This is a genomic window from Natranaeroarchaeum aerophilus (assembly GCF_023638055.1).
GTDB lineage: Archaea > Halobacteriota > Halobacteria > Halobacteriales > Natronoarchaeaceae > Natranaeroarchaeum > Natranaeroarchaeum aerophilum.
The window spans coordinates 1-57,671 of the sequence record NZ_JAKRVY010000007.1; the positions used below are offsets into that span (position 1 = coordinate 1).

General features: G+C 57.0%; 47 protein-coding genes and 1 pseudogene (1 of these 48 running past the window's edge). 16 read left to right on the forward strand and 32 right to left on the reverse strand.

Features of this window, described 5'->3' with window-relative positions; genetic code table 11:
- Positions 1–706: 706 nt before the first annotated feature.
- Both AArcSt11_RS11955 and AArcSt11_RS11960 read right to left on the reverse strand, forming a co-directional pair.
- Positions 707–859: a hypothetical protein gene (locus tag AArcSt11_RS11955; protein ID WP_250597346.1), complete on the reverse strand. Its 153-nt coding sequence runs from the start codon at positions 857–859 to the stop codon at positions 707–709.
- A gap of 22 nt (positions 860–881) precedes the next feature.
- Positions 882–1,940 (reverse strand): NAD(P)-dependent glycerol-1-phosphate dehydrogenase, encoded by a 1,059-nt coding sequence (locus AArcSt11_RS11960; RefSeq protein ID WP_250597347.1) that lies wholly within the window; start codon positions 1,938–1,940, stop codon positions 882–884.
- Between the two features lie 587 nt (positions 1,941–2,527).
- On the opposite strand from AArcSt11_RS11960, the gene AArcSt11_RS11965 reads away from it, so the two are divergent.
- Positions 2,528–4,045 (forward strand): outer membrane protein assembly factor BamB family protein, encoded by a 1,518-nt coding sequence (locus tag AArcSt11_RS11965; RefSeq protein ID WP_250597348.1) that lies wholly within the window; start codon positions 2,528–2,530, stop codon positions 4,043–4,045.
- A 305-nt stretch (positions 4,046–4,350) separates the two neighbouring features.
- Here AArcSt11_RS11965 and AArcSt11_RS11970 read toward each other — a convergent pair whose 3' ends face one another.
- Positions 4,351–5,358 (reverse strand): NAD-dependent epimerase/dehydratase family protein, encoded by a 1,008-nt coding sequence (locus AArcSt11_RS11970; RefSeq protein WP_250597349.1) that lies wholly within the window; start codon positions 5,356–5,358, stop codon positions 4,351–4,353.
- Positions 5,359–5,593: 235 nt separating this feature from the next.
- Between AArcSt11_RS11970 and AArcSt11_RS11975 the strand changes: the two genes are divergently transcribed.
- Positions 5,594–6,235, forward strand: a complete 642-nt coding sequence (locus AArcSt11_RS11975; protein WP_250597351.1) for a helix-turn-helix domain-containing protein — start codon at positions 5,594–5,596, stop codon at positions 6,233–6,235.
- Here AArcSt11_RS11975 and gltB read toward each other — a convergent pair.
- The 3 genes from gltB to AArcSt11_RS11990 form a co-directional block, all read right to left on the reverse strand.
- Positions 6,232–10,764 carry a glutamate synthase large subunit gene (gltB, locus tag AArcSt11_RS11980; RefSeq protein ID WP_250597352.1) on the reverse strand — a complete coding sequence of 1,511 codons (4,533 nt, stop codon included), beginning with the start codon at positions 10,762–10,764 and terminating at the stop codon, positions 6,232–6,234. The genes AArcSt11_RS11975 and gltB overlap by 4 nt on opposite strands.
- 182 nt (positions 10,765–10,946) lie before the next feature.
- Positions 10,947–12,179, reverse strand: a complete 1,233-nt coding sequence (locus AArcSt11_RS11985) for a DUF4397 domain-containing protein (RefSeq protein ID WP_250597354.1) — start codon at positions 12,177–12,179, stop codon at positions 10,947–10,949.
- A gap of 209 nt (positions 12,180–12,388) precedes the next feature.
- Positions 12,389–14,311: a beta-CASP ribonuclease aCPSF1 gene (locus AArcSt11_RS11990; protein WP_250597356.1), complete on the reverse strand. Its 1,923-nt coding sequence runs from the start codon at positions 14,309–14,311 to the stop codon at positions 12,389–12,391.
- 385 nt (positions 14,312–14,696) lie between these two features.
- On the opposite strand from AArcSt11_RS11990, the gene AArcSt11_RS11995 reads away from it, so the two are divergent.
- Positions 14,697–15,179, forward strand: a complete 483-nt coding sequence (locus AArcSt11_RS11995; protein WP_250597359.1) for a DUF7984 family protein — start codon at positions 14,697–14,699, stop codon at positions 15,177–15,179.
- Between the two features lie 15 nt (positions 15,180–15,194).
- On the opposite strand, the gene AArcSt11_RS12000 is transcribed toward AArcSt11_RS11995, so the two are convergent.
- A complete protein-coding gene (locus AArcSt11_RS12000; RefSeq protein ID WP_250597361.1) occupies positions 15,195–16,358 on the reverse strand; it encodes a DUF7344 domain-containing protein in 1,164 nt (387 codons plus the stop codon).
- 122 nt (positions 16,359–16,480) lie between these two features.
- On the opposite strand from AArcSt11_RS12000, the gene proS reads away from it, so the two are divergent.
- Positions 16,481–17,932 (forward strand): proline--tRNA ligase, encoded by a 1,452-nt coding sequence (proS, locus tag AArcSt11_RS12005; RefSeq protein WP_250597367.1) that lies wholly within the window; start codon positions 16,481–16,483, stop codon positions 17,930–17,932.
- A 20-nt stretch (positions 17,933–17,952) separates the two neighbouring features.
- Here proS and AArcSt11_RS12010 read toward each other — a convergent pair whose 3' ends face one another.
- Positions 17,953–18,693: a DUF1028 domain-containing protein gene (locus tag AArcSt11_RS12010; RefSeq protein WP_250597368.1), complete on the reverse strand. Its 741-nt coding sequence runs from the start codon at positions 18,691–18,693 to the stop codon at positions 17,953–17,955.
- 101 nt (positions 18,694–18,794) lie between these two features.
- Between AArcSt11_RS12010 and AArcSt11_RS12015 the strand changes: the two genes are divergently transcribed.
- Positions 18,795–19,157, forward strand: a complete 363-nt coding sequence (locus AArcSt11_RS12015) for a cell division protein SepF (RefSeq protein WP_250597369.1) — start codon at positions 18,795–18,797, stop codon at positions 19,155–19,157.
- A 3-nt stretch (positions 19,158–19,160) separates the two neighbouring features.
- On the opposite strand, the gene AArcSt11_RS12020 is transcribed toward AArcSt11_RS12015, so the two are convergent.
- From AArcSt11_RS12020 to AArcSt11_RS12035, 4 genes are all read right to left on the reverse strand, one after another.
- Positions 19,161–19,526 (reverse strand): NifU family protein, encoded by a 366-nt coding sequence (locus AArcSt11_RS12020; RefSeq protein WP_250597370.1) that lies wholly within the window; start codon positions 19,524–19,526, stop codon positions 19,161–19,163.
- 67 nt (positions 19,527–19,593) lie between these two features.
- On the reverse strand, positions 19,594–21,072 hold the full coding sequence (locus AArcSt11_RS12025; protein ID WP_250597371.1) for an LVIVD repeat-containing protein: 1,479 nt from the start codon (positions 21,070–21,072) through the stop codon (positions 19,594–19,596).
- Between the two features lie 37 nt (positions 21,073–21,109).
- A complete protein-coding gene (locus AArcSt11_RS12030; protein ID WP_250597372.1) occupies positions 21,110–22,081 on the reverse strand; it encodes an ROK family protein in 972 nt (323 codons plus the stop codon).
- A gap of 76 nt (positions 22,082–22,157) precedes the next feature.
- Complete coding sequence (locus tag AArcSt11_RS12035) at positions 22,158–22,610, reverse strand: universal stress protein (RefSeq protein WP_250597373.1); 453 nt, start codon at positions 22,608–22,610, stop codon at positions 22,158–22,160.
- Between the two features lie 96 nt (positions 22,611–22,706).
- On the opposite strand from AArcSt11_RS12035, the gene AArcSt11_RS12040 reads away from it, so the two are divergent.
- Positions 22,707–23,447 (forward strand): SDR family NAD(P)-dependent oxidoreductase, encoded by a 741-nt coding sequence (locus tag AArcSt11_RS12040; RefSeq protein WP_250597375.1) that lies wholly within the window; start codon positions 22,707–22,709, stop codon positions 23,445–23,447.
- 485 nt (positions 23,448–23,932) lie between these two features.
- Here AArcSt11_RS12040 and AArcSt11_RS12045 read toward each other — a convergent pair whose 3' ends face one another.
- Positions 23,933–24,337 (reverse strand): hypothetical protein, encoded by a 405-nt coding sequence (locus tag AArcSt11_RS12045; protein WP_250597377.1) that lies wholly within the window; start codon positions 24,335–24,337, stop codon positions 23,933–23,935.
- A gap of 308 nt (positions 24,338–24,645) precedes the next feature.
- On the opposite strand from AArcSt11_RS12045, the gene AArcSt11_RS12050 reads away from it, so the two are divergent.
- Positions 24,646–25,956, forward strand: a complete 1,311-nt coding sequence (locus AArcSt11_RS12050) for a ribonuclease catalytic domain-containing protein (RefSeq protein ID WP_250597664.1) — start codon at positions 24,646–24,648, stop codon at positions 25,954–25,956.
- A gap of 43 nt (positions 25,957–25,999) precedes the next feature.
- Here AArcSt11_RS12050 and AArcSt11_RS12055 read toward each other — a convergent pair whose 3' ends face one another.
- The 8 genes from AArcSt11_RS12055 to AArcSt11_RS12090 all read right to left on the reverse strand — a co-directional run bounded on the left by AArcSt11_RS12055 (position 26,000) and on the right by AArcSt11_RS12090 (position 34,514).
- Positions 26,000–27,337: a hypothetical protein gene (locus tag AArcSt11_RS12055; RefSeq protein ID WP_250597383.1), complete on the reverse strand. Its 1,338-nt coding sequence runs from the start codon at positions 27,335–27,337 to the stop codon at positions 26,000–26,002.
- Between the two features lie 367 nt (positions 27,338–27,704).
- Positions 27,705–28,442 carry a diphthine--ammonia ligase gene (locus AArcSt11_RS12060; RefSeq protein ID WP_250597384.1) on the reverse strand — a complete coding sequence of 246 codons (738 nt, stop codon included), beginning with the start codon at positions 28,440–28,442 and terminating at the stop codon, positions 27,705–27,707.
- A 42-nt stretch (positions 28,443–28,484) separates the two neighbouring features.
- Positions 28,485–29,636 (reverse strand): DUF373 family protein, encoded by a 1,152-nt coding sequence (locus AArcSt11_RS12065; RefSeq protein WP_250597385.1) that lies wholly within the window; start codon positions 29,634–29,636, stop codon positions 28,485–28,487.
- Positions 29,637–29,682: 46 nt separating this feature from the next.
- Positions 29,683–30,687, reverse strand: coding sequence for a signal peptide peptidase SppA (gene sppA, locus AArcSt11_RS12070; RefSeq protein WP_353617768.1), 1,005 nt, complete (start codon positions 30,685–30,687; stop codon positions 29,683–29,685).
- Positions 30,688–30,740: 53 nt separating this feature from the next.
- Positions 30,741–31,127 carry a PIN domain-containing protein gene (locus AArcSt11_RS12075; RefSeq protein WP_250597387.1) on the reverse strand — a complete coding sequence of 129 codons (387 nt, stop codon included), beginning with the start codon at positions 31,125–31,127 and terminating at the stop codon, positions 30,741–30,743.
- Positions 31,124–31,363 carry an antitoxin VapB family protein gene (locus AArcSt11_RS12080; protein ID WP_250597388.1) on the reverse strand — a complete coding sequence of 80 codons (240 nt, stop codon included), beginning with the start codon at positions 31,361–31,363 and terminating at the stop codon, positions 31,124–31,126. Before AArcSt11_RS12080 ends, AArcSt11_RS12075 begins: the two co-directional genes overlap by 4 nt.
- Positions 31,364–31,459: 96 nt before the next feature.
- Positions 31,460–32,356: a coiled-coil protein gene (locus AArcSt11_RS12085; RefSeq protein WP_250597389.1), complete on the reverse strand. Its 897-nt coding sequence runs from the start codon at positions 32,354–32,356 to the stop codon at positions 31,460–31,462.
- A 304-nt stretch (positions 32,357–32,660) separates the two neighbouring features.
- Positions 32,661–34,514, reverse strand: coding sequence for a hydrolase (locus AArcSt11_RS12090; protein WP_250597390.1), 1,854 nt, complete (start codon positions 34,512–34,514; stop codon positions 32,661–32,663).
- Between the two features lie 118 nt (positions 34,515–34,632).
- Here AArcSt11_RS12090 and AArcSt11_RS12095 point away from each other — a divergent pair, with 118 nt between their 5' ends.
- Together AArcSt11_RS12095 and AArcSt11_RS12100 are read left to right on the forward strand one after the other, a co-directional pair.
- Positions 34,633–34,791 carry a hypothetical protein gene (locus AArcSt11_RS12095; protein ID WP_250597392.1) on the forward strand — a complete coding sequence of 53 codons (159 nt, stop codon included), beginning with the start codon at positions 34,633–34,635 and terminating at the stop codon, positions 34,789–34,791.
- Positions 34,792–34,825: 34 nt separating this feature from the next.
- On the forward strand, positions 34,826–35,239 hold the full coding sequence (locus AArcSt11_RS12100) for a DUF371 domain-containing protein (protein WP_250597394.1): 414 nt from the start codon (positions 34,826–34,828) through the stop codon (positions 35,237–35,239).
- 170 nt (positions 35,240–35,409) lie between these two features.
- Here AArcSt11_RS12100 and AArcSt11_RS12105 read toward each other — a convergent pair whose 3' ends face one another.
- The 3 genes from AArcSt11_RS12105 to AArcSt11_RS12115 are packed head-to-tail and all read right to left on the reverse strand — an operon-like array spanning position 35,410 to position 37,410.
- Positions 35,410–36,177 (reverse strand): Nif3-like dinuclear metal center hexameric protein, encoded by a 768-nt coding sequence (locus AArcSt11_RS12105; RefSeq protein WP_250597396.1) that lies wholly within the window; start codon positions 36,175–36,177, stop codon positions 35,410–35,412.
- Between the two features lie 42 nt (positions 36,178–36,219).
- Entirely contained in the window at positions 36,220–37,026 is an 807-nt protein-coding gene (gene speB / locus AArcSt11_RS12110) for an agmatinase (protein ID WP_250597398.1), read from the reverse strand.
- Complete coding sequence (locus AArcSt11_RS12115; protein WP_250597400.1) at positions 37,027–37,410, reverse strand: translation initiation factor IF-5A; 384 nt, start codon at positions 37,408–37,410, stop codon at positions 37,027–37,029.
- Positions 37,411–37,554: 144 nt separating this feature from the next.
- Between AArcSt11_RS12115 and AArcSt11_RS12120 the strand changes: the two are divergent.
- Both AArcSt11_RS12120 and AArcSt11_RS12125 read left to right on the forward strand, forming a co-directional pair.
- Positions 37,555–38,097 (forward strand): annotated as a pseudogene (locus AArcSt11_RS12120) (endonuclease III domain-containing protein); the annotation flags it as partial.
- Positions 38,098–38,230: 133 nt separating this feature from the next.
- Positions 38,231–38,470 (forward strand): hypothetical protein, encoded by a 240-nt coding sequence (locus AArcSt11_RS12125; protein WP_250597401.1) that lies wholly within the window; start codon positions 38,231–38,233, stop codon positions 38,468–38,470.
- A 525-nt stretch (positions 38,471–38,995) separates the two neighbouring features.
- Here the strand turns inward: AArcSt11_RS12125 and AArcSt11_RS12130 are convergent.
- Complete coding sequence (locus AArcSt11_RS12130; protein ID WP_250597402.1) at positions 38,996–39,919, reverse strand: hypothetical protein; 924 nt, start codon at positions 39,917–39,919, stop codon at positions 38,996–38,998.
- 394 nt (positions 39,920–40,313) lie between these two features.
- Positions 40,314–42,023, reverse strand: a complete 1,710-nt coding sequence (locus tag AArcSt11_RS12135; protein WP_250597403.1) for a transglutaminase-like domain-containing protein — start codon at positions 42,021–42,023, stop codon at positions 40,314–40,316.
- 149 nt (positions 42,024–42,172) lie between these two features.
- On the opposite strand from AArcSt11_RS12135, the gene AArcSt11_RS12140 reads away from it, so the two are divergent.
- A complete protein-coding gene (locus tag AArcSt11_RS12140; protein WP_250597404.1) occupies positions 42,173–42,757 on the forward strand; it encodes a hypothetical protein in 585 nt (194 codons plus the stop codon).
- Between the two features lie 34 nt (positions 42,758–42,791).
- Here the strand turns inward: AArcSt11_RS12140 and AArcSt11_RS12145 are convergent, their stop codons facing one another.
- The 3 genes from AArcSt11_RS12145 to AArcSt11_RS12155 form a co-directional block, all read right to left on the reverse strand.
- On the reverse strand, positions 42,792–43,508 hold the full coding sequence (locus tag AArcSt11_RS12145; protein WP_250597405.1) for a hypothetical protein: 717 nt from the start codon (positions 43,506–43,508) through the stop codon (positions 42,792–42,794).
- 84 nt (positions 43,509–43,592) lie between these two features.
- Positions 43,593–44,636, reverse strand: coding sequence for a hypothetical protein (locus tag AArcSt11_RS12150; protein WP_250597406.1), 1,044 nt, complete (start codon positions 44,634–44,636; stop codon positions 43,593–43,595).
- A 354-nt stretch (positions 44,637–44,990) separates the two neighbouring features.
- The gene (locus AArcSt11_RS12155; RefSeq protein WP_250597408.1) at positions 44,991–45,701 is read right to left on the reverse strand and encodes a recombinase family protein; all 711 of its coding nucleotides are present in this window, start codon (positions 45,699–45,701) and stop codon (positions 44,991–44,993) included.
- A gap of 497 nt (positions 45,702–46,198) precedes the next feature.
- Between AArcSt11_RS12155 and AArcSt11_RS12160 the strand changes: the two genes are divergently transcribed.
- Complete coding sequence (locus AArcSt11_RS12160; RefSeq protein ID WP_250597410.1) at positions 46,199–49,792, forward strand: Eco57I restriction-modification methylase domain-containing protein; 3,594 nt, start codon at positions 46,199–46,201, stop codon at positions 49,790–49,792.
- Here the strand turns inward: AArcSt11_RS12160 and AArcSt11_RS12165 are convergent.
- Together AArcSt11_RS12165 and AArcSt11_RS12170 are read right to left on the reverse strand one after the other, a co-directional pair.
- Positions 49,781–50,326: a TBP family protein gene (locus AArcSt11_RS12165; RefSeq protein WP_250597412.1), complete on the reverse strand. Its 546-nt coding sequence runs from the start codon at positions 50,324–50,326 to the stop codon at positions 49,781–49,783. The genes AArcSt11_RS12160 and AArcSt11_RS12165 overlap by 12 nt on opposite strands.
- A 48-nt stretch (positions 50,327–50,374) precedes the next feature.
- On the reverse strand, positions 50,375–54,187 hold the full coding sequence (locus AArcSt11_RS12170; RefSeq protein WP_250597414.1) for a helicase-related protein: 3,813 nt from the start codon (positions 54,185–54,187) through the stop codon (positions 50,375–50,377).
- A gap of 113 nt (positions 54,188–54,300) precedes the next feature.
- On the opposite strand from AArcSt11_RS12170, the gene AArcSt11_RS12175 reads away from it, so the two are divergent.
- The 3 genes from AArcSt11_RS12175 (at position 54,301) to AArcSt11_RS12185 (ending at position 57,119) form a co-directional block, all read left to right on the forward strand.
- On the forward strand, positions 54,301–54,516 hold the full coding sequence (locus AArcSt11_RS12175) for a DUF8139 family protein (RefSeq protein WP_250597416.1): 216 nt from the start codon (positions 54,301–54,303) through the stop codon (positions 54,514–54,516).
- Positions 54,517–54,861: 345 nt separating this feature from the next.
- Positions 54,862–55,950: a hypothetical protein gene (locus tag AArcSt11_RS12180; protein ID WP_250597418.1), complete on the forward strand. Its 1,089-nt coding sequence runs from the start codon at positions 54,862–54,864 to the stop codon at positions 55,948–55,950.
- Entirely contained in the window at positions 55,947–57,119 is a 1,173-nt protein-coding gene (locus AArcSt11_RS12185) for a hypothetical protein (protein ID WP_250597420.1), read from the forward strand. Before AArcSt11_RS12180 ends, AArcSt11_RS12185 begins: the two co-directional genes overlap by 4 nt.
- Before the next feature lie 270 nt (positions 57,120–57,389).
- Here AArcSt11_RS12185 and AArcSt11_RS12190 read toward each other — a convergent pair whose 3' ends face one another.
- Positions 57,390–57,671, reverse strand: the final stretch of a protein-coding gene (locus tag AArcSt11_RS12190; protein WP_250597422.1) for a competence protein CoiA family protein. The gene runs 852 nt beyond the window's last position; the window shows 282 of its 1,134 coding nt (coding positions 853–1,134); its start codon lies off the right edge, out of view; its stop codon occupies positions 57,390–57,392.

The window sequence follows — 57,671 nt, forward strand, 5'->3', positions numbered from 1 at the left end:
AAACGGAGCGTCACCCACCCAAATTAAGCTACGTATGGCGATTCACCAGAGCCAATCTCTCCAATTCGTTCCGGAAGCCGTTTTCGTACCTGTCGGCGTTCGTCTGCTGGAACCTCAAGTTTCCGTTTGTGGAGTTCATCAACTGTTTCCTTGGCGGATGTTCGTCTGACCGATAATGGGAAAGTTTCACCATTGGGCTCACTTTCGCGCGCCCCGGCCACCTCAGTCCTTAATGTTTCATCAGACCCAATATTTGATAGTAGTTGAGATTGGGCCTCTCGCGCCGCCATAACGTTGTTATACCATTCTTGAGGGACAGTTCTGGTTGTCGTCGGCTCACCTCGGCGAGCGCCAGTAACAATCTCAACGGTGTCATCAGTACTGGCACTAACCGTTGAGAGAGGCATCGTCGCGAAACCAGCTCCGCCAACTGTTTTTAAAATAGCTCGACGTGACTTATGGCCATTACCGTTAGATACCATATACATTCGGTTAGATGCCTACATTATAAGAATTTCGACTGCTGAAAATAGATATTAAAAAAGAATATTTGTGTTCGCAAAAATACCTCTGCTGCTTGATCGCCCAGTCCCCCTAGATCTACTGAGAGTGAGTCGCGAACGGTCTCAGGCTGGCCGATACCGTGCTCGTAGGCGTCCACAAGCGTGTGTTCACCCTTGTCCTCGGCGTCCAGTTGCTCGGCAATCTAGTAGTTCATCGACCGCTGAATATCAGCCGAGGCGAACTCGGCTTTGTCGGTGAGCACGCTGTCCATCTCCTCGCGGACGTGCCCGCCAGCGTCCGTGTAGTACGGGTGATTCACGACCGCCTGAAAGAACTCGCCGTGAACCCTCGCCACCTGTTCGTGGCGACTCCATCTCTCAGATCACGTCGGTCTGCCGAGCCACTTCCCGTGCGGCCGTCTCGTCGATGCCGTCGCCGAGGATCGTATACCGATCGCGAATCTCGTGAGCGGTCGTCAGCGCCTCGATCACCTCCTCGTCGTCGAGGTCGAGTTCCGCGGCAGTCGTCGGCGCATCGATGCTCGCCAGCGCGTTCCGAATCTCACGCCAGAGGCCGTTCTCGCCGCCGTGCAGGTAGGCGGTCATGATCGAGCCGACCCCGACCTGATGGCCGTGACTCGCGCGGCCGGGCGCGATCCGATCGAGCTGGTGGGAAAAGAGGTGTTCCGCGCCGCTGGCGGGGCGCGAAGAGCCGGCGATGCTCATGGCGACGCCCGAGGAGACCAGGGCTTTGACGACGATCCACGAGGACTCTTCGAGGCTGGGGCGGATCGAATCGGCGTTGCCCACCAGCATCTCGGCGGTCATCTCCGAGAGCGCGGCGGCGTACTGCGAGTAGGGCGCGTTCTTGAGCCGGTAGGCGAGCCGCCAGTCCATCACGGCGGTGTAGTTACTGATGATGTCCGCACAGCCGGCGGTCGTCAGCTCCCAGGGGGCGTTTGCCAGAATCTCGGTGTCGGCGACGACCGCCAGCGGCGGCTCCGCGGCGACGCTGTGGCGCGTCCCCTCCTCGGGCACCGACCCCCGATTGCTGACGATGCCGTCGTGGCTGGCGACGGTCGGCACCGAGACGAACCCGCGCCCGACGTCGTCGCTGGCCATCTTGGCGATGTCGATGGCTTTCCCGCCGCCCAGGCCGATCAAAAAGCCCGGATCGACATCGCGGGCGCGCTGGATCACTCGTTCGATCGCTGCGAAACTGGCTTCCTCAACGACGACGACCGCGGGCTCCTCGTCCCACGAGGCGAACTGGGATTCGATCCGGTCGCCGGCGAGTTCGTACGGCGTCGGACTGGTGACGATCAGCGGCTGGCCGCGCAGGTGAAGCTCCTCGATGGCCTCTGCGGTCTGGTCGAGGACGCCGTGGCCGACGAGGACGTTCCGGGGCAGGCGGATCCACGTCGATTTGTCGAACATATCCGAACGCTCTCACGCCAGCGTGAAAGGGGTTTCTCCGGAACCGAACCGTACGATCCCGGCACACGGGTCGGTCCGCGCTTACTTCGAAAACTGTAGTAATTCGCTTCGAAGAATGAAGTAAAGATAGTGAGGTGTTACAGCGTATCGAGCACGGCAAGCACCCGCTCGGTATCGGCTCTGTCGGGGCCGTTCTCCCTGCCAGTGCGGTCGCTGTCGAGGTGATTCGCGACTGCGCGCCGGTATCCCTCCTCGACGCTGATCGGGAGCCAGTTTAGAGCGGCGAATTTCGACTTGTGGGGTGATCAGACGGGGGGTACGCTACCGGCACCAGTGGTGACGCAAGCTATCGCACCCCTCCGATCTGGGGTCGATCACTGTTTGACAATTGCGAGTGACAGTGGTGGGAAAACGACCAAGAAAAGCCGACCTCTCACATAATAAATGGGCCTCTTTTATATCGGTCTCTCATGACGGCTTCTAGAAATTAGTCACCCACTGGGTCAAAGTATTCACACACATCCACTCACCTTGAGATTCTTCCAGAAGTATTATTATTTGTTATCGACACTACTATCGATACTAGAATGACAGAGACAATAGTGGATCGTCGAGATATTTTACAGGGAATCGGTGCTGGAGTCGTTGCTACCGCAATCCCGTCAATGGTCACCGCGTCAACAGGCGCGACCACCGATCCGACTGTATACGTTCTCTCCAAACAGTTTGGAGGAGATACAGCTGAGGGATCGGCAACGCTCCACGCGCTGGACGCGGTAACCGGGGAGAACGAGTGGACGTACAGTATCAACAGCCGATCCGACTCCGCACCGATCGTCGTGGACGGAACAGTGTACTTCGGGTCGAAGAAGAACGATGAAGCACCTGCCACCGTCCACGCCGTCGACGCAGTGACAGGCACTGAACTGTGGTCGTTCGACGGGACCACCGGGGGAGTCGACTCACCACCGACAATCGCCGACGGGATGGTGTACGTCAGTTGCAGAGGCGGGAGTAGCGACGAACCGGGTGTGTATGCCCTCGACGCTGAGTCCGGGTCGCTTCAGTGGACGTTCGATGGTAACGATACGTTCGTAGTCGCACCCACGGTGGTCGACGGATCCGTCTATATCGGCGACCGGGATCACAACTTCTACGCGCTCGATGCGGCGACGGGCGACGTTGAGTGGCAAGTCGAGGACTTAGGTTACGTCCAGACATCGGCGACGGTCGCCGACGGGACCGTGTTCGTAGCGGGCGGTGGTGGGTTCGACGGCTGGTTGGGTGCACTCGACGCGGAGTCCGGTGAGGTATTGTGGCGCAGCGAGCACACTTGGTCTATCCAGACGGAACCACTCGTGTACGACGATGTCCTCTACCACGGCACCTCAGCAGGTAGCTTGTTCGCGCTCGACGCGGAGTCCGGTGAGGTGCTGTGGAACTACGGGCAGATGACGAATCTCCATGGCGATCCGACGCTGGACGACGACACGATCTACGTCGGGGCCGACGACGGAGACTTCGGGAAAGTGATTGCTATCGACCCCGAAGACGGCACCGAAAAGTGGGCAGTGGAGACGAGCGGCCGGATCAACGCGTCACCGACTACCGCGGATGGGATCGTCTACATCGGCGTCTACAGTTTCAGAAACGAGGGAACGACACGATACTACGCGCTCGACAGTGAGACAGGAGACGAGATCTGGACGGTCGACATGGACTCGGAAAGCAACCTCTCGACCGGCACGTTCGTCGAGAATCCCGAGAGCGGATCCAGTGCGGGGTCGCGGGCGAACACCGGAACGCTGGGCCACCATGGCGGGTGGAACGGTCAGATGCTCGGAACCGCCGATGCAGATGACGAAGCGGACGGCGGGTCGGGCGAGGAGACGGACGACGAGGCCAACGAACTCGATAGCGAGGAGAGTGATACTGGTGACGACGATGTCGACCAATCCGATGCGAACAGGCCGTCAGAAACGCAATCTGACGACGGTTCGCCCGGATTTGGAATCATCGGCGGGCTTGTGAGCGTCGGTACCGCCGGGTACCTGACGTCACGGCGAGACACGGGCACGGACGGGCCCTCCAACAAGACCGAATAACGACGGTAGCAGCACGCAAACAGCGCGTACTCTAGGGTCAGTTCTCCAACGAAACTCGAAATCTCACCACGGATCCGCAAGGGATCTCTGGTGTCTTTGTTCGAATTCGGCGACGAGATCTGTCAAATCGCCCTTAGCCGGTTGATTCGACTGTCCGATTCGGGGATAGCCGAGGCGGATGTGCTGTGAGAAACTCATCCTCGACGCCGTACTCATATGATCCGGCACATACTGTGCCGTTGTTTATCATCAATTGACGACGTACGCCGAATTCGAGTCTGAACCACTTCAGGGAATCCAGCATCTCATAGCGTATCGAGCACGGCAAGCACCCGCTCCGTATCGGCTCTGTCCGGCCCGTTCTCCCGGCCCGTACGATCGCTGTCGAGGTGGTCCTCGACTGCACGCCGGTACCCCTCTTCCACGCTGATCGGATCCCAGCCCAGAGCGGCGAGTTTCGCCGTTGAGAGGACGTGCGGATAGGATCGGTACAGCGGGAACTCCTCCATCCCGATCCCGGCACTGGCCAGTTCGCGCTCGCCCGCGGTAACGACCTCGACGTCAGCCTCGTCCACGCCGGCCTCGGCCAGCGTCTCCGAGATCAGCTCGACCGTCTCGCCGAGCGTGAGCATCCGGCGGTCGCCGACGTTGTACGCCTCGCCCGGCTCGCCCTCCTCGGCGACGACGCGGAGGGCCTCGGCGACCGCCGAGACGGAGACGCGATGCCAGACGTTCGAGCCGTCGCCCGGTACGAGTACGCGGTCGTGATTGAGCACGCGGTCGATCCAGTAGTCGGTCCGGGCGGTGTAGTCGTGGGGGCCGTAGACGATGCAGGGCCGGACGCTCATCGCGTTGACGCCCCGTTCTGCGGCGGCAAACACGGCGCGATCACCTTCGGCCTTTCGCGGGCCGTAGCTCGCAGGGGAGTCGTCGACCGCCTGCTCGTCGGTACACTCACAGAGCCGGGTTTCGCCCTCCCGCTTTGGAATATCCTCGTCGCCGTAGGCCGAGCCGCTGGAAATATACACGTACGCGTCGACATCGTCGAACACGCGTGTCGCCGTCCGGACCTCGCGTGGTTTGTACGCCACACAGTCGATCACGACGTCCGGATCGAGCGCCGCGGCCTCCGCGAGATCGGCGTCGTCGGTTCTGTCGCCCTGCTGGTGGGATACGGCTTCGGTATCGGCAAACGGGTTCTCGTGGGTCCCGCGGTTGAACACCGTCACCTCGTAGTCGTGTGCCAGAAACTCCTCGACTGTGTGTCGCCCGATAAAACGCGTCCCGCCGATAACGAGTACGTGATCGTCCATGTCTATGGCTTTGACGCGGAAAACAAAACACTGCCGAAGGGCCGGATGAGATGGACTGGTTGTATATTCAGGCCCTGTTGTTTTAGGTAATGGCGATAAACATTACTACTGCACGGGTTCAGGCGGTCCGAACCCCGCAGGCTCTGACATGGCCTTAACACGGGGTACGTCCCCGTGGTTTTGACGGTGAAATAAACACCAACATTGTTATACATACGGCTGTCATGTTGTTTGTATGATCGTTGAGTTTTCGTTTGATGTTTCTACGTTACAGGCGGCACTCACGGGGGCGTCGGGGATGAGAGTGGAGATGGACCACATGAGTTCGACCGACACTGTCTCGCTACGGAAGTTCTTCTGGGCCAGAGGGGGGGACTTCGGGGCGTTCGAGGACGGACTCGACTCCGATCCCACAGTCAGGGAACCGAAACGAGTTATCGAAACCGACGACAGCCGATATTACCGGGTGATCTATCAGGATGACCTTCCAGGTGTCGAAGCCTATCATGCGGTCGTCGAACTCGACGGAATGGTGCTCGACGCGCGTACAGAGGGAGATGGCTGGAACGGGCGGATTCGGTTCCCGGACCGTGGCGCGCTAAACGAGTGGTGTGACCGGTGTGAAGCCGTGGGGCTCACAGTGGACGTCCACGCGATCTACGATCAGGAACGTCACCCCCCCGACAACTCCTACGGACTCACGTCCGGCCAGCGCGAGGCACTCGTTACCGCGGCCGAGTGTGGCTACTTCTCGATTCCACGTGAGACGTCGCTGTCCGGTGTCGGCGATGAACTCGGCGTCTCAAGCCAGTCGGCGTCCGAACGGTTGCGTCGGGGGATGGTGACGCTGATCGAAAATACGCTCGAAGAGCGCTAGTCGTCGCTCGACGCCAGCCCACTGGTCGCGGCGCTTGCTTCCGGCGTCGCGCTGGACGGGAGGGTCTCACGAACGTCGTCGGCACCGTCTTCGAGCACCCGTGCGTATGCGTCGGGCATGATCTTGACGAACGAATCGAGCAGATCGTCCCAGTTTTCGAGTACCCACTCCGCCTTTTCGCTGTCCGTGTAGGCGGCGTGGTTTTCGATCAGGCGACGGAGCATCGGGATGTCCGCATCCTCCAGTTCAGTCTTGACCGAGACCATCCCACGGTTGACCGACTCGGGGAACTCGCCGTCCTCGTCGAGCACGTAGGCGATTCCCCCGGACATGCCAGCCGCAAAGTTCCGGCCGGTGTCGCCGAGTACGGCAACGACACCGCCGGTCATGTACTCACAGCCGTGGTCGCCGACCCCTTCGACGACGGCTTTGACACCGGAGTTCCGGACCGCGAAGCGTTCGCCAGCTGTCCCGTTGACGTACAGTTCGCCCTGCGTCGCGCCGTAGAGGGCGACGTTGCCGATCGCGATGTTTTCACTTGGATCGTACCCCGCGTCTGGGGGCGTCGAGACGACGAGTTTACCACCGGAGAGCCCTTTGCCAACGTAGTCGTTTGCGCTCCCGGTCAATCGCATCGAGACGCCGTCCGCGAGGAAGGCCCCGAAGCTCTGTCCGGCGGTGCCGTGCAGGTCGATGTCGATCGTATCCTCGGGCAGCCCTTCGCCGCCGTATTCCGTCGAGACGGCGTTCGAGAGCGTCGCGCCGACCGCGCGGTCGGCGTTCGAGATCTCGGTTTCGAGAGCGACCGGTTCACCCGTTTCGAGGGCTGGCTCGGCGGCCTCGATCAGGTCGTGATCGAGCTGTTCGTCGACCTCGTGGGTCTGCTCGCGGGTCTTCCGGCGCTGGTCGCCGTTCGGCTCGACGAGCACCTCCGAGAGATCGACCTTCTTGGCCTTGGGGTGGTCGACATCCGTGCGCTGGTCGAGCATATCGACGCGGCCGATCATCTCGTCGACGGTCTCGAAGCCGAGTTCGGCCATGATCTCGCGCAGTTCCTGGGCGATAAACGTCATGTAGTTGATGACGTTCTCGGGTTCTCCCGGGAACCGGTTCCGAAGCTCCTCGCGCTGGGTGGCGACGCCGACCGGACAGGTGTTCTTGTGACACTGCCGGGCCATTACACAGCCCGAGGTGACGAGCGAGGCGGTCCCGAAGATGTACTCCTCGGCACCGAGCAGCGCTGCGACGGCCACGTCACGGCCGGTCTTCATTCCGCCGTCCGCGCTCACGCGGATTCGGTCCCGGAGGTCAGTCTCGACCAGCATCTGATTGGCTTCGGCGAGGCCGAGCTCCCACGGCAGGCCCGCGTTCTTGATCGAGGTACGGGGGCTCGCGCCGGTCCCGCCGGAGTGACCCGAGATGTGGACCACGTCGGCGTTGGCCTTGGCGACGCCCGCCGCGATGGTGCCGATCCCCGCCTCCGAGACGAGTTTGACATTGATGTCGGCGTCCGGACTCGACGCCTTGAGGTCGTGGATCAGCTGTTTGAGATCCTCGATCGAGTAGATATCGTGCAGCGGCGGCGGCGAGATGAGACCGACGCCGGGGGTCGCATAGCGAACGTGAGCGATCATCTCGTTGACCTTCATGCCGGGGAGGTGACCTCCCTCGCCGGGTTTCGAGCCCTGCGCCATCTTGATCTGCAGTTCGTCGGCCTCCGAGAGGTAATGTGAGGTAACGCCGAAGCGACCCGAGGCGACCTGTTTGACGTTGCACTCCTTTTCGGTGCCAAAGCGTTCTGGCGGCTCGCCGCCCTCGCCCGAGTTGCTCTTCCCGCCGAGCCGGTTCATGGCGATCGAGTTGTTCTCGTGGGCTTCCGGCGAGAGCGAGCCGAGGCTCATCGCCGCCGTCGAGAATCGCTGGACGATCTCGTGGACCGGCTCGACGTTCTCGACGGGGATCGATTCGCGTTCGTCGGTCTCGAATTCGATCAGGCCCCGAAGGGTCTGTAAGGTTTCCTGTTGTTCGTTGATCTCGGCGGCGAACTCCCTGTAGCGCTCGTAATCGCCCGAGCGGACGGATTGTTGCAGCTTGCCGACCGTATCGGGGTTCCACTGGTGGTGGATCCCGTTCGAGCGGTGCTCGAACTCGCCGTAGCGGTCGATTTTGGGCTCCTCGTCCCAGGCGTTTTTGTGTCGGTCGGTCAGATCCAGTTCGATCTCCTCGATGCCGATCCCCTCGGTACGGGCTTCGGTACCCTCGAAGTACTCGGCGACAAAATCCGAATCGAGCCCGACGGCCTCGAAAATCTGTGCACCCTGGTAGCTTTCGACGGTCGAGATACCCATCTTCGCCATCGTCTTCAGCAGGCCGTCCTCGACGGCACCGACGTAGGCGTCAACAGCCTCGGCGATATCCGCGCCGTCCTCACCCGCCACGATGTCGTCGATGGTGCGGTAGGCGAGGTAGGGATCGACCGCGTCCGCGCCGTAGCCGATCAGCGTCGCGAAGTGATGGACCTGCCGCGGCCCGGCGGACTCGACGACGAGTCCGGCGTGGTTGCGCAGGCCGTTCCGTACGAGGTGGTGATGGACCGCACCGGTCGCCAGCAGTGCCGGGATCGGTACCCGATCGGGACCGGTCGAGCGATCCGAGAGGACGAGGATCTCGTTGCCAGCCTCGATCGCGGCTTCGGCCTCCGCCCGGACGTCCTCGACGGCCTCGCGTAGGTCGGTCCCACGCTCGTAGGTGATATCGACGACAGCCGTCGACAGTCCCTCCCGGTCGCTTTCCTTGATTGCTGCCGTCTCGGCATCGGTGAGGATCGGCGAGTCGACGACCAGTTGTCGTGCGTGTGCAGGCGACTCCTCGAGCAGGTTGCGCTGGTGGCCGATCCGGCTTTCGAGGCTCGTGACGAGCTCCTCGCGGATGTAGTCCAGCGGTGGGTTCGTCACCTGCGCGAACAGCTGTTTGAAGTAAGAGAAGAGGGGGCGGTTGTAATCCGAGAGGACGGACAGCGGCGTGTCATCGCCCATCGAGCCGACGGGATCTTTGCCGTCTTTCATCATCGGCTCGATCATGTTCTCCAGTTCGTCGTGGCTGTAGCCCTGGGTCGCCTGCTGGGATCGCAGCTCCTCGATATCGTTTCGGGGAACCAGATCGTCGAGGTCGGCGATATCGCCGATGTGGACCTGCTGGTCGTCGACCCATTCGCCGTACTTCTCGTCGGTGAGGTCGTCGAAGACCTCGTCGTCCGGGATGACGCGACCCTCTGCAGGGTCGGCGAGGAACAGCTGACCAGGCTGGAGTCGCCCACGCTCTTCGATGTTGCCGAAGTCGGGTTCGAGCGCCCCGGCCTCGCTGGCCATGATCAGCGTATTGTCGGTCGTCACGTCGTACCGGCACGGACGCAGGCCGTTGCGGTCGAGTACTGCGCCGACTCGCTCGCCGTCAGTGGCACAGACCAGCGCCGGACCGTCCCACGGCTCGACCAGCGAGGCGTGGAAATCGTACCAGTCCTTGCGGCCCTGACTCATGCTCTCGTCGCCGCGCCAGGCCTCGGGCACCAGCATCCGGAGCGCGTGGGGGAGATCCCGCCCGTCTTCGAGCAGGAGTTCGAGCGCGTTGTCGACGCTTGCCGTGTCCGACTGTTCGGGATCGTTGATGATCGGCTTGAGCGTCTCGATCTCCTCGCCCAGCCGATCACTTTCGAGGTCGGTTTCGCGGGCGCGCATCCAGTTGATGTTGCCCTGAATGGTGTTGAACTCGCCGTTGTGGATGATGTTCCGGTAGGGGTGTGCGAGATGCCACGCACCGAGCGTATTCGTAGAGAACCGGGCGTGAACCATCGCAAAGGTCGATTCAACGCGTTCGTCGTGCAGATCGGGGAAGTACTCGCCCACCTGATCGCCCTTGAGCAGTCCTTTGTAGACGAGTGTCTGTCGGTCGAGCGAGCAGACGTAAAATCGGTCGCTCCCGTCGGGCGATTCCGCTTCGACACGGTTTTCGAGTCGGCGTCGGGCGGCGTAGAGCCTCGAATCGAACGTCTCGTCCGTGATATCGGTCGACGGGGTGACGAAACACTGCCACGTTGCTGGCTCGGAGTCGAGTGCCGTCTTGCCGATGTCGCTGTTGTCCGTTGGCACGGAGCGCCAGTGGACGACATCGAGGTCGTACTCGGCGAGTTCGCTCTCGACGAACGTTTTCAGGGCTGACTGCGCGTCGTCGTCCTTCGGCAAGAAGACCGAACCGACCGCGTACCTGTCGGGCAGTTCGGCGTCGACGACCTCGGAAAAGAATTTCCGGGGCGTCTGAAGCATCACGCCTGCCCCATCTCCAGTATTCTCTTCAGCACCGGTCGTCCCTCGATGTTCGAGATTCTCCAGCAGTTCGACGCCGTCAGCGACGACATCGTGTGAATTCCCGTCGTCGAGATCCATGACGACACCTACACCGCAGTTGGACCGCTCGTCAGTGGGGTCGGCGAGTCCCCGCGAGCGGTCCGTAATCGATTCACGTTGCTCAGACATTAGCGGTACTAGTTATCCGCTCCCATAAGACGCTACTCCTGAATGACTAATGGTTTTATAATCACATAGAAGGCTATATTAGGTGTTTTATCTACATGGTTAATACCATCCATTGTGAGGGGGCACCATGATACGGGCGGTGAACCGACGCTCAAAAGAATGACCGAGTCCGCGATGAGGTCTCAGATCCCGTCGTCGTCTTCGTCGTCGTCAAAGATCCCGTTGTCGTCGTCTTCATCGTCATCACCAACGCCGTTGTCATCATCGTCATCACCAACGCCGTTGTCATCATCGTCGTCACCGATGCCGTTGTCGTCGTCTTCGTCACCGATGCCGTTGTCGTCCTCTTCGTCATCGATTCCGTTATCGTCCTCTTCGTCACCGATGCCGTTGTCGTCCTCGTCTTCGATGCCGTTGTCGTCCTCCTCGGGCATCTCCTCGATCTCCGCTTGAGGAGTGAGAGCGTCGATGTTTAGCAACAGGTCAAAGCCTGTATCGGCGTCGTCACCAGTGTCGTTGTCGTTGTTGTCACCGAAGCCGTTGTCGTCGTCTTCATCGTTGTCGCCGATTCCGTTGTCGTCGTCCTCGTCCTCGAGGTAGCCGACGGCAAACGCCGAGTAGGCGACACCCGCGTCCAGTGTCACGTCGAAGTCCGCAACCGACTCGTCCTCGCCCGCTTCACGAACTTCGAGGGAGTACTCGCCCGCCTCGACATCGAAGGTCTCGAAGTCGCCAAACCCGAGCCCCTCGACGAGGGGGTCATCGTCGGCGACAATGTCGACCTCCGGTGCATCGGGTGAGGCGTGGACCGCGCGAACCCGGCTCTCGTCGTCATTCAGGTCGTCGATATCGACGTCGAGCACGAGAAGTTCGAGCTCCTGTTCGGCCCCTTCATCAACTTCCCCGACGACCGCGGCGGTTGCGACGCCAGCGGCAACGTCGATCTGCTCGTCGATGACGGCCTCTTCATCGACATCGACATCGGTTTCGTCATCGTCCATCCCGACATCGTCGTCTTCCTCGTCGTCCATCCCGACATCGTCGTCTTCCTCGTCGTTGTCACTGAAGCCGTTGTCATCCTCGTCCTCGCCGACACCGTTGTCGTCCTCACCGACTCCGTTGTCATTCTCGTCATCGACACCGTTGTTCTCGACGGGGACGACCTGCACCTGATACTCCCCCTCGAGCAGGACCAGGTAATCGCTGATGTCGCGGAACGCGACGCTTTCGAGAACGCGAGCGCCGTTTACGTACACATCAACCTCCGGTGCATCGGGTGAGGCATGAACCGTGTTTACCGCAGCGAACATCGGATCATCCTCGTCAAGGTCGTTGTCCTCGTCGTCCTCATGTTCGTCTGCGAGCGATACGCCGGTCGCCGATAGCAGTGCCGCCGCGCCGGTGCCTGCGAGCACTGTTCGTCGTGTTATGGGTGTCGACATGACTGCATCCAAAGGTTTGACCGCGCCGGTAAAGACCGTAATTAGTACTCCTGTGAAGATTTGGTTCGTTCGGGTATTCAGCGGCTACCAACAGTTGGAGAACAACGGACGGATTCGCTCGCATCCGTACGCGTTAGTGAAAACGTAGTTACCGACTGTAACAGAACAAGCTAATTGCGGCCCTAGAGGAACCGGAACGTTTCGAGGTTCTTTGGGGCGAACGTCCGGATGTTGTGCTCGTGATACAGCGCCGAGGAGAGGTCCTGTGTCGAGGACTCGTCGCCGTGGACACAGAGCACCTTCTCTGGGCGGGGGTTCATCGTCTTCACGAAGTTCATCAGGCCCTGTCGGTCCGCGTGCCCGGAGAAGCCATCGACCGTCTCGACATCCATCTTGAGATTGATTTTCGAGGCCCGACCGCTCTCGCCGTCGTTGATGGGCACCTCGTCCCAGCCGCTCTGAAGGCGGCGGCCGAGCGTTCCCTGTGCCTGGTAGCCGACGAACGTGAGCGTGCTCTCTTCCTCGCTGGCGAGGTGACGAAGCCAGGACATGATCGGGCCGCCGGTAACCATACCGGAGGTCGTGAGGATGATACAGGGGCCGCCGTCGGCGATCTCCTGTCGTTCGTCCTCGCCAGCGTCGATGTGGTTGAACTGATCTGCAAGGAACGGGTTCTTGTCCTCGTGGAAGATCCGATCGCGGAGGTCGTCACGCAGGTACTCGGGGTAGGTTGTATGGATCGCCGTTGCCTCCCAGATCATCCCGTCGAGATGGACCGGCATCTCGGGGATATCGCCGCTGCGCATCGCCTCTTCGAGGACGAGCATCATCTCCTGGGAGCGCCCGACCGCGAACGCAGGAATCAACACCTTCCCACCGCGGTCGTAGGTGTCGTTGATGACCTCTTTGAGCCGCTTTTCGGCGTCGTCCTGATCGGTCTGGTAGTCGTTCCGGCCGCCGTAGGTCGACTCCATCACGAGCGTCTCGACGCGCGGGAAGTCGTTGACCGCGCCGTTGAACAGGCGGGTATCGTCGTAGTGAATGTCACCCGAGAAGGCGACGTTGTAGAGGCCGTCACCGATGTGGAAATGCGTCACTGCAGAGCCCAGAATGTGGCCCGCGTTGTGCATCGTGAGTTTGACGTCCGGCGCGATATCGGTGACGTCGCCGTACTCAAGCGGGATGGTGTGTTTGATCGCCTCTCGGACCTGCTCGGAGTCGTACGGCGGGGCCCGACCTTCTTTGGCGGCGACGTCGAGGTAGTCCAGCTGGAGCAGCCCCATCAGGTCGCGCGTGGGTTCGGTCGTGTAGATCGGTCCGTCGTAGCCGTACTTGAACAGGATCGGAATGAGCGCGGAGTGGTCCAGGTGGGCGTGTGTAAGCACGACTGCATCGAGGTTCTGCGCGCCAGCGCCGAGAGCCTCGGGAACCTGCAGATACGGCACTTCGCCCTCCGCACCGGGCTTGTCACCGCAGTCGATGAGAATGCGAGTCTCGGGCGTGCTCAGAATGAACGCGGCACGACCGACTTCGCGACAGCACCCAAGCGTCGTGATGCGGACGTACTCGTCGTCGGACATCTCCTCGCGGTGGATCTGCCGGCCGACGCGTTCGAGGATGTCGCGGCGCTCGTCGCGTTCCTGCTTGAGGAAGTTCCGGACGTTCGAGACCGTCGAGGACTCGATCGGTGGTGTCCGGACGACCTCGGGCGTCCAGCCGACTTCCTTGGTGATGTCCCGGAGCGTCGAGCCATGGCGGCCGATCACCATCCCTGGTTTCTCGGCCTCGATCACGACCTCGCCGGTGTCTTCGTGGAAGTCGAGATCCGTGACGCCAGCCTCGTCGGGGATGACGTTCATCACCTTCTCCCTGGCGTCACGCGGTCGTTCGAGCGCGTCCGGATCCGGCCGGACGGTAATTCGTTTACGCAGCTTGCTGGCGAGCTGTCGAATCAGGTCGCCCTGGCGCGCGAACTTCTTCGGATCACGCGTATAGACGACGAGCTCCGGCCCCTCGTATTTGACATCGGAGACCGTGATATCGGCTGGCAGTTCGCTGGTAATCGTTTCGTGTAGGTCGTCGAGTTGTCGATCAACGGAACTCATAGTGGAAACGTCATAGTAGCGTGGTTCGTCCCAGTGGACGCCGATCTGGTGGCAAGCGATACCGAGACGTTTTGCAGCGACCGGCTTTGGGCCGCCCGCGCGAGTGCGCCAGTGACGGGTGGGTACGACGAAACCGGCCCACGCCGTCGGATAGCCACAGGGTATGCATACTGAATGATCGGTGTCTCTGGGGGATATGCTCCTGGTATGTCGGGCTCCTCTCGCGGACTCCGCAAGAGGATCCAGGAAAAACCCGCTTACCCGGCAGTACTCGTCGCGTCTTATAAAAATCTTCGCAATAACAGGGGGTGATCAGGTCTCTATCCGGACGTGACCGGCCATCGGGGACCCGATGGATAAAGTGGTCCGGACCGAACCGAGTGGCATGCGATTGACACCGGCGACCGTCGAGCGGGAGTACGAGTGGGTCCGTGCGCGTGACGACATCGTCGTCGACCTCATCAACGACACGCGCGCTGATCTGGGAGAGATCTTCGAGATGGAGGTCGCTCCAGTCAACACCGAACAGTATCGTCAGGAGGTCGATGACGTCTTCGCCGACGGCGACCTCGCCGTCAACATCGCTGCGCTCGTTGCCATACTGGGCGACCTCGACGTCCAGGACGATTACCCCGGGTTCGTCGTCGACGAACTGCTCGGGCGGCGACTCGCCGGAATGATCGCGGGGAATCAGCCATTCTCTCTGCTCGGCGAGGCCACCTTTCACTACGTGGATATCCACCACCACCCCGAGGACGGCGATGCTGGCAGCGACGACCTCGACGCCGCGCTCGCAGCGGGCTTTCAGACGCGCCTGCCCGGCTGGGACTGGACGAAATCCGAGAGCCCGTTTGCGGTCGACCGCTGATCCGCGAGGGAACTATCACTCCTCGGCAGCCGGGTACGACTCCCGCAAATACGTCGTAAGGCGGTCGACCGTCTCCGCGTCGTAGGTCCAGACGCCGTAGTACTCGTCGGGTTGTCGCTCCTCGGCGACCAGTGCTGTGGCGGTAGTATCAGTGGCATCCCGATAGACGACGAACCAGAACTCCCCAATCTCCTGATTGTCGATCGCAATCGTGGTTACACTGTCGACTGCGGGCGGCGTCCAGTCCGGCCGACCGTAGACGTGGACGTCGAGACCGGGTTTCTCACCCAGCCGCCGGTACAGACGTCGCTGTGTCCGGAACACCGACAGCGACTGAAAGCCAGCGTGGATCTCGCCCCGACCGGTTCGCCAGGCCCGGTCTTCGATCTCTCTTGATGTCGCCAGTAGCTGTTTGCGATCGGTCGTCGCGAACGGTCGATCCCGGAACAGCCCGAGGAACTGTCTGTAGGCCGTCCGGTCGATCTCCTCGTCCCAGGGCGGATCAGTCGGCGGGGCGTTGACACTCGTCAGGATGTCCAGCCGACACAGGGCGAGACCGTCATCACGCTCGACGACGGCGAAGCCGGGTGCGAGCGAGGAGGGCAACGGCTCGTACTCGACCCGGACGTTTCTGGTGATAAAGCCCGCGAGTGCATCCTCATCCGGCTCCGGACTGAACAATCGAACGGTCGTGCGTGCTCGCTCAACAGCAGTGAGCAGCTCTTGAAGTGACGAGATGCGTCCGATTGCGTCGGGTTCTGTGTCGAACTGAACCGGACGGTCGTCAGCCGTCTCAGGGTGCTGCTGGCTGCGCTCGCGGGCCCGTGTCTCGTCGATGAGATCGAGTATCGCTGTTGGAATCGATCCAGCACCCACCCGGTGAGTGTCGGTGTCGTACTCCACGAGGCCAGCGCTGTCCAGATGCGGCAGGTGAACGTGATGGAGTTCGGTCCGTAACCGACGGTACCCGGCGGCGGTCGCGACCTGTTTTCCCCGCTCGCGCATCGACACGCCCGCAACGACGAGTGCCAACCGGTCGAGTCCAACCGCCCCGGTCGCCGACAGATACCGCACCACGATCTGGCGAGTTGGGTGTGTTATAGACTGGATGGCTGCCTCGTCAACCCCATCTGACCCCGGGACGTCCTGATCGCTGCAGCGGTCATGCTCGCCCCCCATACTTCACTATTTATTATGCAGAATACTGACTCTTTCGGTGCTCATGACCGAGCGCGGCGACGCGTTCTCAATCCCCGCGTGGATCGGTTCGTCTATTACCCCGGGCGGACACACACCCTACAATGAGCGAGCAAGAACTCGGTATCACCGAGAGCAAGGAGTACGCGACCGGCGACTGGTACGCCGAAGTCGTCCAGAAGGCGAAACTCGCGGATTATGCACCCATGGGCGGATTTATCGTTACGCGCCCGCGTGGCTACGCCCTCTGGGAAGCGCTACAGGACCACCTCGACGGCTGGTTCAAGGAGACCGGCGTGACCAACGCCTACTTCCCGATGTTTATCCCCGAGAGCTTCCTCGAACGGGAGAAAGACATCGTCGAAGGCTTCGACCCCGAAGTCGCGTGGGTCACCCACGGCGGGCACGACGAACTCGAAGAGCGCCTCGCGGTGCGACCCACCAGCGAGAGCATTATTGCGCCCTTCATGGCCGAATGGACCCGCAGCCATCGCGACCTGCCGCTGCGCCTGAACCAGTGGTGTAGCGTCGTCCGGTGGGAGGCGACGGAAACGAAGCCATTCTTCCGCACCAAGGAGTTCCTCTGGCAGGAGGGCCACACCGCCCACGAGGACGAAGACGAAGCCTGGGACGAGACGATGCTCCGGCTCGATCAGTACGAGCAGCTGTTCGAGGACGTTCTCGCAATCCCGGTCATGCGCGGCCGCAAGCCCGAACACGACAAGTTCCCCGGCGCACACACCACGACGACGGTCGAGGCGCTGATGCCCGACGGCAAGTCGGTCCAGAGTGCCACGAGTCACTATCTCGGCACCAGCTTTGCCGAGGCGTTCGATCTCACCTACACCGACGAGAACGAGGACGAGCAGGTCGCCCACACCACCTCGTGGGGACTGTCCTGGCGCTCGCTGGGCGCGTTGATCATGACCCACAGCGACGATCAGGGCCTCGTCCTCCCGCCGACCATCGCACCCACGCAGGTCGCCATCGTCCCCATCTGGCAGGAGGACACGAAAGACGAAGTTCTGGAGTATGCCGAGGAGATAACCGACGAGCTGGAGGAGGCTGGCATCTCCGTCGAACTGGACGACCGGGACGAGCGCAACCCCGGCTTCAAGTTCAACGAGCACGAGCTAAACGGCGTCCCGGTCCGCTTCGAGATCGGCCCCCACGAGGTCGACGACGAGGAGATCACGATTGTCCACCGTCCCGACGGCGAATCGATCGTCGAGGATCGCGAGGACATCGCCGAGACGGCCGAGGAACACTTCGACGACGTCTACGAGAAGCTCTACGACGCGGCCGAGGAGAATCTAGAAGAGAACGTCCGCGAGGCCGAGAGCCCGCCCGAGATTCTCGGGACCATCGGCAAGCACGGCGGCTACGTCGAGTGTGGCTGGTGTGGAGACGAGGCCTGCGAGACCGTGATCAAAGACGAGATCGCGGCCGAGATCGTCATGTGCCCGCTCGACCGTGACGAGGAACCGGTCCATGACGAGTGTGCGATCTGCGACGACGAGGCCGAGGAGACGGCCTACTTCGCGCGGACGTACTGAGTCCCCGAGTCTACGGCCGATCACTCGTCGGCGTCCAGATCGTCCTCCGCGTACGCATCGGCGTATAGCTCGACGGCGTCCTGATACCCTTCCCGGGCCAGTTCGTAGGTCTCCCGCAGATCGGCGATCGGCGTCTCGGTCGCGTCGACCCGCAGGTCGTCGTAGTACGGCTCCATCTCCGCGTCCTCGGTGCGTGCGACGATCAGTGCGGCGCTCTGAATCGGCAGCTCCTCGCGCTTGTCCCCGCCCTCGGCGTGGCCCGCCGCCAGCGCGTCGAGCAGGCGCTCGGCCAGCGGTGCCGGGCCGTCGTCGTCGAGCGGATCGACCGACTCCTCGTGAGCGACTTCCTCGTACGTCTCGGCCACGCTGTCGACGACCTCTGGGCCGGTTAGCAGGTTCCCAGCGACGGTGTAGTCCCCGCCATCGTGATGGCCGAACCAGCCTTTGCACTCCTCGCCGGAGAACGTAAATGAACCGTCCGCGTCGACGCCGTGGAGCTGACGCTGGGCGCGGCCATCGTCGGCGTTTAGCAATGCTTCGAGTGCGTCCTCGATCGCCAGCCCCTCGTCGAGATAGCGCACGCCGTCCCGGCCGAGGTCCACGTTCACGAGGCTCTGGGTCGCCACCGCACCGTTCTCGCTGGCGAACGGACAGAGCGTTCCGACGGCGGGAAGTCTGGTTGTCACAGCAACGCCAAACCGGGTCTGGTCGTCGCCCTCGTCGTCGGTGTACTCCTCACGCACACAGATACTGAACGTCATACACGACTCTGGGGAGTCCGGTGCGAAAAAACCATTCCCGCTTTTTCCGGCGATTGCGTCTGACGTAAGAACTATACTTGTTCCCCCGGAGATGTAGTGATATGGGACTGATGAGTTCGATTCTCGGCGACCGAAATTCCCGGAGTGCCGAGGACTACGTTGAACTGAACCTCGACGAGTTCGAGTCCGTCACGAGCGACGCCGCGATGCAGGTACATATCGCGGAGATCGGCGGCCAGAAAGACGTCATCGATATCAAGGACGCCGTCTACGATGGCGACCTCGTAATCGCCGATATTACTCGCCTGCGCACGCAGGACAGCACGGTCGAACACGTCGTCGACGAACTGCGACAGGTCGCCGAGGAAGTCGACGGCGACATCGTCCAGAAAGGCGACGATCAGCTGATCGTCACGCCGACGGGGATCAAGATTAGCCGGACGAAACTCGGCGACAGTACCTGAAAGCTACCAGCGGCCGTCCTTGAAATCGCCACGTCCGCCCTCGGTCCGATCGATGCCCATGATGCTTTCTTTCTGATCGATACCGAAGGCTTCGCCGGAGTCGGGGACGCGGACGGTAACCTCCTCGATCTCGGGATATTTCTTCAGGAGCTCTGCTTCGATGTTGCCGGAGGTGATGTCGGCGACGTCACAGCCCGCACAGCCACCGCCGAGTTCGATGACTACTTCGCCGGAGTCGGGATCTGCCTTCCGGACGTTGCTGGTGCCGCCGTGCATCTTGATGATCGGCATCTGCTTTACCAGCCAGGTCTCGATCTCCTCGGCCAGGCTCTCGGCGTCGCCCGCCTCTTCGGACGCGTCGGTACTCATTACCACACAGTAGGACGCGGAACATGGAAAGAGTTCGGGTTTCGGCTGTCCAGCGCCGTAACGTCCATCATTTACGATGTTGGTTTCCCCGATCGTTCTGCTTTGCGTATCGCCACGCGCCGAGACCCACACCGAGTGCGCCGACGCCGACGCCAAAGCCCGGCACCGCGTTGTCATCAGCCTCCGCCGGGCTGGCTCCATTCTCATCCGTACCGTCGCTTGCTCCGGAATCGTCAGTGTCAGAATCCTCGTCATCTGCCCCGTTCCCGCTCGTGTCGTCCGGCTGGTCAGTCAGTGATGGCGGCGATACCTGCTCGCCTGCCTCGTCGGGGAACGTGTAGAGCGCGCCAGTCGGCGCGAGCTCGAACCCACGGTCGCTTTCGGCACTGCTACCGACGAAGAACTCGCCGGGGATTCCGGACTGTGCAGTCCAGAACACCGCCTCATCGGGCTCGCGCCACCACACCAGCTCTTCGGGATTCTCGGGGTCTTCCACGTCGTGAATCTTGACGCCGCCGAAGTACCACGAAGAGTAGAGCCGCCCGTCGACGATATCGAAGTTGTGCGCGGTCGTGAACTGGCCTTCCTGTGTGTTGTCATAGGACTCCGGGGCTTCGATATGGGACAGATGTTCCGGGTCGGTCGGGTCCTCGACATCCCAGAGGTCGATCCCGCCGGGACCGCCCACGAGGTCTCCATCGCCGTCTTCAGTCTCCCATGCTTCCTTGCCGACGCCAAGTAGAGTGCCGGTCTCGTCGACCTGTGCGTAGTGGGCGTTCCCCGGCGGCGCGAACGGCTCCCAGAGGGCTCGTCCGTCGTCCATCGCTTCGAGTTCTTCGCGCGTATAGTCGCCGAAGTGGTTGACGTACTCCGGGTTCGCCGGATCACGCACGTTGAGGACCCAGAGTCCGGCGTCCCAGTAGGAGAGATATGCGAGGTCATCTTGCACGTAGACGTCGTGGATCGGATAGAGACGCTGGTTGACTCCACTCCAGTCTTCCTCCGGATGATCGAGCAGGGACCATCGAGTAAGTTCGCTTAGCTCGTCGTCTGCCGTGTCGACAATCGCGAGTGGATGTCCATCGTCGCCGTGCTGTGTGAGATAGACGATACCGTCCTCGAAGAATGTGTTGTGGACCGGATAGCCCGGTTCGTACAGATCGATGCCGACCGGGTCGGCAGGGTCGCTCACGTCGTAAAGCATCACCGTCGGCGTCGAGAACGTCGGGTTAGCCGGTCCGGCGACGACGAGCCGGTCTCCGTCCGGCCAGAGATCCCAGATCCCGGTGATCGGGCCATCGGCCGGAATGCCACGTTCTTCGGCAAGCACCTCCGGCTCCGCTGGATCGGAGAGGTCAACGGTGACGAAGCCGTCGGTCGCTGCGACGTAGGCAACCTCACCGTCGACGACCGCGGCGTCTTTTGCGCCCGGGATCTCAACGCTTCCGAGCGGTTCGTAGCCGTCGTCGTCCTGTGCGGCGACACGTCCAACAGCTGTTCCGGCGAGGATACCCGCACCGGCACGGAGGAGGGTTCGGCGGCGCATACGTCCTGTCGGTACGAGAGAAAAATAAACTCCCCGGTCAGTGCAGCTTCGCTCGGTCGCCGGTGCCGCGGGTCATCGCGCTTGCGAGTGCGCCCTTGACGACGACATCGTCGCCGAGCGTGGTCAACTGGACGTCCGGGACGTTCGTGAACACCATCTCCGAGAGCTCCTCTTTGAGCGGCCCCAGGACGAGCTCCTCGTTGTTGAGCGCGACCGCGCCGCCGACGTAGATAACGAGCGGTGCGTACGCGTGAATAATGTTCGCTACCCCCATCGCGTTCCAGTGGCCGACCTGCTCGATGACGTGATCGGCAAGCGGGTCCTTCCCCGCAAGTTCGAACACGTCCGCGGCGGAGAACTCGGGATCCTCGACCGGCAGCGCCGTCTCGACTGGATCCTCCTGATGGATCCACCTCGTGTACCGGGGGATGTTGTTGCCCGAACAGTACGCCTCCCAGTGGCCATCCTTGCCACAGCCACAGGTGAGCTGTCCCTGAGGATCGACGACCATGTGACCGACCTCGCCAGCGTTACCGTCCCAGCCCGAAAGCACGCTTCCGTCGACACAGATACCTGCACCGATACCACTGGAGATCGTCAGATAGGCCATGTCGTCGGGGTTACGATCGCTGTAGAACCGCTCGCCGATCACGCCGGCATTCGTATCGTTGTGGAGATACACTTCGTCGCTTTCGATCAGGTTCATGATCGGTCCAGTCAGCGGGATCCGGTCGATGGTATCCGGAAGGTTCGCCGGATCGATCACCGCCCCCTCGGCGAGATCGAGCGGACCGATCGAACCGATACCGGCGGTAGTAATCTGATCCGGATCGATGTTTGCGTTCGCACAGGCCTCCCGGAGAACGCCGAGTACAGCCTCGGTGACGGCGATCCCGGTCGGGCCGCGCGGCGTCCCCTGCTCGTGTGAGCCGACGATGGTCCCGTCGCCGTCAGCGACGACTGCCCGGACGTTGGTTGCGCCCAGGTCGACGCCCGCGTAGTACACCATGTATCAGCAAAAGGAGTGCGGTCGTACTTAATAACTGAGTTTCCGGCGCGCTGTGGTCATTGTCGACACGACCGGGTTACTGCTCGCGAACGAACGTGACCGGGCATGGCGAGTTGAGCATGACGTGCTGGGCCGTGCTGCCGAACACTGCTTTGCCGGTCGGCGAGCGTTTGCGACCGCCGACGATCACGCGGTCCGCCTCCGTCTCCGTCGCGAGGTCGACGATCGTCTCGCCGTGAGCGCCCACTGCACCGCGGATTTCGTAGTCGATATCGTGCTCGCCTAGCACCTCACGCAGCGAGCGAATCGTCGCGTGACGCTGCGCGGTGTCGTCCGGGGATACCTGTGAGAGCTCGGTGTCGAACTCGAGCTGGTCGAGCACGTCCTGATACTCCTCGTCGGTGAAGACGTGAGCGAGGTAGACTGTTGCATCGGCTGGCTTGGATACTTCGACGGCTGCTTCGGCAATCTCCTCGGCGCGGTCCGCATCACCGGGACCAACTGCGACGAGAACTGACTTGAGAGTCATATAACCTCGTTTATTCGCATCCGTGTTAAGTATACTGCCAAACCGCTACGGCGGTGAACGACTACCTTCTTTGCCGCTGGAGTCCCTGTAGCGACCATGATCGACCCGGATCTCGACGGACAGACCGTACTGGTGACTGGAAGCGCACGCGGCGTCGGACGTGAACTACTGCTGGCGACCGCAGAACGCGGCGCGCGGACGGCGGTCCACTACAATACGAGTGCGGGTGCCGCCGCTGAAGTAGCCGACCGTGCCGCCGAACGGGGGGCGACCGACACCACCGTGGTGCAGGCAGACGTGACCGATCCCGAATCGGTGGACCAACTGTTCGAGACCGTCGAGTCCGACCTCGGCAGCGTCGACGTGCTGGTCAACAACGTCGGCGCGTTCGCACCAGTCCACTGGTCCGAGATGGAGTTTGAGACCTGGCAGGACATCTTCGCCACCAACGTCCACGCAACCTATCTCTGCTCGCGGCGCGCGCTCCCGGCGATGCGCGAGAACTCCTACGGTCGGATCGTCAACGTCGGCTACGCCTCCAGCGAGAAGGGACTGATCAATCCCAAGAACGCGCCGTACTTCATGGCCAAAGCGGGCGTGCTGATGTTCACCCGGATGCTCGCGGCTGACACCGCCGACGACGGGATCACGGTCAACGCAATCTCGCCGTACGTCGTCGAGAACTCCGACGAGTTCCCCGCAGCACTGCCCCGCGGGCGTCCCGCCGGGTTCGAGGACATGGCTCAGGCGATGTTCTTTTTCCTCGATGAGGACAGCGACTACATCAGCGGCGAGAACGTCGAAGTCGATGGGGGGTGGTTGCCCGAGGACGTGTGATGGACTGGGAAAATAGTCGCTCCGGCCACCCTACCCTTCCCCGAACTCGCGTGGCACTGACACGCGCTCGCGGCCCGGCGGTTGCGGTGGCGCGCGCTGGCTGGCGCTCGTCGCCAGCCAACACTGTGCGAGGGACGGTGCCGTAGGCACCGAGGCTGGGGAGGGTGAGGCTGTGTGGGTGGATCGAAAGGGGCCGGATCGCTCGACGAGCGAGGCGACGCAAGCACGGGACGCAGTCCCGCGCACAGCGAGCCACAGCCGTCGAGCGATTCGGGGGCTTTCATGATGGAGTTCTCCAGACGGTTTCTAGTGCCTGAGAGCGATTCGGGGGCTTCCGTGGTGTAGTCACACTGGCCTGATTGGCTTTGTTGAACTCCTCACGTGATGATAGGTTTTGCGCGTCGCGCTGCATACAGAGGATGGATGCAGCAAACCGATACTGGTGGTTTCAAGCGGTTCAGCTGAAGCAGCAGATCAGTAAACGTTCAAACAGCCCACCTTCGCGTCAAGACCCCTGATGAACGAATATCAAATGTCAGATTGTCGCTCTCATCCTCGTCTCCCGGATAGTAGTAGAAGTGATCTTGTTCTGTTAGAGTGGTATTGTTCTCATAGAGGCTGTACTCTATAAGATACCGCTGTTGTTCGGCAACGTCTTCGCTGATACTGTGCTCGTCTGGTTCAACATCGATCCGCCCTGAGAACACTCGGGCTTCGCTTCTGGAGAGATCGCCATCTGTTCGTGAAAAAGCCATTTCGATTGTGTAGGAACTCTCGGACTGATTAAAAACGGCCACGGAGAGCATTGGGGAATCAGAGAACAGTCCTGTACATCCAGCAAGCCCCGAGCAGAGAGGAATCGTGCCCAAAACAAAAGAGCGCCGTTTCATACAATGAGTATATATTCAATTAACAAGTGTTTTTGGGAGCAATTCATACACCAACTTGTACTCAATGATCAGGATGCTTGTTGGTGGGGTTCTGATCTATACAGCATTCGCGCCCTGTATTCAGCACACAGTTCTTATCGAAGCTGAAGGGTTTTAAAAGACCCCTCGGTTTCTATGTATGAGAGGGCTGCCACAGAGGAGAACCCGGAATCCGGGGAGTAGGGTCCATGAGCTGCCCTGGCCACATCGATGCGAGTCCGGAGCGCCGTGCCGATACGACTATCAGGCCAACACCCATACGCTCGGGCATGACCAGCGAGTCGCAGGCCGAGGCCGGAACGGCCGAGGGACAGGGTCCCGTCGAGATCGACGAGGAGATGGCCCGCCATCTGGAGAACAAACGGGAAGAGCTGTTCGAGAAGCTCGAAATCCGCGATGGCTTCTCCGAAGAGATCCTCGAAGAGGCCAGAGCGCGGACCGAAAACATCGAGCAACAGATCGCCGACGAGGTCGACGAGCGCGAGGACCTGCGGGACATGACGACGTGGACGATCGACCCGATCGACGCCCAGGACTTCGACGACGCGGTCTCGATCGAGGAACGCGACGACGAGTACGTCCTCTGGGTCCACATCGCCGACGTGACCCATTACGTGAACCCCGATACGAAGATGTGGGAGGAGGCTGTCGAGCGCGGGAACACGGTCTATCTCCCGGCGTACACCATCCACATGTTGCCACCGGTGCTCGCCGAGACGGTCTGCTCGCTCGTGCCGAACGAGGACCGCCTTGCCCACACCGTCGAGATGCATCTGGACAAGGAGAACCTGTCCTACGAGTCGATCGATATCTACAAATCGGTCATCGAGAGCGACGCCCGCCTGACCTACGGCGAGGCCGAGACGATGCTCGACGAACCTGAAACGGCGGACGACCTGCTCGAGGACCCCGAGGTCGATCTCGCGGAAAAGTGCGAGATGGTCTGGGAGGTCGCCGACCGGATGCACGAACAGCGCAAGGAGGACGGCTCGCTTGTCCTGAATCCCGCACGGGATCGCGCCCACACCATCATCGAGGAGTGCATGCTAAAAGCGAACAAGGCCGTCACCCACCAGCTGATGTGGGATCGGGGCGTCGAGGCGATGTACCGGGTCCACCCACAGCCCAGCCCCGACGAGTGGGACAAGGCCCTCCAGGAAATTCAGGAACTCGACGGCGTCTCGATCCCCGCTGGTTCGTGGGAGGATCCGCGAAAAGCCGTCAACGCCACGCTAGAGGAAGCGCCGGGTCGGCAACTCGACAAGATCCAGTGGGCCGTGATGAAGGTGATGCCCCGTGCGAAGTACATGAACGACCCCTTCGGCGGCCACCACGCACTGAACTTCGAGATCTACGGCCACTTCACCAGCCCGATCCGCCGACTCAGCGACCTGATCAACCACTGGATCGTCTACACGAACGACGTGCCGGAGGATCTCGCCGCGCTCTGTGACCACGCCTCGGATCAGCAGCAAGACGCCGAGCAGTGCGAGCGCGAGTACAAGGACTTCCTGCAAGAGGTCGGCCTCGACCCCGCCGCGGTGAACAATCGCGGGATCGAAGTCGTCGACGAGGAGTAATCAGACGGAGACGACATTCGGCAACACACGACGATACGGTACGTCACACCTGTGACACTGATCCCGGTTCACTGTGTTGATCAAGCAGATACATCGTCGAGAGAAGTCCGACTGATGGCTGTCCGTGTTTTTCTATCTCCGCAGCGAACGTCCGGAGGACTTCGTCAGCGACTTCGGGAGTAATTGATTGCGAGGGATCCAGAAGCGGGGATTTCACGTCAAGATCGTATGCAGTGAGCTTCGTATATTCTCCCGATTCGTCACGCCACTCGGCTTCCGCATCGACGAGTGCGATTCCAACGGCGTCCGGTTTCCCGAGCCTCTCCATCCGTCGAATCGTTCCCAGATAGATCAACTGTTGAACATGAGATTCACCAATATCCATCTCCTCAGAGATTTCATTGTAAAAGAACCCCGCTATCGTTGGTTCATCCTCGTTTTTGATGTTTGGCGTTATCGTGGCAGATCCGCTCACCGGGAGCGACAGCGAGAACTGGTCAACCGCGACTGACTCACTCCGGCGAGCTAAAAAGACCGTCCCGTTAGTCGTAATAACCAGACAGGCGATCCCGAGATGATCAGAAAGTGGCGATTTGGCCAGTTGTTTGAGGTTCCCCGTGTTATCGAACAAAAGTGGGATGGTCAACTCGCGTAACGTTTTTCCGCTCTGCAAGGTGATCTCGGGACAAAAGTTCGTGACAAAACTTCGATAATAGGAAGTCTTTTCACCGTGGAATACTCCGTCTGAGATGCGGTCGAGACGGAACAGTAACCCACTGAAGTGGCCTTCTTGCTGGAATGTCTGTTGGAGGTCGTCGAGCTCAGGCTCGATCATTGCGTTTATATCGGGGCGGAAGTCATAATACCGATTCTCCATCTTCAGATCAAGATCAGTAACATCGGCTACCCGGATGTCTTCGACGGCAGCGGGAATGACTGTTGGGTGATCGATTCCGTTCGTCCAGACCTTGAGGTCTGAAACATCGATGAAGGGCTCTGTTCGATCATACGTAGACAGTATCTCGTCGGTGTCGCCGATACGTCGCCGTTCTTCGTATTTGAGAAACTGAACGAGATACGTCGCTGAAACGAAAGCCACGACGATAGTCAACAGTACAGTGAGCAGGTTTTCCGCACCGACAATAACGCGTTCCCCTGGTGGAGCCAATGGAATGTGTAACACGATAACGATCCAAGCAAGGAGTAATGCTGCTAGAAACCGGTGGGACGCCACCAAAATTGCAAGAGAGGATACGTATTCGTTTGTTAACCGCCATCCACGAGTGTTGAAAAGCTTGTTTTGCCACTTCCTCGATCGGTCCGACTGTGGGAGCTTGGCAAGAATATACAAAAGCGGAAGTGCCGCGACGATGAGAAGCACTGCAGTCAGCCATTCGTTTCCGGTTGCAACCCCTCTGAACAGACTGATATCAACGTGATCGGACAGATTAACCCATGAACGGATTAGGAGGGAAAGATCGCCAATCGGTTCTTGAGAACGCATAGATGGGTTAACATCTCTTATCCCCGATAATATAAAAGGTCGCGCATCCTTTCTGATGGTTCAGAAACTCGACAAGATCGGTGCAAAGTGCCTGGGGGTCAAGTCGTTTGAGAATCTGCTATTCTCGTGATCACGAAAAACAAGGTTTGCGGACGACCCCGTGGTATTCGCCTTGCGATTCTGTAAACTACCCTACTGCCTTGGCGCATACGCACCTCGGTGCTTAGGGATAGATATCAGCTAACTATGCATCGCCCAGCCACGCATCCGTAATCCGCAGATGCCCTCGCGTCCCTTCCCACTCCGTCTCGTACTCCAGTTCGATCGGTCGCTCCATATGCGGCCCATCAGTAACGAGTGTCTCGAACTCGCCTCCCTCACCCAGAATGTGGACGCCGTACTCGTCGTGGAGCGTTTCGAGTTCGTCCAGCGCGTCGGCGTCGAGTCGCCGTCCGAGCCACGATTCGTCGAGGCCAGCCGCGGCGACCTGCACGATCCGGATCTCGAATCCGGCCGCGAGCATCTCGTCGGCGAGCGTGCGCGGGTCCCGCTGCCAGAGCGGGGCGAAGAGTTCGATATCCAGCCGGTTGGCCATCGCCTCGATGCGGCTGGTCTGGAACTCGCTTTCGACCGCACCCGCGGTGACGCCCGCAATACCGCCATCCAGTTCGGCGTCCAGTTCGGCCAGCGCGGCCTCCAGCGGTTCGACCTCCCGGTCGCCCTGCTCGCCCGAATCCTCGGCCCCACCGGCATCGAAATCCTCGGGGTGGACGTCCACGAGCGGGATCCCGACGCTCTTGGCGGCAAGCGTCGCCAGGTCGGTCGCCGGAACGTGATACATATACGAGTCGCCCTCGGGGTGGACGGTCAGCAGTCGTCCGACCGGCAGATCACGTTCGAGCGCCCGGTATAGCGCCCACGAAGAGTCCTTGCCGCCGGAGTAGAGGCTCACCCAGTGCCCGTCAGTAGCGTTGTCAGCCATACGCATACTTTCCGACCGGACGGCAAAGGCCCGTCGAAGAGATCACACATCTGTCTCCGCGACCTCCGGCTCCTCGACGCTCGCCCCGGAGAAGTACATCGCGACGCGAACGCCGAGGACGCTGATCAACACGCCCAGCAGGACGAACACACCGAGGCGGTTTCCGACGCCCAGCTTGAACCCTTCGACTGAAACGACCCCCAGCGAGACATCGGGAACATCGAGCGAACTGATCTGCCCACCACGTTCGAGGAAGTACGCCGAGAAGCCACGGACGATCAAGCCGATTCCGACCACGACAAACGGCAGATTGAGAAACGAGGGGCGGAGCTGTTCGTCCTGAATAATCTCGTCGAGCAATCGCCCGGTACTGGCAGCCAGTGCGGCCATCGCCAGCCACGGAACGCTCGCGTAGGCGAACATCATCGACTGGATGAATGCACTTTCGGGATCGGAAAGATCCGAGACGCCGAGCGCACCGGCGAACACGCCGACAAGTGTCAGTCCTGCGGCGACGACGTAGGTGACGACGGAGACCTGACCGGAGTACAGCGAATCTCTCGCCTGTCGCGCGAGTCTGGTAAGATATTCGTCGACGCCAAACCCCTTGTACAGCAGGAACGATCCGATCACGGCCGTAATCGTCGCCAGCGCGATCGCGGTTCCGGCCCAGATCGAGAGCGCCGGGAAGACGATCAGTGCGATCCCGATCGGCACCAGCGTCGTCTGTCGGAGCTCTTCGTCGGCCAGGAACTGCTTGAGCAGGTAGTACGTCGACTCGATATCTCTGGCCTGGCGGACGACGACGCGATCGACGGAATCGACGCGGAGACGGCTCTCGACGACCGGGACGAGCCGCTCGTCTTCGGCACTGTCGATGACGACGATCGCCGAGTCGACGTCGTACTCGTCGATCAGGTCGTCGAGCTGGTGTGCAACCGCACGATCGGCGCTCACCATCGAATCGCTCGCTCCCGAGACGACAGCGACGACGGCGTCGTCGTCACCGTCGCGTAGCTCCCGGGCGACCCGCAGCGACTCCAGCAGACTGTTGACCGAGGAGTCCTCCGGATCTGCAAGCCCCATGTCGATCACGAGCGACTGGACGGCTTCCCAGCCTGCGACCGGCGTCGAGAGGCCAGTCTTGCGTCCGACATCGTCAGTCCGGTCCACACAGACGACCAGCGTTGTCACTGTGTTTGCATCGTTCCCCGGGCGATATAAAAACTCCTACGACAGTTCAACGGAACCGGATGTCGATTTCACCATCGTTGCCCAGCACGCTTGCGATCCCCGCACCGAACGAGTACGCAATCGAGGCCGCGCCGCCCCGGAGTTTTGCCTGCAGTCCACGCTCGGGCTCGAACTCCCTGACGTCGACCGCGTCGCTCTCGATCCGCTCGACGAGCGCGTCCTGAACGTCCTCGCCCGTCCCGAGTTGATCGACCAGTCCGAGCTCGATGGCGTCCTCGCCGAGATAGATCCGGGCCTCGGTGTCTCTGATCGTCTTCTCCTCGAGCTCTCGCCCCGCGGCGACGCGCTCGACGAAGTTGCCGTACAGATCGTCGATGAGGCTCTGGAGATACTCGCGTTCGTCCTCTTCGAGCTCCTTGAGCGGGATCCCGGCGTCCTTGTACTCGCCCGCCGCGAGCCGCTCGTAGGAGATTCCGATCTTGTCAGCCAGTTCACTGGCGTTCACTCGGGAGCCGATCACGCCGATACTCCCGACGATGCTCATGTCTCGGGCCCACAGTTCGTCACAGCCGCTGGCGATCCAGTAGCCGCCGCTCGCGCAGGTGTCCTGTGCGTACGCGAGCGTCGGGCCGTCGAACTCCTCGGCGGCGAGCCGGATGTCGTCGCTCGGAACGACTTCGCCGCCCGGTGTGTTCAGCCGTACCATCAGCGCTTCGACGTTGTCGTCCGCGTCAGCCCGTTCGATCTGCTCGACGATGTCGTCGGCGGGTGTCGAGCCGGGCTGGGTAGGCAGCGGCCCGCCGCCACCGTCGCGCGTGATTGGCCCCTCGACAGCGACCTCGGCAACGTTGTAACCCGGGAAGAGCGATTCGACGGCGTTGCCCGCGAGTTTGACACCCACGCCCACAACGAGCAGTGCGAGCACGATTCCGAGGAGCTCAGCCGTTGACTCGGGTATCTCGACGAACAGTCCGTAGCCAATCACGGCGGCGATTGCCGCGCCGAGCAGTACGATCCCGATCTGTGCCAGCCCCCGAAGCGGGTTATCCACTGGCGACACCTCCTGTCATACACCGGTGTAGGTGGGCGGGTGGTGATAAAACCTCAATACTCGGCCGTCTCGAATCCCATTCGTTCGAAATCATCGACGTTTCGTGTGAGAACGGGTTCGCCTTCAATCTCGGCGGTCGCACCAATTGCAGCGTCACCCTTGTTCTTTTTGAGCGTTGACGCATCGCCTTCACCGATCCGAACACCTGCCCGTAACGCAATGGTGTCGTCCATCGGAACGATCGGATGGGGTTCGAGAATCGCCCTGACCGCCCGTCGTTCGTCTGCTGAGAGTTCGGCACCGATCCCGATCCCCAGTTCGAGAACGGCCATTGCCGGGATCTTGATCGGTTCCTTCCGGGCTTCGAGCTCTTCGAGCTTTTCGTGGGCTCCCCCATCGTTTTTCATCAGGTCAATCAGAAACGAGGTGTCCGCGATCATCGATTGTCGAACTCGTCGAGGATGTCGTTCACTTCGTCCGCATCAGCGGCGTCTGCCTCCACGATTGCCGCTTCTACGCGCTCGACACGCTCTTCGTCAACGACGCCACCGAGTTCTCCGAGCGATGGCGTTCGAGTTAACCGATCAATCGCCTCCGAAAACGTCTCATCCGGTTGTTTCTGCCGTTTGATCCGTTCGTACGTGTCCTCATCGAGTCGAACCGAACGAGTCCCCATACTGTATACGTCGTATACAGACAGTATTCAGTCTTTCTCCGGCGAGCGCTGTCGCTATCCGTCGGTGAAAACGCAGGGAGAATCAGCAGATACCGATTACAGCCGACCAGCCTTCTGCAGCTTCATCAGGTCCTCGGTTTCGAGGGTCTCGCCCTCTTTGAACCGCTCGTAGATCTCTTCTGCTTCCTGCTCGACTTCCTCTTTTTCTTTCTCGCGCTCGGTCTTGCGCTCTTCTTCTTCCTCTTTGTCGAGTTCGCGCAGGCGCTTCTGGACGCGGACGAAGTCCTCGTGGTGCTGGTCGGCGGCCTCCTGGGCCTCGACGAACAGCTCGTGCATCTCGTCGGCGTCGTCGCGGATGTCGTCGGCCTCGCGATAGGCCTCGATCATCTGGTTGTGGTGTTCCTGGGCCTTGTCGGCGAGCTCGGTGACCTTCTGGTGGTGCTGGGAGGCTTCCGATCGGACTTCTTCGGCCTCTTCGACGAGGTCGTCGAGCTCCTCGTTCTGGTTGAGCTTGTCCTTTCGCTCGTTGTACTCTTCGCGTTTGGCCTCGATCTTCTCGATCAGCTCGCGCTCGTCTTCCGTGCTGAGGACCTCGGTCTGCTGTTTGAATTCGAGCTCCTCGATCTCCTCTTCGAGCTCTTCGAGATCCTTGCCTTCGTCGAGCTCCATGTCCGACTTCATCTCCTCGACTTTGTCGAACAGCTCGTTTGCATCGGCGTTGAGCTCGTTGCGGCTCTCCTTGTGCTCCTGAACCTGCTCGTTGAGCTCGTCGCGTTTCTCGCGGTGTTCCTGTGCCTCGTCGACCTTCTCGCGTGTCTTCGCGTTGAGATCGTCGCGTTTCGAGGCGCGGTCGGATGCAAGCTGGTTCAGCTCGTTTCGTCGGTCGCGTAGCTGACCGGCGATTTTGATGAGCTGTCCTTTAGAATTGTTTTCGAGCTGTTCTTCGGTTAGTTCGACGTTGTCGGCTTCGTCGAGTTCTTGTGCGTCTACCATGTGTTGTTCAAACCTCTGTGCCATACCCGCACCGGTGGATAGTGATCGCTCGGACAAACTGTGACGGGTCGGTGATAAGCAGTTCCTGTCATGTTGGTCTGCGAGCGATACTACCCGAACGCCGGTGACGTTCTGGTATCTACCACTACTGTGGCTTTCAATTTAAAAGTATCGGTGATTATCAGGGTGAAAATAGCTAGCACGGGGCCTGAGATGCCGTGTTAGGGCTTACCAAGACATCCGAGTTGTATATAAATGATCATCGGTGTCTGGAGCGATACATCGCCCCAGCGATCGCTATAGTTCAGGGGAGTCGGTACCGGTTCCGAACTGTTTGTCCGTCAGTTGATAGCTCCAGAACCAGCTTTTCAGCATGGTCGTCGACCTTCGCGCCGCCAACAGACACGCGTGAAAGCGGCTCAGCATCGACATCAACTACCCCTGAACGAGTACCGGACTCCCATTCGAGGGTGCCCGAAACGCGCTCGTGTGTGTCGTTGATCACGGTCATTCCGACCGCACCCGGCGTCAGCGGATCGGTAACGACAGCCTGAACGGGTTCGTATGCCGCCGCGATCGGATCGAAGCTCTGTTTCTCGATACCGTTTGCATCGATGACACCCATCCCGCCACCCGGTCGGACATCCTGAAGAGTGAACGCGGCAAGCACGTCGGCCCGCTCCAGTCGGAGCCGTTCAGCAACGTGCTTGAGGATCCGTCCTTGCTCGTGCTGGGTGCCGACCGGCGTATCGTCGAGGTGATCGAAGGCGGGATGAGTCCCCGGTGCACCCTCCCCACCCTCGGTCAACGAACCGGCTCCGAACTCCGTGACGACGTCGGCAAGTCCCGAATATTGCTGGGTAAGCCACTCGACGTCCGCTGCGGTACCGTACTCCCAGCCGGGGTACAGATGTGATGCGTCGGGATCGGTCCCCGGGGATCCCATGACAGGGAAGACCGGCCGATCGGTCTCGATGCCGTCCGCAAGGGCATCGGCAGCGGTACGGTCGAACGCCGTTCTCCAGGCACGCCAGCGCAGACGCATCCGCGCGAGACGGCCCGACCCGAGCGGGGTCTCGAACGGCGATCTGGGGTCGTCGTGGACGCCGTACGCCGCAACGCTCGGGCGTGATTCACACCGATCGACGAGCGCGGCGCTGATTTCGATTCCCCTATCGGGGTCGTACTCGACCGGGCCGGTCAGTGGGAGGTCCTGCCACACCAGCAGCCCTGCCTCGTCACAGGCGTCGTAGAACGCCGATGGGGGAACGTGCGCGTGTGCCCGGAGAAGATTCGCGTTCGCTTCTACCGCGCGATCGATCGTCTCCTCGGGCTCCGTTCCTGGCAGAACGTTGAACCCGCGGGCCGGTATCGGTCGGCCGTTAACGACTAGCCCATCGTCGCCGTAGCTGATCGTACTGAACCCCGTTGTTGCGATCTTCTCTTGATCGCCCAGTTTGGCGTGGACGGCGTACCGGTGCTGGGACCCGAACCCCCGCGGCCACCACAGCCGAGGGTCTCTGACCTCGATTCGGCGCTCGACGACGACGCGCTCTCCGGCCGCAGCTTCGACGCGGGCGCGTTCCATCGCGCCTCCGCCGCGAAATCCCTTCGGCCGAATCGAGAGTGTCACCCGGTCGTCGACTGATTCGGCGGCGTCGACGGTGATCGCGGCGTGGATGGCACCACCGTCGCCTTCCAGTTCGGGTGTCACCGACAGATCGGTAATCGTGACGGAACCGTGTGGCTCCACAGAGGCACCCCACCAGATCCCCGGCACGCGACGCTCGGCGGGGAGCACGTCCGTCTCGTAGATCCCGCCGAACGCGTCAGTCGGACGGCGACACTCGACGAGGAGTTCGTTCTCCGGTTCCGGATCGAACGTGGTCCGCCACGGCGTGAAGTACGACTCGTGCGTGCCGAGGAAGGTGCCGTTGAGCCAGATCCGCGCATGGCCGTACAGACCGGCGAGTTCAAGCGTAGCACGAGTTTCCTCGTCGCCGCAGGGATCGGCAAAGTCCGTCCTGTACGCCACCACGTCCGCCCCGGCCAGCGCTGTGGGACTGCCCGGAACCGTCACCGGCTGTGGGCTCTCCATGGTCGGTGGCTCCTGCTCGTCGTTCGGTTCAACCGCGGCACCCAGCCACTGACCCAGCATTGTTATCAGCCAGTGTCCGGCACTGAAATAGGTCTTGCCCTCCATCCGGCGGGCTTCACTTTCACTTTCACTCCGGGGACGGCACAGTTTAACTACCATCGAGTGAGCAGTTCGTGATATGCTCGAACAGCTAACCTGTGCGTGCGAGGCCGACGGCTGTGACACCGCACTCGGCGAGGAGCACCTGATGCTCTCGATGCGGACCGATGCCGGAACACGACGTGCGTATGAATGCGACTGCGGCGCGGTGACGGTTACCGTCGTCCAGGAAAAATAAACGCCCTGAAGACCCTCCTCGGGCTACCGTGGGTATGGAAGAACGAATCTCCGCACACGGTCACGAACACGTCAGCGCGGACCACGCCAGCACGTTCGAAGTAACCACCGACGACTTTCTCACGCCTGCGGGCGACTGTATTCTCGCAATCGAGGCGGACCGAGCGCCTGCTGATTTTGCCCCGAAGTTCGTCGATGCCTGCCAGGACGCCGACGCGACGATTACGGCGATGGTCGAGGTCGACGGGATGAGCCAATCAGTCACCGGTAGCGGCCATCCCGATCTCTCCTTCCAGAGCGAGCGTAGCGCCGTCATCCGCGCGAGCGATCACGTCGACGAGCGGACAGTGACAGTGAACGCCGATCACGGAGCGATCGGTATCGACGACGAACTCGTCGACGCGCTCGCTGCGGGCGCGGAACTAACGCTGACGCTCGCCGTCGAATAGGTCCTACGGACTGACCGGACGACGACTACAGGTTTATGTCCGATTGGGCGGCCACAGCCGCCATGCTCCAGTAGAGCGCCGCGACGCCGGGCGAGGCGGGTGTGTGACGACCCGCGTCGCGGAACAAGTGTCACCTGTTCGCAATCCAGCAGCGTCCCTATCGAGAGCAGCTACAGCCCGGTCGGCTCGTCGATGAACGTCGTTTCCAGTCCCCATTCCTCGGCGAGCGATTGCAGGTTCCGGACGCCGAACGTCTCCGTTGCGTAGTGGCCCGCGAGTACCAGATTGATCCCGAGTTCGCGGGCGAGGTGGTAGGCATGCTGCTTGCCCTCGCCAGTCACCAGCACGTCGGCACCGGTGTCCGCGGCGTCTTCGAGCCAGTCGACGCCGCTACCGGTGACGATTGCCACGTCCTCTACCTCCTCCGGGCCAAACGCGAACGTCTGGACATCACGGCCCCCGGTGTCGAGCGATGCGTTCAGCGTCTCGGCGACGTCCTCGACAGGTAGCGGTTCGCTCCGTCGGCCACGCTGGCCAATGTACTCCCCACCGATCGTTCCGAACGGCTCACGATCGGTCAGCTGCAGCAGATCAGCGATCCCCGCAGCGTTGCCCAGCTCCTGGTGGCCGTCGAGCGGGAGATGCGACACGTATAGCGCAATGTCGTTCTCGATCAGCGCTTCGATCCGGTCATAGTCAGGGCCGGTGACGTGGTCGATCCCCCCGAAAACGACGCCATGGTGGGTCACCAGTACGTCCGCTCCTGCATCGGCGGCGCGCTCGATCGTCGCGACGCCCGCATCGACCGCGACGGCAACGTGCTCGACCGTCGCTTCCTCGGGGCCGACCTGCAAGCCGTTCGCACTCGCGTCGACGTCGGCGTACGCATCGGTATCGAGACGTTCGTCGTATCGCTCGACGAGTTCGGAGAGTTGCATGACTATCAGTTGGAGAAGCGGGAGAAAGGGCGTTGTGGTCTTCTACTGGGTCGCGTGGGCGAACACGAACTCCCGGAGGAGCTTCGCACCGAGCGTCGCCGCCTGTCCGTCGTCGCGGTCGTTCACCTCGACGACGTCGAAGCCGACGGAGTGCGGGGCAATGGTACGAACCACATCGCGCATCTCACGGCTGGTCACGCCAAAGGGCTCCAGCGTTCCAGTCCCCGGCGCGTACGCCGGATCGGCGGCGTCGATGTCGACGCTCAGATAGACGTCCTCGCGGGCGAGCGACTCTGGGGGTATCCAGCCGTCGACGTCCTCAGGCGGGACGATGGTCACGTCGTCCTCCCTGGCCCGCTGCCATTCGTCTTCGCTTCCTGTTCTCGCGCCAAGGATAATCGCCTCATCGGCGACATCAAGGGCGTGCTGGGCGACCGTCGAGTGGCTCAATTCGTTACCGTCGTAGGCCTCTCGCAGATCGAGATGGGCGTCCAGACAGACGAACACGTCCGGATCGAGTGCTCGTATCGCCGCGATCGTGACCGTGTGTTCGCCCCCGAGGAGGAGCGGGACGGCGTCGTCCCACTCGACATCGGTCACGACGCCTTCGAGGTAGTCGAGGTACTCTGCCGCGTTGTCCCAGGCGTGGACGTCCCCGTGGTCGTGGACGTCGAGCGAAGAAAAGTGAGCGTCGGTGTGAGGATCGTAGTCGTCGAAGGTCCGGGCGAACTGCCGGAGCCGGTCCGGACCGAATCGGGTGCCGGGCTGGAACGTCGTGGAGACGTCAAGCGGTGCGCCGACGATGACGTAGTCAGCGGCCTCTCGCTCGGCCACGGCACCGGGGAACATCTACGACTCGATGATCTTGCGCTGGCTTTCCATCTCGAGATACTCGATCTCGTCGTCCGGTGAGAGGCTGACATCGCCGGGCGTCTTGATCGTGATCGTCTCGTAGGTTTCCAGATCCATGACCTGTGCGACGTCCGCGCTCTCGACGCTGACGACCTGTCCCTGCTTCCGGTTGATGATCGGGACCCAGATCTTCGCATCGACCGGTTGAGAGAGGCTGCGCTTCTGGCCGTCGAAGACACCTTTGCCCTCGATTCGGGCCTTTGCACTGCCGTGTTTGCCCGGCTTGGCCGTGCTGTAGGCGGTGATCTTGCACGGTTCGTCGTCCATCATCAGGTAGTTACCTTCCTGCAGATCGCGGACTTCTTTCTGCGTTTTCGCCATACCGGCGGATTAACAACCGAACGGTATAAACGGTTTGGAAACGCGGAGCGACGCGTTTCGGAGCGTTCTACCTGATATTTCGGGACGATGACAGGGTCGCCGCTGCCGGGGCGCTGAAGGCCCTTGACTCCGTACGGACGGTCGATGACCGACGACCCCGAGCCAGCGGAGAATATAAGCGGTGGGGCCGCGGGTGGCGGCCAGCCCTCGACGTTCGCGCCGAGTGAGGCAGCAACCCGCGCCGAACGCGTGGTCGACCGACTGGGGGAACGGTACTGGCAGAAAGCCTACGGTGGCCGCGATGGCTTCGAGTGTCTCGTGCGGACGATCCTCAGCCAGAACACGAGCGACAAAGCAAGCCAGCCCGCTCACGACGCGCTGATGGAGCGATACGCCGCTACCGGGGCTGACCTCGCGAAGACGCTTGCGACGGCCGAGCGGGCGGAACTCGCCGAAACGATCAGCGGGGCGGGGCTGTACAACCAGAAATCGCGCGTGATTCAGGACGTCGCCGAACTCGTCGTCGAGGAGTACGGCTCGGCGGACGCCTTCGACGCGTTCGTCCGGGAGGAGCCTCCCAGCGAGGTACGCGAGGTGCTACTGGAGATGCGTGGCGTCGGCCCGAAGACGGCCGATTGTGTGCTCCTTTTCGCGGGTGGGCGTGGCGGCGTCTTTCCATCTGAGACGCCATATGTATGGTGTCACGATGATAGCAAAGACGATTATAAAATCAAAAATAATTGAAGCTGTTGGTAAGTCAATATCAAATCGGGTATTTTATCTGTAGCAATCCTGTCTAATAATCCGGCGTGATGCCGCTATGCACGATAAAACCACCCGCGAGCGACAGCTGAAGTCCGAGATTCGGGCCGTAAAAGAAGCACTTGTTGTGGTCAAAGAAGACAATTCGCATCAGTATCCTCAGATGGTTGCTCAGGCGGAGCACATCCTTGCCCAGCATGATTCTGAGCATCTGATACAGGCAACAGAAGAAGCTCTAGAAGCGCACTTAGAGCGGCTTGAACGAGACCTTCAGCACGTTCGCGAGGGGTGGGATTGAGATGGTGGACTTGTTGGATGTAACACTTGCTTTTGCATACGCTCCGACGTTTCTTTTTGGGTGGTATTTATCGCGTGAAACGAGTACATGGAACGCGATTATAACGAGTCTTATCTGGTTCCCGTTAATCTATCTCGGATTTTTCCGTATAACGTACGTCCTCATATCACTACCATTTATTGATGCGCTCGGATTCCTATACTTGCTCTCATACCCAGCAGCAGGCTTCGTATGGCTAATATTCGGAGCAGTTATTGGTAAAAAGTGGACGCCGATACTTATGGGTGCGTTTGGAACTCACTTGGGGCTCATATTTTGGATAATGTTTCCTCTGTGGCTATGTATGATGGGAGGCGCGATAATCGGCTTATTTACTTACAAAGAACAGCTCCCGTGATGAGGAGCCTGAATGATAGGTTAGAGTTCGCAAACAAACAAAGGTTGCAGTCGATGCACAGCTTGGCGTGATTACTGGGTCGTATAATTACTATATTGAGAAGGGTGGAAAAGTGTCGCCGGTCAAGTTTATTTATTGTTGATAGCAGCCATGATATTTCCTGTACGTTCTTCCATCTCTATCTCCTCACTTGATTCCATTATTTTATTGTATGCTACTAACATTTGATACCAGTAATTTTTAGTTCCTTTATGACATTCATCTGAGACTTCATTAGCTACGAATCCATACATGTCTGCTATTATTCTACTAGCTGTCTCTGGTTCAAGAGTATATCCACCATCAGTAAGCGGTACATCTACGTCTTCCTTCATCCATTCACACGGAGACGAAATTCTAATTAAATGCTTCTTTGAAAAACCGAATTTTTTTGTATCCACCTCTGTTCGACTTTTAGCCATATCTGTCGTGTGTTTATCAATAGCATCTTTCAAAGATGGTATCTCAACTAATTCCTCGAAAACGGCGTTACATTTTGTATATGAACTGGATTTAGCATATCCTATATCATCAGTCAGAATATCCAGTATGTCATCACGTTTTATCACGTCGGTCTCGTGTGTGTGCATCAAAACGCTATATACTACGTCTGGTACATCTATTCCTGAAGTACCTTTGATGCAACTGAGGTCGTATTCATCTGGATTTATCGGTTCATCACCGGCTTTTTCTTGGAGTTCTGGATGTTCTTCACGCACATTACTCGTTTCTGAATTTTCATTTTCTGTATTCTCACCAGAATAAAGAGAAAATCCGTCTTTTCCTGAAACAGTCACGTTATGAATATCCTCTATCATCTGCATTAATTTACCACCCTCTTCTTCCGATACTGTATCTATTAGGTCATCTACGACCTGTCCTTGTTTATACGAAGAACCATACCATGATTCGGCGAGATTTTCTAACTGTTCGGCCTTTTCCTCGCTAATTCGAACGGTTTTTGGTACGCTACCTTGAGATTCTGTTTTATTTACCTTATTTTGGTTTGTCATACGCAATGTTATAACTATTTCAAAGAGTTATATATTTAATGCCGATTTAAAATTAATTGTGTCATAATAGTTTTATTTTATTTTATATTAACATTAAATTTTTTATTAAATACTATAATAATAAAATATATTTGTATATTATTGTTTTTCTTATTGCTGTTAACATCAAACGGGTAGATAGAGACGTGCTAAGACTATATTAGAAATCACCCTCCGTTAAAATAAATAGCGCTACTCAGTTTACAGTGGATTTTCTTTTTATTCTAATTTCGTCCATAATCTCGGGTAAATCAAGACTTCTCCAAACGACAACTACTGCTACGTTTACCAAGCGTGATAACCGCTTAGAGCTATACCACTCCGTGTAACTCTCCTGGTGGCTCCCAGACAGTCCTCACATATAGTACGTGATGTCGTTGGACGGGTCATCGTAGTCCCAATCCTCGTGGATATACCCCAGCTCGAACGGAGCGGAAGTCTCGATGTAGATGTATTTGCCATCATCCGCATCAATCTCCAGCGGCTCACAGCTCAACGGCGGCTTCTCGTAGAGGTCGTCCTCAACAATGCCATCGATTCCGAAATCATCGAAGTGGACAGCAGAGGTGACGTGGCCCGAATTGTCATTGGCATTGTATCGGCTGACATTTGGAATCGACGCAGCGTGCATAGTACAGTTGAATGGCTCCTGCTCAAGCAACGCATTGCCAAGCACTGTGAAGTCCTTACAGTCACCGTATCCTCGTGCCAGCGTTTCTACAGGGTGTGCAGTCCCTGGTGCAAGGTAATTCCTATCCGGGCCGTCACCAATCTCCCACGTGTGATTCATGTACTGGATGAAATCAGCAACGAATCGCACTTGAGAGGGCGTGTCCGTCGCACCGTATCCCTCACAGACATCACCGATTTGTCTCGCTACGTCCTGTACGATGTCGTGGTTGAGCACTTCATCTGCATTGATGAGGTCGTAGACATCTCGGGAATCGTTCCCACCAGTCTTGTGTGCCTCAGCCGTTGCTCTCGCTTCGTCTAACGTCTCGGTATCGAACTCGTACGAGACAGCCCAGACATTCTGCAGTTTCGTATCCATGTACCCATCTGGAGTCGTTGGAACGAATTCTGTACCATGGGGCGAGTAGCTTCGCGTGTTATTGGCTCTGTTACCCTTCTCTGCGAGTTCTTTGTTCACGTCGCTGAAGCGCCCGTAATGGGAGAGACGGGACATCCGACCCGTGATTGTGCCTCCACTCGAATCGACTTCCGTACGGTACGCATCCTCCATTTCGTAGTTGTCCCAAGTCGCCGTCGCATTATACCCGCTGCCGAAATCATGATGGATGTATTCATCCGTGCCGACCCGAACCATCTGCGGGGTCTGCGTAATGACTTCACCACTTCGAGGGGAATGTGTCTTGTCGTCATCCCAGGTGAACGTGAACACGAACGGCTCATACAGGGGTGGCTCCCACTCTAGGTCGAATTCCCAGATAGCCGAATCTCCATCTTCCCGTACAGTCTCATGTGCCCGGCTACCCTCTGTAGTTGTTGCAGGGTGTTCTGGGTCACTCGGTTTCTTGTCATCCCCATACTCCATTCCAAATACGTTTTTCGGGAAGGTTTTGCTGGCGATGAGATTATCTGGCTCGAACCTATCCATCACGTAGCGCAGATTGTATCCCCCAGAACTACCAACCCACGTATCCGTCTCCTCTTCGTAACTTGCACCAGCTGCTTCTACACCTGCGAACTCCCATTCTCCGCTTTTCTCCGGTCCAACAGGCGTACAATGGACGTTAATATCGTAGTCTGCAACAGGGTTTACGCTCGCCTGTAGATAGACGGTGAGCATATCATCCGTTACATCCCGCACGTCAACGACGTATAGATTGTGCCCCTTCACACGCTTTCCATCTTCAATCGGAATCCGGTTTTGGTTGTGGATATATTCTTCATTATCGAAATTCGTGGGAATTCTTTCTTCGCTCTCTTTTGTGTCGTTTTCTTCTTCTTCTCCTTCCACATCCTCTTCGAGAATGCCCATACAGCCAGCCAGTCCAGCTGCCGTTCCAGAGCCGAGCAGACCGAGCAGGTTTCGTCTTTCCATACGTAGCATATACTGTCAGCTATCAATAAAGTATTGGATTTTATATTAACTCAGTATGGATTTACAAATACCACGCGCCTATGGGGGTCATCGGCTCTTGGACTTATCTTGGGTAACATATATGGGGCTTATTTAATTTATATAAGATAATGAAATATAGTAATGTAGAAATAGACTGGATTTCACAATGGATTTTGAGTCATATCTGTGATTCAGATGGTTTTGAATCAACAAGTAGTATCGTAGCTGCACTAACAGTGTATGATGGTGTGACAGAGAACAAGGTCCGCCGCAGGCTCCGCCAGCTTCGCGGCGAAGGATTAGTAGTGTGTGAGACCGAGCACCGCGAGAACGTTGCTGACGCTAATTTGTACCAGATGAATCCCAATGCTCTTGATGATTTAGATGGTCTCTCGTCACCACCTGATAGCTCTGATGGCGTTGGTGAGTTAGAGAGCAAAGTCCAAGAGCTACAAGTCGAAAACAACCGGCTTGAATCCGATGTACGTGAACTGCAATCACAACTGCAGTTGCTTCAGGACCATTTTAACAGCCGTGGAAGCGAGAGAATTGGTAGAATTGAAGAGAATCAAGACTATTTGATGGAGCACGCCGAGGTATCTGAGCTGCACCTTTTAGCAGCAGTGGAAATATTTAACGAACACAGTATCGATTTCGATGCATATCTTGATGAAGTGCGTGAGCAGTCTGACGTAGGGCCAAAAGAAGCCTAATAGGAGAACTATTCTTTTTTGTTGATTGGCTTTTTTATTCACTGTCTACCGATATAGCGGTGTGTCTGCTTCCACACGAACACGCATACCCGTCGTCGTCTTGTTCCAATAATATAAGATTATGTGAAATCTCACCCCCATTTGGACAGCGATAGTAGAGTTTTTTCAGAATCCAACCATGACCCAACTGACCGTGTGGGTCACTGCCATCAACCTCGTTGTAGTGGTTCGCACAGAGCTTCCACTCTTGATGTGGATGGCCACGTTGGCTTGCTATTGTTCGAGCAGCAAGCTGATTGCAGCTCTCAGCTTGGCAGATGGGATAAATTGGAAGTATGTCCTGTCCAGAGTTAGTTTGGTCCGTTACCCCATTAACTGTATTCGAGACCCTCTCCAAACACTTGTCACAAAGGTCAACGGTCTCGTTGCCGCTCAAACCCACGTAATTACCTACTGGTGTCCCTGTTTGGATGGTCGAGTTTGTTTCTCTATTGGAGCTACACCAGTTACACCTGTCTTCACCGAGCAAATCGAAATCAAGGTCTGCATATTTGTAGTACGGACCAGCGTCATCAACGATGGTTACTACGCCTAAATGTTCAAGCGCGTGGAGTCTCTCACGTGCTTCTTTGTTGCTGATTCCAACAAAATCGGCAAGAGTCTTTGCTGTGAATTTCTCGCCGAAGTGGAATAACGCAACCGCCATCCGCTCACCAGGTGTCAGTTGTCGGTGGTAGTCGTGTTTAAACATGTGCCTCCCCCCTGAGCATCTCTTTGAGTTCGGCATCGCCGTTGAGCTCTAACTCGACGGTGCCGCCCAGACAGTCGGTTGTACTCATCGCATTTCACCCTCGGGCATATTGACGACAGAGCGTGGGCACCCATCATCGACGTATTCTTTTAGATTCGAAACTCCTCCATCAACCGACACTGCCTCCAAACCGATGATGTCATCATCCGCATAGACAGGGACACGCTGGAAGAAATTCGGACCATCTATACAACAGAACTCCCAGTTGAGGTCTAACTGTGTCCCCTCGACGGTGATTGTCTCGTATTTGGCCACGACCTCGTAAGCAGTCGCATCAGGTATCCAAACGCTCAGCGAGAGTTCGTCTTTGCCACTAAGCTCTGTTTCTACAGCAATTGCAACGGCACCAGCCTCGACAAGTACCTCAACAAGCCTATCTGGAGTCACCGATTCAGAAGGCAACGGAGTCGGGTCTTCGTCGTTCTGGACGAACTCGGTTACCTGCCGAACTCCGTCCTCAACAGTGACCTCTTTCGGTCCATACGACATCCCCTCAGCGTACAGTGGGACTCGGCGATAGAGGTGAGTCTCTCCGGCCAATATACTGCCCAATCGAATTGGGAATGGTCTCCCATCAATTTCAACCGCGTCGAGCTCGCGTAGCGAATCGGCCACGCTAGCCTCATCACCACCAACAGGCACGTGGTAAGTTACTCCGAAGAGCCCACGAGCAAGATGGTCTTCTGAAATCGCTGCAAATACAGCATCAGTATCCTCGATTGCTTCTGTAAATTTCCTCACAGAAACAACATTATTCTCGGACAAGCAGACTGTCTCTCCTTCCTCCTGAGACTCGCAGAATTCAACGAGTCGGTCAATTGCGGTTTCGCTGTCTGGAACAGTACAATAGAAATCGAGAACTGATACATCCTCTTGCTCTTTCGACTGACACTCAATGTACCCAGTGACAACTAACGAACCGTCATGCTGTGATTCGACATACGCACATACGGGACTGTCTTTTGCTTTTGCGCACAGACGAGTGGACCTCTTTTCAACAGTCCATTTGTCTGCGAGTTGATTTCGGGCCATTTCTACTACATCGCTTTTGTTCTTGTCTTCTATCATCAAATCAGCCTTAGGATTTAACAAATATATAGTTTTTGTTTTTATTTTATTAATTTAATAGGGAGTGACAGATTATTTATTCTCCTGTTGAACAAGGACCATCTCCTCTGCGAGGTGGCTCAGAGTGTCATAGAACAATAACCACCTGCTGTCAGTACTATTCATCCTTACGCATACCTACGTAGAATTTGACCCCTTTGAGAGGTTTTGAGAGGATATTACCATCGTGTATAATATTTGTACGAGGAGAAGAGACTCTGGAGCCAACAATATGCGAGACAACAACTCTGCGTTCGACCTAATTTGAGGGATTAGGAACTAACCCCAACTCGACCAAAGAGAACAACCGATTCTTTACTTATTTGCGGAAAGGGCAATATCAGGCATCTCGATATTATGTTTCTTTGCGAGTTTGCGGTACCAGTCTTGTCGGTCAATGATGTCGTACACTGTCCCTCTACTGATTCCTGTTTTATCAACGATGTTCGTTTTTGGCGCATCTGCATCGTTGAGGGCAAGCACCATTAGTGCATCCTCAAATCCGTCCCCTGGGACAAGATGATGTCCATTATTGTCGTGCTCTGTTCCATACCGGGGCCGGCCTTGGTGGTAGCCGTTCTCAACCCGCTCGTTAATTTTCTTCTTGGCCTGCTGGATTTCGCGGCGTTTGGCTACATCGTCCATATAATTACGAATCATCTCGATGAGCCATGACTCGTCGTCTTCTAGCTCAACACACTCGCCGTCTTTGGTCGTCCAGAGTTCGACACCCCACTCGTCTAGGTCGTAGTAGAGCATTGACCGCTCACGCTTATCACGGGAGAGTCGGTCACGGTCCCGGACGACCACGGCGTCTACGTCTTCATCTTTGAGTGTTGCCTGCATCTCAAGATACTCAGGACGGTCTGCGTCAAACCCAGAAGAACGTTGACCGTCGTCATAGATGCGGAGCAGGTCGAACCCCTGGCCGTCGGTGAGCTGGCGAATTTCTCTTTGTTGGTCAGAAATGCTAGTGTCGCTGGTCTGGGACAGCCGACTGTATCCGACCGCGGTTTTTTTACTCATTGTTATCAGCTCGCTCGGTGACACGTAGTTTGAGTGTATTTTGTGATTCTACCTCCCACTCAGCATCGGCTCCCTTGAGGTTCATTGCGTCAGCAAGATTTTTGTTAATTGTTACCACGTATTGTCCGTTGGATTTCTGTTGAATTTTGACCATATCTCTAAGTCACTTCCTACCGTTAATTATACCGTTAAAGCTACTTGTAAACCGGGGGTGTCGAGATATAGAGGTTTCTAACACACTTCGTGGTGATGTCGGAGCTTTTCTTTGTGTCGTTTCCATCTGCCAGAACTGCAGTCCAAAAAATAGAGCTCAGACGCATATAGGTCTATTTTTAATTCTTCCAAATCATCAAGCAGTATCCGATGAGTATTGCGACCGACATCATACACATAGTGAGGCCGTCAATAAGCTCAACAAAGTTTTCTTCAGTTCGGAGGTCAGAGTGTCAAAAATAACTTGCCACACATTGATATGACCTGAGTGTATTACCCAGCGTATGACTCTTCAGCAGATTTCCGCATCTGATATTACGAGCTGGGACTCTTTACAGGACATTGCAGCCACATTCGAGAAACGCGGGCTCAAGTTGAGACCAAACCTTGGAGAAGACCATCAACTCGTCCTCCAACTCTCTGACGAGGAATTCGTCGTTCTCGTCGAGGCCGGACCAGGCGAATCTGCGACCGATTTCAAACCTGAAAACCGCACACGGCACACAAACCTCGTCGCGACGAACGATTTCGAGGACTTCACTTTCCTGACGCGCGTGCGCAGTTGGGAAGGCCAGCAGCACGGTCGTATCAAGCACCAGAAACTCTCCTTTAGCAAGAAACAGTTCCAGTCCGGGAGTGGCGAGAAGAACACCATCTTACAGAAACTGAACTCCATCGAGTACGGCTCGTCGGCAGCCATCTACGACACACTCTACGACACCCGGAAGGTCGTCAAAGAGTTCTACCAACAATTCGAGAGCCTGCGCACCAACCTTGTGCAGGAGGTTTCAGGTATCCCTGACAACCGGGGCGATGCAAAGCAACGGTACGTGCAGATTATTCTCGACCGGATGATTTTCCTCTACTTCATTCAAGAGAAGCGGCTGCTCGACCGAAACCCTGACTACCTCCATGAAGAGCCCGCGAAAGTCGTGGATGAGGGCGACGACCGCTACGAGGAGTTTTACGAGCCGCTGTTCTTCGATTACCTCGCGGAGGATAAACAGAACCCGGACTTCGGTAAACTCCCGTACCTAAACGGTGGTTTGTTCGCGAAGAACCCCGTCGAAGAGGAGTTTGAAGACGCAAAACTGGGCAACACCGCCGAGAAGACGAACGAACTGTTCGACGATATTCTGGACTTCCTTTCCGACTGGAACTGGAATGTTGACGAACGGCTCGACATCGTTGACCCGAAAAACCTCTCCCCAGCGATTCTCGGTCACATCTTCGAGCAGACGGTCAACCAGAAGGAGATGGGCGCATACTACACGCCAGAGGAGATTACCGGCTTCATGGCTCGCCGGACGATTCACCCATACCTCCTCGACGAACTCAACGAGGTTGTTGGCGCGACCTACGAGGAAATCGACGACGTATTTGGCTTCCCAGAGACAGGTGCGAGTGCTGATACGGCGGCCATCGCTGACGGGGGGATGGTCACCCAGCAGGCCGCGACGGAGAACGTAGAGACTGGTCACGTCGAGACGCTGTACCACGACATCCTAAAAGAGGCGCAGATTCTTGACCCCGCTGTCGGGAGTGGCGCGTTCCTTCTGGCGGGACAGGAAATTCTGCTTGACCTCTATATGCAATGCATCGAGTTCTTCCAGCAACTCGAAGCCGAGGGGAAAGGCTGGGAACTGGAGTCACGAACACGGGATGAGTTGGAGACCATCGCGTCGGGGGGAGGGAACGCATCGCTGTTTGCGAAGCGGACTATCATCCTGAATAACCTATATGGGGTGGACATCGACGAAGGTGCGGTCGAAATATGTAAACTCCGGCTGTGGCTCTCGATGGTTGCGGACATTGAGGATGAGCCCGGCGAGGTTGAACCGCTCCCCAACATTGATTTCAATATCCGACAGGGCAACTCACTCATCGGATTCACAGATGTCCAAGAGATTGCTACTGATAAAGGAGATGCTTCCCTCTCGAACTTTGGTGGCGGTGTTGGTGAAAGTGTTCAGGAGATGTATGAGGAGGTAATTACAGCGGTTAAACGCCATAAAAATGCAGATACATCACAAGAAGCTACAAATGCAAGGAGATTGGCCGAAACGCGAATTGACGAGTATAGTGATTCCCTAGATGAAAAAATCCTCCAAAGGTTCGAAGATGCAGGTGTAGATGATGTTTCGCTCACGGAAATTAGAGAACATTCACCATTTCATTGGGTCCTTGAGTTCGCTTCGGTCTATGCAGATGGAGGATTTGATGTTATCGTCGGAAACCCCCCGTGGGACAAGGTGAAGGTGACAAGAGATGATTACTTCATAAAATATGACCCCGGTTTCCGAAGTCTACCAACTAAACTAAAGGACGACCGTCAAGAGGAACTGCTAGAAAAGGATGAGATTGCAGAGGGATGGGAGGAGTACAAACATCAAGCCGACCGTTTGGGGACCTATTACCGAAGCCAGTTTTCAAAACAGACTGCTCAAGTTAGTGGGCGTACTGTCGCGGGTGACACAGACTTGGCACCTCTGTTCCTAGAGAGGAGTGAAGAAATAGTCGATGACGGCTCATATGTTTCGTTAATCGTCCCGAACATCGTTTTCACAGGCGGGTCATATAAGAATTTGAGACGGAATCTGCTCAAAAAGAATACGCTTGATTCACTCTTCACCTTTGAAAACCGAGGTATCTTCCAACATGTAGATACTCGATACACCTTCACTATATCCACATTCACAGTAGGGAGCAAAACTCAGTCACTTCTCTGTTCCTTCAAACGTGGCGACCTCTCAGTACTCAGGACGCCGGAAGCTAGTGGAATATCGACACCTGCCAAAGTCCTACTCAAGTTTTCACCCGAATCGGGGATGTTTCCTAAGATTCGCTCTAGTGAACATGTTGATATTCTCCAAAAAATCACCCAGCATTCTTCGCTAGAACAAGCGTGGACTGTGAACACATACAGAGAACTTGACCAGACAAATGACTCTGACAGATTCTTTAATGAAGACGGGGAGAACAGGTATCGCTTATATGGGGGCCGGAATATTTTCCAGTTCTCTTACTCGCCGCCATACGCGCAAGAAGTAGATTACTATGGTATTCCTGAAGATGAGGCTCCTGAAAAGAGTGCTAAAACACGAATTAGACAGAAGAATACGAGAGCGCTAAAGAATGCAATCTATGAGCATATTGATGCACCTTCCTCCAAATCGAAGAAAAAAGCCGTCAACGAATATCTAGACGGAATAAGAGGTGAAGGTCTGAGTGAGAGTGACGTATTATTAGACTGTACTGAATACCGTCTTGCCTATCGTGATATTGCGCGACCAACGGATGAACGTACGACAATTGCTGCAGTCCTACCGAAAGGAGTTGCAACCTATACAAACCTGACCACAATTCGGCCGTATTCTATCGAACCCGATAAAGCATCTATGTCGGAGGTACCTCTGCATGGTGTGTATAAGAAGAAGTACTCCAATTGGGAATTATTTGCACTTCTAGGTCTCCTCAACAGTCTTCCGTTTGATTTCTTAATCGGTGAGAAGACAGATAAGCGAATTGCTACATACAGTATTCTTGAGTCACAAGTTCCGAAATTAGACCATGGGGGCGAATGGTTCGAATATATTGCCTATAGAGCGGCCCGACTGAATTGTTACGGGGATGAGTTTAGGGAAATGAGGGAGAGGCTAGGTGATATTGAACCCGCGACAGACAAGAAAGAGCGGAGTAGAATACAGGCCGAAATTGACGCTGCTGCTCTCCATGTATATGGCTTGGACTATGATGATGCAAAGTTCATTCTGGAGGACTTCCATCGGGTACAAAACCCGCGTGTAATGACCGACGCATACTTCGAGACTGTTGAGGAGAAGTACTTAGAGTTATCAGACCAGCATTCAATCCAGTAATTGTCTGAGTTCCTCATTAAACGACTCAAGTGCTTTCTTTGCATCAAGGGGGTCTGGATTTCCAGTGTAAATGTAGGAGCCAGTTCGGTAGAGGGTGAAAAGACCGCGATATTCCTTCTTACGGTAATTTAGTCCCGGACTCAGGGTTGGGTCATACTCTACGTCTTCGTGAAGGTCCAATGCGACCGCCTCTAGGTTAACCTCCTGACCAATATTCCCATTATATACTAAATTTCGCACGTCAGGCTCTTCTATAACGACCTTCAGACCTAGATGCTCTTCTAATATATCTACTAATTCATTATACGCTTCCTTAATCTGGTCAACATTTTCCCCTCCAGTAAGATGGTATGTTCCAGTCCGAAACAGCATAACTGTTACCGAAGTATCAGGTAGTTCAAAATGTAGTCCCGGGGCTTCCTCTGGCTCGTATGATGGAGAGAGGTACTTCATATCCTCAAATGCGTTGTGTAAATCGACCTCAATACCGAGGTCGCCTCCAGCAACTACGTTCACTAGGGTATAGTTGACCATACTGAAGACAGACAGCACATAGCAAAAAGAGCCCCGGCATACTTGTGTCTATGTGCCAACAATACCCCAACAGACTAACTGTGCTTGGACATCACTCTCCCGGACGAGTGTATCCTGATATTCAGTAGATGCCTCAATATTCTCTTCCAGAAATGATTCGAGTGTTTTGAGGAATTCGGCAGGCGGCCAATCTGGGAACAAGTCGTACTCATCGTGGTGACGGAAGGTATCGCGAAGAATTCGGTCTTCGTCGGTATTCGCAAGTTTGAACTCACCAAGCCGACTGTGGAGGTCGTCGGTCCACTCATCAATCGTGTCGTGGTCTTCATGCGAGCAGGGGTCGTCCCCAAAGTTAGGCTGGAGGTAGTGAGCGAGGAAGTCCAGAATCGTCTCTTGTTCCTTCGAGAACGAATCGCCCTGCTTGAACGCTCCCTCAACCTGCCCTTCACGTATCGCTTCAAGCCGGTCGTTAAGCACTTCCTCAATCTCCTTTCGGTTCGCCAGTACATTGTCGATGTTCCCCAAGACCGGCTCACCCTTGACAGATGGGCTGATTGAAAGCGTCTGGATAGACCGCTCTTTCACGTCGTCACCAAACGGCTTGTAGTAGAATGCCCGACGTACGCGCCCGAGTGGAGCGTTCTCCTCCTCACTGTTGAACCAGAGATGTGCTAGCCCGAATACACCTGGACGCGGCCCCTTGTCATGGTTGATGGTATTCGTAAAGAGCAATTCCCGCTCGTCCGGTGAGTCGTTGAAGAATTCCTCTGCATACTCGAAGTCGTCAGCTGTGAGCCCGTACTCTTCATTCAACTCCTGCTTTAGCAGGAATCGGTCGTACGCCGCCTCTTCGTTGCTTCCAGCATTTCGGAGGAGCGGGTTCTTGCTCGTATCGTCGAGTTCGTTTACGTCCTCGACTTCACGCGACCGGCGCAATGAGTCCTCAATTTCATCGACTTCCAGTTCTCCGATGGTCTTCTGGGTATCGACGCCCGCTTTTTCCAGAATCTGGTCCTCGTTCGGGTCAAGGATGTTATTCTCCTTGCCGACGATGAGTGCGATGTCATTGATTTTCGCCTGCAACCGTTTCAGCAACTTGATGGCCGCCTCAATGTCGCCGTCAGGATAGAAGTTGTGGACATGTTTCTCCGCCGTACTCCCGATGCGGTCGATACGACCGACGCGCTGGACGATGCGCATCGGGTTCCACGGGAGGTCGTAGTTAACCACGACATGAACATCCTGCAAGTTCACCCCTTCGCTCAGCGTGTCAGTCGCGACGACGTACTGGAGTTCGGTTTCATCTGATTCTGCGAGCGTACTTTGGTATCCAGATGCCTGCGGCGCGAATCGCTGGATAATATCCTGCTTGTTCTCGTCGCCGCCCTTCACGACCGCACTGTTTGCCGCCGTCAGCGGAGAGTTAGGGTTGTCTCGGAGCGTCCGATAGACGTAATCGGCGGTCCCTCGGTACTGCGTGAAAATGAGGACCTTTTGGTCGTGGTTCTGGAGAACCTCTGCGAGCCGGTCGATTTTCGGGTCGCGGAATTCCCGGAGTGAGAAGATTGCCTCGTAGAAGTCACGCGTCGCAGCATCGATTTCCGCCAGGTCACTCCTCGGGTACAGGACAGGGTTCATTTCCTCCTCAGAGACCTCAGGGAGCGTACCAGCATTGTGGTTGTGAAGCCATTGTCGCACCGTGACTGCATGGTCGCTTACGTCTCCAGCATCGCGGGCCACATCTCCGATGAATTGCGTGAGGAAGTATGCGAGTAACGTCAGGTCCTCACGGATGTAGTTTTTCACCTCACCAATTGTCGCGTCTGCCAGTTCATTCTCTACCTTTCCCTCACCTCCGTCGGCACGAACTGAGGTCGAGTCGAAGCCGAACTCTTCAAGCGTCTGTTCGAGGTCTTCGGCAGCGTCCTCTCCCTCAACGAAGTCGTCGATGGTTACAGCGGCCTCACCATTCTGTACGCTACGCAGGAGGTCGATGTCCTCGTCTTCGGGCAGGTCTTCTAGAAAGCCAAGAAGCCGACGCTCGCTCTGGTGTAGGGTCTCGATGGACTGGACAAACGCGTACGTCGACGATTCCAGTCGCTTGAGTAGGTTCAATTTGTATAACGCTTTCAGAGTCCCCCCAGCCTGCGGATTCTTCACTGTGATGTGCGGGAGATGAAGTGCGTCCATCACATCGGGAAGCATCCGATAGATGGGCTGGTAGGCGGGCGGCAGAGAGTACTGTTCCTTGTGAAGTTTTGGTGGCTTGAAACTCATCTCGAAATCTTCGTCAGCCTGAATCTGTTCCTTGACGTGCTTGCGCGTTCGCAGAACCATCACCTCGTTGAGGATGTTCGAGATTTCATTCGAGTGGCGCTGCAACTGCTCAGTGATTTGCTGTTGCTTCTGTTCTGACACTTCCTCCTTCCCGGCGGCAATACGTTTTCTGACTTCTGCGAGTTCGATGTACTCGTCGAACGCGTCAAAGTCGAGTGAGGCCTTGTTACGGAGTTCCTCCGGGCTCGTGAATAGGCTGATAAGATTCTTCAGGTCAGTAGCACTATTGTTGAGGGGCGTCGCGGTCAGCATTATCATCGTTTTCCCGCGTAATTGGCGGAGATTTGCGTGCCGCCGCGTTCCCTTGTAGTCGTCATCGTGAGTTGGGTTCGGACGCCACTTCCCAAAGTTGCGGAAGCGATGGGCCTCGTCAATGAGAAGTACGTCGAATTGGTCACGGAGTTTCTGAACCTCCTCGTAGCCGAGGTTCTGGAACTTGCTAATGCTCATCACATCGAGATGTTTCCCGTCCATCTCCAGTCCGAAATAAGGATTCCCATCCTCGTCAGTACCGTCTTGAAGCAAATCTTCCCACTGGTCGGTCAAGTTCGCAGGGACAATGAGTAGACAGCGGTCACCGTGCTGCCGATAGTCATAGAGCAATTCGCCGCCAATAAATGACTTCCCGAGGCCAACAGAATCGGAAATAATGCAGCCATCGTACTGGGAGAGTTTCTCGCGTGCGCTCTCGTAGCCGAGTTTCTGGAAGTAGTAGAGCGGGCTGTCCCGAGCACTGACGTTACCGTTGAGTTCGTCATACGCGAGGAGCTTGTAGAGTTCGAAGGGTTCGAGATACGTCCCGAGTTCCTCTTCAGTGGTACTATCTGACTCCTTTTCTTTCTCCTGTTTTTCCTTCCATTCTTTGTACTGGTCGCTATTCTCAATAATGTGAAGGATTTCTTCACTGAATACCTCAGCGTTCGCCCACTGGTTGTCATACCAGTCCTCAAAGGCTTGCGTTTGATAACGGTCTTGGCTGGTGAGATTAAGTTCAATATTGTTTCGGTGACCGCTAGCCGAGAAGTTCGAAGAGCCGACGATAGTGGCACAGGCACGTTTATCTACCTCGCCATCAGAAGCCGGTTCCTCTCCGTCGTCAAGCGGGGCACGGAACGCAGCCCCCTTCGCGTGGAAGTAACCGTTTTCCGGGCTTCGAACACGGACCTCAACGATTCCCTCCGCGACAAACTCTCGAAGCCGATTGAGTCGTCCGAGTTGCGCATTGTTTAGACTCTTGATGTCATCCTTCAATTCCTGTTTGAAGGCTTCTCGAAGATTCTGCCCCTCCTCAATTTCATCGGCAGTCTGTTGATTGGTCTGACGACCCATGAGAATGCGAAGCGGTGCATGACTGAGTTCGTCGGGCTCGGCCAGATTACCCAAGTCCTCCTTGTAGAGGTCGAAGCCGGAGAGATAGAAGTAGCCAGTCGCGATTCGTGCCTCTTCGATTTGCGGAATGATTTTTTTGTAGACTTCTTCGAGATTTTTATCCGTGTTATCGACAAGTGGGGGAACGGAGAGCATTCTGGATACTGGGAATTCTCATTAAATCAACTTAGTCTTTCGCAGCAGTATCTGTGGATTCACGATTGAACTAAACTCGTCATAGGTATGGTACTCAAACAAGGAAGATACTGATGGGTAGATTTGCTGAGGGTTACCGTGTACGTGTGGACGTTCCCGATAAAACCTACCCAGACTACGAAAGATTTCATGGCCGATGCAGAGAGGTTATTGAAGTACTGGAAGATGCTGCCAGCGACTTGACTGGAGACGAACGTAATGATGTACTCTACCGCGTGAAATTCGATGATGAAACAGTGATAATCGGGAAACGGCTGGGAAGATGCTGATGACGTACGATGAGGTGGCTGGTCTTGACCATTACAAGTACATGGAGACGGGTGTGGTGTACCTCTCATTACACACTGTGGGTGAGTAGAGAACGTTTCTTTACCTAGTGTTACATCGTAGCGTGGCTTTCTCTCGTTCTTGCGTGTGGCTCGTCCGTGTGAGCGAGACCGAATTTCTTGACGAAACTCTCCCGGAATAGACTATTTGACGACCGGCGTCGGAGGAAGCTCATCCAAGAAGCACTCGACGAATACTACGGCTGAGATGGAGTCTTGGCATTTTCCATGTGGTTATTTAATGGTTGAGTGATGAATTTTTAGAACGAATGGAGGTGAGCCTCAATAATGCGTTCCGATATGGACTTTCTGAATGTCGGTGATAGAGAGTTCGATACTCTCGAAGAGGTCACCTTCCACATCCGCCAGAACGTAAATGTCACTAACTTCGATGGCGACTTGAGCGTTATCGGCTCGGTTTGTGACTTCGACTCCACAGATGAATTCGTCCACTCGCTGGAGTCACACTTTTCCTTGGAACGGCAGAACGGCAATCTTCTGTTATTGAACGCCAAGGAATTCGATGTTCCCTACTATGTCTTCCTTAGCAACGAGTTCCCAATTTTCTTCACCACTGGACGAAAGACTCGCGACTTTCCAGAGACGATTAACGCTTATTTTAAGGGCGAGCAAAATATCGGTCGGCTTTGGATTAGCAAGCGTGAGATGGAGAATCTCCGTCAACGCGTCGTAAACAAACACCCTGACGTTATCATCCCGTATTTCACCGCGACCCGGAGCCGCCATTCTGAGGTAGAGGCGAACCGCCGCCCGCGTTTTGAACGGACCTTCCAGTACTACGCGAAAGACGGCTTGGATACATTCAACGAGCTAAAATACGAGTATGGGGTGTTGCCGACGAATATCAAATTCCAGAAAACGAATGAGTTCAAGTTCCGGGTGACGACTCGGGGAGTATTCACCATAAACAACGGGGGGCTCGAACAAGTTCTAACAGTTATCGAGGATTCTATCGAGCGTCTGCGTGAGGTCAAGAAGGCCATCGACACCTCCGGGTTCTCTACTCGAACAAATAAGTACACACAGAGTGGCGGGATGGCTCAGAGTCGTCCGTGGGCTGTCGAACTCAGCCACGAGCTTACAGACGAAGACGTGCAACAATTTGAGGGGGAAGTATTGCAAGAGGATTGGGAATTTGACCTATCCGAGTTGGATGTCCGAGCCGGTGACGACCGCTATCACTTTAGTGCGGAACTTATTGATGAACGGACGTTGGGGAAGACAATTCTCCGTTCGAACGAGAACTCCATTCGAATCTATCCTCGTGAGGATACAGGTATTGACCAGTCAATTCGAGTTTTTGAATTCATCAACGACCAAATCGACCCCAAATCGATAGCTAGAAAGGTTGCATGACAAGGCGATGGGCCGACGATAAGGTCGAGAGCATTCGGTCCGACCTACCGCCAGACGACCTTACCCGATTCAACACGCTGTACGAGGACGCACTGGATAGTACATCGGAGGAGGAAGTCCGTGACGACCTGGAAACGGGCTACCAAGAGTCAGAAGACCATCTTGAACTCGTCACAGCTGTTGCATCAGGATTCCACCAGACCCCAATAGCCGATGGGTATTCAAGCGGGTACGAGTTCGCCATTACCGAACCGCTGGAGGAACTCAATCATACTGAAGACGAAGAGGTCACGAACGGTGATGTACTCCTCGTCCGCGAGACTGAAGACAACGATGACGACGAGATATACCTCTGTATCGTCGAGTGTAAGGCCGGGAGCGAGGCAAGTGGACGCTGGATTTCAAAGCTCCAAGGTATCCGTGACGTAATGGATACAGAAGAGTACAGGCAGAGGCTCAAATCCCAAATTGGATTCGAGGATACGGAGATTAAATACACCCAGTGTGTCCTTCTCGGGATGATAATCCCCATTCACTCGATGAACTACGAGAAGCTGTCGGAGGATATGGACCTCCCTGACGACTTCGCGTTTTGGGGGTACGATGGCCGCGAACAGGGGATGGTCCACGTTGAAGGCGAAGTTCGTGATAAGCCTCTTGCAGGCGTAATCAAGGACTCCATCGATGCGGGGAAAGTAGAGAACCCGCTCGAATTCACGTACGGCGACCATCCTCTCACCCAAATGAAGGTGCTTACTGAAGACATTATTAAAGAAAAGAAGCAGGAAGGGGACGAACATCCGTTTGAGTTCGAGCGGAGTGAATTCCGTGAACGCTTTGATAGGCACCTAGAGGTCGGATTCTCTGGAGACCGGCGCGAAAAACTCGTGGATGAACGTGTGGAACGCATTCTCGATGTCGGACTGAAAATCGATATATTCGTGGATAACGACCTGAATTCGGAACGTGATTACCGAATTTACTTCAGGGGGAGTAAATACCACGTCGCGAAATCCTCGGCCGAACAAAAGTACTTTGACGAGATGTCGGTGGAGCGAAAGAAGGAGCGCGCGTTGGAGCAGGCTTGCGAGGAGTTCACGCGCGAGCAAACTCGGTTGGATGATGACTGGAGGACTTTCGACGGTCAAATATACGGAACCAGCGAGTAGCGGTTGCACTTTACCCGAACTCTCTCGCCGTCAATTAGAATCCAGTGTTTGAGGTTTCGGATGGCAGCGTCCACGTTCTCTGGGCTGTAAGAGTGGATTCGAACAGGCTGTCAAGACAGAGGCGGCCGTCGGAGGAGTTGCACCACCTGCGGTCGGGTTTCGTTGCCGTTGTGTACGACTGGCTCGTAGATTTCAATATACGTGTGTCCATTATTCTATATCTGCAAAGGTATGTCGGAGAATCGGTCCTTCGACGACAGCAGAATTGTGCTACTTTTGAATCTGTAGCTGTATCAGGGTGACCCATTTGATACTCTCAGACGCCATTTCTGGGTCTACCAGTGCTGTTACTGAGCCTTGATGGTGGTCCGCCAGCCCAACTGTGGGCTCGCCTGTCTCAGCGTTACAGAGTAATTTGAGACGACACATCCCGGTATCGACCTTCCAAACTGTAACCCAGTTGCCGGACTGACGATTTGACGTTCTAGTCGCCCAATCTCGCCTCTGTTCTGCATTCCATTCTGACAGGATGTTAGCCAGCCGTTTCAAGTC

Coding starts and splice junctions, on each gene's coding strand:
- AArcSt11_RS11960 (WP_250597347.1), bottom strand. CDS start 1,940: ATGTTCGACAAATCGACGTGGATCCGCCTGCCCCGGAACGTCCTCGTC.
- AArcSt11_RS11965 (WP_250597348.1), top strand. CDS start 2,528: ATGACAGAGACAATAGTGGATCGTCGAGATATTTTACAGGGAATCGGT.
- AArcSt11_RS11970 (WP_250597349.1), bottom strand. CDS start 5,358: ATGGACGATCACGTACTCGTTATCGGCGGGACGCGTTTTATCGGGCGA.
- AArcSt11_RS11975 (WP_250597351.1), top strand. CDS start 5,594: ATGATCGTTGAGTTTTCGTTTGATGTTTCTACGTTACAGGCGGCACTC.
- gltB (WP_250597352.1), bottom strand. CDS start 10,764: ATGTCTGAGCAACGTGAATCGATTACGGACCGCTCGCGGGGACTCGCC.
- AArcSt11_RS11990 (WP_250597356.1), bottom strand. CDS start 14,311: ATGAGTTCCGTTGATCGACAACTCGACGACCTACACGAAACGATTACC.
- AArcSt11_RS11995 (WP_250597359.1), top strand. CDS start 14,697: ATGCGATTGACACCGGCGACCGTCGAGCGGGAGTACGAGTGGGTCCGT.
- AArcSt11_RS12000 (WP_250597361.1), bottom strand. CDS start 16,358: ATGGGGGGCGAGCATGACCGCTGCAGCGATCAGGACGTCCCGGGGTCA.
- proS (WP_250597367.1), top strand. CDS start 16,481: ATGAGCGAGCAAGAACTCGGTATCACCGAGAGCAAGGAGTACGCGACC.
- AArcSt11_RS12010 (WP_250597368.1), bottom strand. CDS start 18,693: ATGACGTTCAGTATCTGTGTGCGTGAGGAGTACACCGACGACGAGGGC.
- AArcSt11_RS12015 (WP_250597369.1), top strand. CDS start 18,795: ATGGGACTGATGAGTTCGATTCTCGGCGACCGAAATTCCCGGAGTGCC.
- AArcSt11_RS12020 (WP_250597370.1), bottom strand. CDS start 19,526: ATGAGTACCGACGCGTCCGAAGAGGCGGGCGACGCCGAGAGCCTGGCC.
- AArcSt11_RS12025 (WP_250597371.1), bottom strand. CDS start 21,072: ATGCGCCGCCGAACCCTCCTCCGTGCCGGTGCGGGTATCCTCGCCGGA.
- AArcSt11_RS12030 (WP_250597372.1), bottom strand. CDS start 22,081: ATGGTGTACTACGCGGGCGTCGACCTGGGCGCAACCAACGTCCGGGCA.
- AArcSt11_RS12035 (WP_250597373.1), bottom strand. CDS start 22,610: ATGACTCTCAAGTCAGTTCTCGTCGCAGTTGGTCCCGGTGATGCGGAC.
- AArcSt11_RS12040 (WP_250597375.1), top strand. CDS start 22,707: ATGATCGACCCGGATCTCGACGGACAGACCGTACTGGTGACTGGAAGC.
- AArcSt11_RS12045 (WP_250597377.1), bottom strand. CDS start 24,337: ATGAAACGGCGCTCTTTTGTTTTGGGCACGATTCCTCTCTGCTCGGGG.
- AArcSt11_RS12050 (WP_250597664.1), top strand. CDS start 24,646: ATGACCAGCGAGTCGCAGGCCGAGGCCGGAACGGCCGAGGGACAGGGT.
- AArcSt11_RS12060 (WP_250597384.1), bottom strand. CDS start 28,442: ATGGCTGACAACGCTACTGACGGGCACTGGGTGAGCCTCTACTCCGGC.
- AArcSt11_RS12075 (WP_250597387.1), bottom strand. CDS start 31,127: ATGATCGCGGACACCTCGTTTCTGATTGACCTGATGAAAAACGATGGG.
- AArcSt11_RS12080 (WP_250597388.1), bottom strand. CDS start 31,363: ATGGGGACTCGTTCGGTTCGACTCGATGAGGACACGTACGAACGGATC.
- AArcSt11_RS12085 (WP_250597389.1), bottom strand. CDS start 32,356: ATGGTAGACGCACAAGAACTCGACGAAGCCGACAACGTCGAACTAACC.
- AArcSt11_RS12090 (WP_250597390.1), bottom strand. CDS start 34,514: ATGCTGGGTCAGTGGCTGGGTGCCGCGGTTGAACCGAACGACGAGCAG.
- AArcSt11_RS12095 (WP_250597392.1), top strand. CDS start 34,633: ATGCTCGAACAGCTAACCTGTGCGTGCGAGGCCGACGGCTGTGACACC.
- AArcSt11_RS12100 (WP_250597394.1), top strand. CDS start 34,826: ATGGAAGAACGAATCTCCGCACACGGTCACGAACACGTCAGCGCGGAC.
- AArcSt11_RS12105 (WP_250597396.1), bottom strand. CDS start 36,177: ATGCAACTCTCCGAACTCGTCGAGCGATACGACGAACGTCTCGATACC.
- speB (WP_250597398.1), bottom strand. CDS start 37,026: ATGTTCCCCGGTGCCGTGGCCGAGCGAGAGGCCGCTGACTACGTCATC.
- AArcSt11_RS12115 (WP_250597400.1), bottom strand. CDS start 37,410: ATGGCGAAAACGCAGAAAGAAGTCCGCGATCTGCAGGAAGGTAACTAC.
- AArcSt11_RS12125 (WP_250597401.1), top strand. CDS start 38,231: ATGCACGATAAAACCACCCGCGAGCGACAGCTGAAGTCCGAGATTCGG.
- AArcSt11_RS12130 (WP_250597402.1), bottom strand. CDS start 39,919: ATGACAAACCAAAATAAGGTAAATAAAACAGAATCTCAAGGTAGCGTA.
- AArcSt11_RS12135 (WP_250597403.1), bottom strand. CDS start 42,023: ATGGAAAGACGAAACCTGCTCGGTCTGCTCGGCTCTGGAACGGCAGCT.
- AArcSt11_RS12140 (WP_250597404.1), top strand. CDS start 42,173: ATGAAATATAGTAATGTAGAAATAGACTGGATTTCACAATGGATTTTG.
- AArcSt11_RS12145 (WP_250597405.1), bottom strand. CDS start 43,508: ATGTTTAAACACGACTACCACCGACAACTGACACCTGGTGAGCGGATG.
- AArcSt11_RS12150 (WP_250597406.1), bottom strand. CDS start 44,636: ATGATAGAAGACAAGAACAAAAGCGATGTAGTAGAAATGGCCCGAAAT.
- AArcSt11_RS12155 (WP_250597408.1), bottom strand. CDS start 45,701: ATGAGTAAAAAAACCGCGGTCGGATACAGTCGGCTGTCCCAGACCAGC.
- AArcSt11_RS12160 (WP_250597410.1), top strand. CDS start 46,199: ATGACTCTTCAGCAGATTTCCGCATCTGATATTACGAGCTGGGACTCT.
- AArcSt11_RS12165 (WP_250597412.1), bottom strand. CDS start 50,326: ATGGTCAACTATACCCTAGTGAACGTAGTTGCTGGAGGCGACCTCGGT.
- AArcSt11_RS12170 (WP_250597414.1), bottom strand. CDS start 54,187: ATGCTCTCCGTTCCCCCACTTGTCGATAACACGGATAAAAATCTCGAA.
- AArcSt11_RS12175 (WP_250597416.1), top strand. CDS start 54,301: ATGGGTAGATTTGCTGAGGGTTACCGTGTACGTGTGGACGTTCCCGAT.
- AArcSt11_RS12180 (WP_250597418.1), top strand. CDS start 54,862: ATGCGTTCCGATATGGACTTTCTGAATGTCGGTGATAGAGAGTTCGAT.
- AArcSt11_RS12185 (WP_250597420.1), top strand. CDS start 55,947: ATGACAAGGCGATGGGCCGACGATAAGGTCGAGAGCATTCGGTCCGAC.